The organism is Microcystis sp. (genome assembly GCF_048564745.1).
Taxonomy (GTDB): Bacteria; Cyanobacteriota; Cyanobacteriia; order Cyanobacteriales; family Microcystaceae; genus Microcystis; species Microcystis ichthyoblabe_A.
The window spans coordinates 1-57,671 of the sequence record NZ_JBLZRT010000029.1 but is presented as its reverse complement, the minus strand read 5'-3'; the positions used below and the strand labels follow the sequence as shown (position 1 = coordinate 57,671).

Below are 57,671 nucleotides of genomic sequence, written 5' to 3'. Positions count from 1 at the left end.
ATTATGTTCTTCGGCATCCCCAATGGCGTCTCAGTCTCCAAACCCACAAGTTTTTAGGAGTCCGCTAACTGATAACTGATAACTGATAACTCAGGTTAACTAACTATTTTTCGCCTCTAATTTGGTCAAACGACTTTTAAGTTCCTGATTTTCCTGTTTCATTTTTTCTAATTCCTCGCGAATTTCCTGAATTGCTTTGTCGGAACCTAATTTTTTCTGGACTTTTTGTACTGCTTCCTCGGCTACACGACGAACGCGACCATCGGGAGTTCGATCGCTCAAAGCTTGTAAAATAGCGATAGCTTTGGCATTTTCTATCTGTCCTAAAGCGTTACACACTGCCACTTGTGTCAAGAAAAAAGTTTCCTTGGCAATGGTTTCTAAACGTTCCAAAATTACGGTTAATTTGTCGGTGGTTTGTCCGGAAGAAATCGCTCCTAGGGCGCGGATAGCTCCTAATCTCAGGGGTTGAGGCGTGCCTAAAGCCGTGTAGGTCAAAATTGACTCTAAAGCCGCCGGCGAGGTTTTTAACTGGCTTAAACCGCCAATTGCGCCCGCTCTTACTACCTCATTCCACCCCTTTCTTGACTGTAAAATATGATTGAGCAGGTCAATAATTTCCCCTTCTTGATTTTGCAATTGTCCCACGGCCATGGAGCCTAATCCTCGCGCTGTGGCCGCTTCCACATAATAACTAGCATCTCCAGCTTCTAGTAGGGATTTAAGCGCGTGATAACTATCTAAGGTTTTAATTTCACTTAATCCCTCGACAACTGCCCGACGTACTTGGGCTTTTTCGTCGTTTAAACCTTTAATTAAAGCAGTAACTGCCTGATCTAAACCAAGAGTTGCTAACTGTTTAGCCACCTCCACACGCACCCCCCAAAAAGGCTCATTTTCTAGGGATGTCCCTAAAGCTTCGATCGCTTCTAAACCGCCTTTTTTAGCAATGGCTATGGCTGCATAGATACGGGAAATCGGGTCGGGATCCTGTTGTAATTGCGCTTTTAATTCACCGATGGGATACTCAAGAGTGACGGTTTTGAGGAAATTATTACCCCGATCGAACTTGACAAAATCGGGCTTTTGTGCTAGGGGAAAATAGAAACTTTGTTCTTTTTGGTGAATCCGCAGATTGTAGGTAATATCCTCAGAGTTGAGATAGGCAAAAGCGACGGGAATTTTCAAGTCGAATAGTTCCTTTTCGTCTTGGGTTTGGGTGACAGTTAATTGGGCTAAATTATTCTGATTGTCCCAACTGTAGGCCACCTTATAATCGGGATGACCACCGCGATAAACATACTGATCAAAGAGGAATAATAAATTGTACCCGGTCGCTTTTTCGATCGCCCGTAATAAGTCCACAGTTTCCACGGTTTTATGGGCATTATCTCGCACAAAAGTATGAATCGCTTTTGCGAATAAATCTTCCCCCAAAATAGAGCGAATCATGTGATAAACACAAGCACCTTTTTCGTAGAGATGACGATCATAAAGTTCGATCGCTTCTCGATAAACATGAGTAACAATCGGACGACGATAGCGGGAAGCATCTTCTTCTAAATAACTTCTTGCTTCCCCTAATAAATAATAACTAGCAGCTGCTTTTCCGTATTCCGATTCTGTCCATAAAACCTCAGAATAGGAGGCCATTCCCTCTTTAATCCAAGCGTGAGACCAGTGTTTAATCACCACTAAATCACCGAACCATTGATGAGCTAATTCATGGGCAACTAAGCTTTCTGTCCAAGTATGATCAATGCTGGCTCTTTGATCAATTAAACAGCGATCGGTTAAAATTGTGGTGGAAGTATTTTCCATCCCACCAAAAATAAAATCATCTACACAAACTTGCGCGTATTTGGGATAGGGATAGGGATAACCAAACTTTTGGCTAAAAAACTCGATCATGCGGGGAGTTTTACCCATACTTCTTTGGCCCTCTTCTTCCCGTCCTTTTTCCACATAATAAGTGACAGGAACACCATTCCATGAGTCGCATAATTCAGCAAAATCTCCCACCGCAAGAGTCATTAAATAGGTAGGATGAATTTGCTTTTGTGACCAGTGATAAATTCTGTCCTCACCCACGGGTTCCACCGAGATTAATTCCCCGTTAGAAATAGCGATATAGGGTTGGGGAATTTTAACCCGAATTTCGGAGGTAGTTAATTGACCGGGGTAATCAAAACAGGGAAACCAAAAGCGAGAATCTTCATCTTCTCCCTGGGTCCAAACTTGCATCGGTTTATCGGGATAATATTCATCAGGTCCGATAAAATATAATCCCCGTTGTGGTTGCTTAACCTGATAGTTAATCGTCAGGATAATCGGTTTATCGGTGGTGGGTTGTAACAGATGAATGGTCAGGAGAGAACGATCATAGTCAAAGGGTTGACTGATACCTTCAATGAACACAGAATTAATATTTAGATCCACCGCATCCAGAGTTAAACTGCTAATTCCCTGACGAATGGGGGTGAGGGTAATCTGACAGCTGCCCTGAAAACTTTGTTGGGGAATATCAATAATTAAATCGAGAAAAATATGATTAACTTGTCCGGGTCGATCGGGGTTATAATGGGGTTTAGCCCCCGGTAATTCAAAGGGTTGACGCTGATTATTTTCCGTGTCGATGGTGAGATGAGACATATTAGCCCTAACTTGCTGATTTTTGTCCAGTAAACTTAAATTAACACGATCGGTCGTCCCTTTCCTTGCTAACAATAATCCCACCCCTATGAATCTCCCCTCCTTTCTCTGGTTATGGAAAATTGCCGCTTGGTCGATGGGATTTACCCTCTTTGCCTATTTTTTACTGGCAGTTTCGGGGGTAAACATGGGTTATCGACGACTTGCGGGCCAATCTCGACCGAAATGGTTAAGACCCTTTCATCTCCTCAGCGGCCTGATCATGGTTGCTTTGGTCTTAATTCTGCTGGGAATCGGATTAGTGGGAACAATCGGTCATTATGGCAGTTTAGGCCACTCTTCCCACCTGATAGCGGGTTTATCGGTGGTTTTTCTGGTTTTTGTTTCGGCAATTACCGGCCTGAACATTACAACTCGTCCACCTCTAGTGCGGTCTCTCCACATCGGCACTAATCTTTTATTGTTTCTGGGTTTTCTTTTTGTTACCCTAACAGGATGGGATGTGGTCCAAAAATATCTACAATAAAAATAGTCGGCGATCGAGTGGAGACTGTTTGATCAAGAAAAACTAGCCATCTCATCCCGAAAAATCGCTTTTTAGTGACAGAATACTCACCCCCAAATTATTATGCAAACCGTCGAATCACAAGCTATTAACACGATGTCAGTGCCAAAAAAAGGGCTACCGGTAACAATTATTACTGGGTTTCTTGGTAGTGGTAAGACTACTCTCCTCAATCATATTCTCAGCAATCAACAGGGATTAAAAACTGCTGTTCTTGTCAATGAATTCGGTGAAATCGGTATCGATAACGAACTGATTATCAGCAGTGATGACAGCATGGTAGAATTAAATAATGGCTGTATTTGCTGCACGATTAACGAGGATTTAATTCAAGCGGTTTATAAAATTCTCGAACGTCCCGAAAAAATCGATTATTTAGTCGTAGAAACCACAGGATTAGCCGATCCTTTACCGGTAGCCTTAACCTTTTTAGGGACGGAATTACGGGAAATGACCCGTTTAGATTCCATTGTCACTATGGTGGATTGTGCCAATTTTAGTCTCGATTTATTCAACTCGCAAGCGGCCTTAAGTCAAATCACCTACGGTGATATTATTGTTCTCAATAAAACCGATCTAGTGGATGAAGCGGATGTGGATTCTTTAGAAATAAGAATCCGGGACATGAAGGAAGGAGCGAGAATTATTCGTACTAGCAAAAGTCAGGTCCCTTTACCCTTAATTCTCAGCGTCGGACTATTTGAATCGGATAAATATTTCGACACAGAGGAAGAACACCACGACCATGATCACCACGACCACGATCACGACCATTGCGATCATGATCACGACCATGATCACCACCACGATCACGATCATGATCATCACGACCATTCCAATCATTTAGAGGTGGATGGATTTACTTCTATTTCCTTTGCTAGTGACCAACCTTTTTCGATTCGGAAGTTCCAATATTTCCTCGATAATCAGTTACCGGAAAGCGTTTTCCGCGCTAAGGGTATTCTCTGGTTTGATGAAAGTCCTAAACGTCATATTTTCCACCTCAGTGGTAAACGTTTCACTCTCGAAGATGACGAATGGAAAGGTAGTCCGAAAAATCAGCTAGTTCTTATCGGTCAAAATCTTGATCATGAAACCCTAAAAGAACAGATTAACAATTGTCTCAGTTTACCTGCTGTCAATCGCGGTAAAGGATTTGGGAAATAAACCCCGCTTTGTAAATCTACTAAGTTGGGATTTTTAAGGGGAAACTCTCTGCTAAAGTCGGGCGTTACTTTCGATTTTTTCCCTCAATCCAAGCTTTTGGGGGGTTCTACCCCCCAAACCCCCCGCGCATTAGCTTTTCGGTGGGATGCTTACAGGCAGCTGCTGATCCATTTGTCATCATCTAAAAGTCACCGATAATTGCTGATTGTCGGTATTTCTGCCTTCCTAACTCCTGACTCTAAGGACAATTTTTTGATTTTTACAAGAGGTCTATTGACCTTCTTGAGGTACTTTTCCCCCTAAAGATTCTACGATCGAGCGCGTATTTTCTTTCAGCATTTTTACATAACTATCGCCCCCAGTACCCACCGCACCGATCGAATCAGAATATAATTGTTGTGGTGCTAATTTCACCCCCGCTTCTTCGGCTACCGTGGTAATTAAAGCGGGATTAATAGTCGTCTCGGCAAAGATAGCAGCAATCTGGAGATTTTTAATAGCATCGGCTAGATTTTTCACCGTTTGGGCGCTAGGTTGTTCTTCGGTACTAATACCAATTAAAGTTCCCACTACTTTTAAACCATAGGCATGAGCATAATACTGAAAAGCGTCATGAGTGGTGACTAATTGCCTTTGGGAAGGGGGGATAGTTTCAATAGCCGCAGTAATCCAGCGATCAAGGTTTTCTAATTCCCTGATTAATTGGGCGGCATTTGCAGTAAAAATCTCTTTATCTTCGGGACTTAATTCAATCAATTGATCTCGGATTTTTTCCACCATGATTATACCATTTTTAGCCGAACCCCAAACGTGGGGATCGGGGACTTTCCGCCCTTCTTTTTCCATTTGTAAAGGCTTGATTGCTTCTCCCACGGCCACTTTTTTAGCTTTAACTGCCGTAGAATTGATCATTTTAATTAACCCCGGTTCGAGATTATAACCGTTATAGAGAATTAAATCAGCTTTTTCTAAAGCCACGCTATCGGCGGGAACTGGTTCATAAACGTGGGGATCATCCCCCGGTTTTAAAATATCTTGATGGTCAATTTCTTCACCGCCCACTCGTGCGGTTAAATCGGCGATAATTGTGCTAGTGGAAATTACCTTGGGTTTTTGGTTATCGGTGGTGTTAACCGAGGGATTACAAGCAACCAATCCCAAAAATAAACAGGATAAAATTAGTTTTTTCATCGGAAAATAGAGATGAGGGTTTAGAGGTTAGAGATGAGGGGAAATGGCATTGTTATCTATCTTGATTTTTTTCCTGACTAAAGACTCCTTTTACCATTAAAATAGAGAATAGAGAAGGTGTAAATTCAAAAGACATGGATAACCAAGCCCCGATTAAACTACCGAAAACCAGCGAATCCGACCACCTCAAGCGCATTCGTCACACCACCTCCCATGTTATGGCCATGGCGGTGCAGAAATTATTCCCGAAAGCCCAAGTTACTATCGGGCCTTGGACTGAAACCGGATTTTACTACGATTTTGATGTGCCGGAACCTTTTACCGATAAGGATCTCAAGGACATCAAAAAAGAGATGGTCAAAATTATCAATAAAAAACTGCCGGTGATTCGCGAGCAAGTTTCTCGGGAAGAGGCGGAAAAGCGCATTAAAGCGATTAATGAAGTCTATAAGCTGGAAATTCTGGCGGGAATTCAAGAACCCATCACCCTCTATCATCTTGGTGACGCTTGGTGGGATTTGTGCGCCGGTCCGCACCTAGACAATACAAGTGAACTAGACCCGAAAGCGATAGAATTAGAGACGGTAGCGGGTGCTTATTGGCGTGGGGATGAGAATAAAGCCCAATTACAGCGCATTTACGGCACAGCCTGGGAAAATCCCCAACAATTAGCCGAATACAAGCGCCGTAAGGAAGAAGCACTCAAACGTGACCATCGGAAATTAGGCAAAGAATTAGGTTTATTTATTTTCTCTGATTCTGTCGGTCCTGGATTGCCTTTATGGACCCCCAAAGGAACTTTAATTCGTTCTTTGTTAGAAGATTTTCTCAAAAAAGAACAGTTAAAACGCGGTTATTTACCCGTAGTTACTCCCCATATTGCTCGCGTCGATTTGTTTAAAATTTCCGGTCACTGGCAAAAGTACAAAGAAGATATGTTTCCCATGATGGCAGACGATGAGGAATCTGCTAGTAAGGAAATAGGATTTGTTCTCAAACCGATGAACTGTCCTTTTCATATTCAAATCTATAAAAGTGATTTGAGATCCTATCGGGAATTGCCGATGCGTCTGGCAGAATTCGGTACAGTTTACCGTTACGAACAATCGGGAGAATTGGGAGGATTAACTAGAGTTCGCGGTTTTACCGTCGATGATTCCCATTTGTTTGTCACTCCCGAACAATTAGACAAGGAATTTTTAAGCGTTGTTGATTTAATTTTGACGGTGTTTAAGAGTTTACAATTAAAGAATTTTAAGGCGCGATTGAGTTTTCGTGACCCCGAATCGGATAAGTATATCGGTTCCGATGAAGCTTGGGAAAAGGCACAATCAGCGATTAGAAAAGCGGTGCAAACTTTGGGGATGGATTATTTTGAAGCCCCCGGAGAAGCGGCTTTTTATGGTCCTAAATTAGACTTTATTTTCCAAGATGCCCTCGAAAGAGAATGGCAGTTAGGAACGGTACAGGTAGATTATAATTTACCCGAACGTTTTGAATTAGAATACGTTGCCGAAGATGGTAATCGTAAACGTCCGGTGATGATTCATCGCGCACCCTTTGGTTCTTTGGAACGTTTAATCGGTATTTTAATCGAAGAATACGCGGGGGATTTTCCTCTTTGGTTAGCCCCTGTCCAGATACGATTATTACCGGTTAGTGATACTCAATTGGATTACGCTAAAGAGGTGACAGCGAAAATGCAATTGTTAGGAATTCGCGCCGAAACCGATACCAGTGGCGAACGTTTGGGTAAAATGATTCGCAATGCTGAAACCGCAAAAATCCCCGTGATGGCAGTGGTGGGGGCAAAGGAAATGGAAACTAATAGTTTAAGTATTCGCACCCGTGCAGCGGGCGATTTAGGGGTAATTAGCGTCGAGGAAGTGGTGGCAAAATTAGAAAGTGCCATCCAAAATCACGGTAATTTTTAAGCGTTTGCTTATCTAATTCTATGGGGACAGAAAATATTTCTGTCCCAGTATTTTTGATAAGTACCTAAGCAAAATTAATTACACATTTCGATAAAGCTTTTGCCTATTGCCTCTTGCCTATCTTCACTAGGAAATTTATTTTGCACGACTACTTAAAGCGAGGAGATTTTTCCTGATTATCCTTTAGGTATCATCATCTTTTTTAAAGGGATTTTCCCCAATGCCTAGGCCTTTTTTGCTCTCTTTTAAGTCTTTCCAGAGGGCTTTAATTTTCTGGTAGGCTTCTAGAGAACTGATTTTGCCCCCGGTTTCCAGATTACAAATAAAACTGACTTTTTGGGCAAATTCCTGTAAATTGGCGTTAAATAGCAAGTTTTCTGGCTTAAATTCCCCATAGTAGGGGGCGCGAGGATAGAGAAAATTCTCCTTGCGGCGATCGGGGAGATTTGGGTTATCATCGTTAGGAGGATTCTGATTCATAGGGCGACGGCGGGTAATTTTGCGGAATTTCTTTAGATTTTTCGGTAATGGTAATGGGAGATAATATCAGTTGTTGGCTATCATTGAGGATTTAAGTAAAAACTTGACTGATTCGCCAAAAGTTGACCCTGGGGATCGTGACACTTTTTGGTTATAGGTTAAGGCTCGGTCTCAAAATGCTGGCAGTTATCTTTAAGCAGCAATTATACATTATTTTTTCTCAACAATCATCTCCCTGATGATCTAAATTTTTTATCTAGGTTGATCGCCAAAATTTACTGCTGCCGCTATCTGATTAACCATCGATTTTCGTTTATCAATTGCCGAGGATGATAACTATGGAAAAACTCTATGAAGGTAAGGCCAAAATTCTCTATCAAACCGATGATCCCGATATTCTCCTCACTTATTACAAAGACGATGCCACCGCTTTTAATGCCCAAAAACGCGGGCAAATTGTCGGCAAAGGAGAAATTAACTGTACTGTCTCCACTGCCCTATTTCAATGGTTAGAATCCCTAGGAATACCTACCCATTATATCGATCGCCCTAGTTCTAGGGAAATGCGCGTCAAGGCGATTAAAATCATTCCTTTGGAGGTAGTAGTCAGAAATATCGCCGCCGGGAGTTTGTGCAAGCAAACGGGATTAGAGGAGGGGAAAGTTTTACCTTTTCCTCTTGTAGAATTTTACCTCAAGGATGATGCTTTAGGCGATCCTTTGTTAACAACCGATCGCATAAAAGTGATCGATATTGCCAGCGAGGAGCAAGTCAATCAGTTACGAGATTTAGCCCTGCAAATCAATCAATATCTGCAAGAATTTTTCGATAAGTGCCAGATTATTCTCGTCGATTTTAAGTTAGAATTTGGAGTTGATAAAACGGGCAAAATTTATCTAGGTGATGAAATTAGCCCCGATACCTGTCGTCTCTGGGATAAAACCCAAGAGGATGCCCAAGCGCGCATTCTCGATAAGGATCGTTTTCGTCGCGATTTAGGAGATGTGGAAACTGCCTATCAACAAGTACAAGCAAGAGTTTTACAACAGATAGAGAGTTTATAACTTTAGGGTGTGTTAGCGAGCGCGTAACGCACCTTAATTGAGATTAGCAATTTAATAATTTATGTCAAGAAGAATTATCGGGTTAACAGGGGGAATAGCCTGTGGTAAATCCACGGTTTCCAATTATTTAGAAAATATCTACAAAATTCCTGTCCTTGATGCGGATATTTATGCCCGGGAAGCAGTGGAAAAAGGTTCGGCAATTTTAGAGAGAATTTTTCAGCGTTATGGCAGAAAAGTTAAAACTGAGGATAATTCCCTTAATCGCCAGCAGTTAGGAGAGATTATTTTTAATAATCCCGAGGAAAAAATCTGGTTAGAAAGTCAGATTCATCCCTACGTCAGAGAATGTTTTAATCGGCATTTAGAGCAGTTAGAAGCCCCGATAGTTGTTTTTTCTGTTCCTTTATTATTGGAAGCCAAACTAACCCATTCAGTCACAGAGATTTGGGTGGTTTCCTGCGGTTTAGAGCAACAAATTCAACGCTTAATGACTAGAAATAACTTAACTAGGGAACAAGCGATCGCTCGGATTAATAATCAAATGCCTTTAGCCGAAAAAATTGCCTTAGCTGATATTGTTTTGGACAATTCTGGGGATTTAGAAGCTTTATATCCCCAGATCGATCGAGCTATACAATAGGGATTAATTTTAAAACAACCAGGCAAATTTTCCCACCCCGAATTTTACATAGAGAATAATTGCCAAAACCAATAAAAATAGAAAGCCAATAATTAATAAATAGTCTTTATTGGTTAAGATTGATTCCTGTAAAAATGTGCGATTAGGATCACCAGAGAAAGCCTTAGCTTGTAAAACTACCTCTAGTTTTTGCGATTTAGCCATAGCATTTAAAATTAAAGGTACAGCGATGGAAGCATAAATTTTTCCTTTTTGCAGCCAACCCATTTTTTCTATTGCTAATCCTCGTAATCTTTGAGCAGAAATAATCGATCGAGATTCTTCTACTAGGAGAGGAAATAAACGCAGGGTAGAGGAAAAAATAAAGACTATTTTGTAAGGAATTCTGGCTTTAGTTAAACTCACCATCATCTGATTTATATCGGTGGTAAAAATAGCGAGGGGAATAATTAAAACCATCGTGAGAGTTTTAAAGATAACATTTAAACCGTAGAGGGTTCCCTCCACAGTCATTTTAGTAGAACCGACAGTTAATAAGGGAGTTAATTCAGTTTTTCCCGTTAAAGCTTTTACCTGTTCCACATTAAAAAATCCCATGGTAATTAATAAGAATAGATAAAAGGGAGCCATGAATTTTAAAATAGTGAGGAGATAAGACCATTTTACCCCCGCCCAGAGACAAGCTAAAGCGACAATAAGAGTTAGAAAACCGCCAGCGAGAGGACTTTCCCAAGTAAAAGCGATGAGAGTAACCACGATCATCATGGTTAATTTTGTCCGAAAATCTAGGCGAGTAAAAGGAGAATCTCGATCGACGGTTTGCCAGTTAAATGATTGCATAATCAAGAAAAAAGTTAGTAAGTAGCTAGGTGTTAAAAACTGTCAGATGCCCCCTTATTAAGGGGGATCCCCCCGCCTATCGGCACCCCCCTTATCAAGGGGGGCAGGGGGGATCGGCACACCCTTATTAAGGGGGGATATATCTTCAATTTAATTATAACTTTAAGGGAATGAGTTAATTACCCATCCCCATCAATCCCCTAGGAAGGGTTAGTAATTCTCTTCATTTGCTCTTGAATTTCAGGGTTATAAATCTGGAGATAATTCCAATAATTACCAAACACCGATTCTATATAACCCTTAGTTTCCCTAAAGGGAATATTCTCAACAAATTCATCGGGATCGCTAAAATCAAAACGCTGTTTCCATTTAGAAACTGCCCCAGGTCCAGCATTATAACTAGCCACGGCAAAAAGTGAATTTCCGGCGAATTTGCCGTGGGTATAATCGAGATACCATGTCCCCATCATAATGTTATCTTCGGGATTAGTTAAAGAATAACTTTTATTGCCAGTATTACCCGCGATATATTTACCCGTATCGGGCATAATTTGCATTAATCCCACTGCCCCCACAGGAGAACGAATTTCTTTTTCAAAGCGGGATTCTTGCCGGATTAAAGCCGTCACTAGCAAGGGATTTAATTGTCTATCTTTTGACCATTCCAGGATAGTATTGTAGTAGGGAAAGGGGAATAAAGCGTGCCAGTATTTATCATTTTGTCGCAGGGCTTTCCATGCTTCCCTTTCCTCCGGGGTATCTCTTTCTCGCAAGCGCCAAATCAGGTTAATTCCTTCTAAATTTTGATTGCGAGAGAGTTTATAGACACCGAGGTTAAATTGTTCATCAACGCTTAAATTCCAAGGATCGACAATTTCTGCTTGAAAGAGATTCCAAGCGTCCGTATCTTCACCAATTCGATATAATTCCTTGAAAGCTTCCGAACCAGCGGGGGGATCGTTACGAGTGGCGGGTTTGACGGTGGTAGGATTATAGGAGCGGACAGTGGTAAAATCCCCCACGTCCCAACCTAATAAGACCGCCGAGCGCCAAGCATAATAGGAATGGGGATGACGAGAAATAGTGTAGGTAAAAGCTTGTTTTGCTTCTTGGTTTTTGCCGAGTTTTTGCGCCCATTTTCCCACCCAAAAGGCCGCTTTCGGGGCAATTTGACTATCGGGATTATTAACCGCAATTGGCTGCGCCCACTGCCACGCCTTGGCGTAATCACCGGATTTAGCAGCTCTTTGGGCCATTAACCAGCGATAATCGGCGGCTTCGTCGGATTTTGGGTATTTATTTAATAGAGTCTGCCATGTTTGACTAGCGGCCTGAGCATTAGTTGATTCCAGTAATTTGGCTTTCGCTTCCAAAGCTTCCGGAGCGCGATCGGGAAATTGCTTGACAATGCGATCGAGATATGCTATGGCATCGCGGTTAGGAGAAATTTGAGCGAGTCGCAGTAATCCCAAACCGGTTTCTGGGGCCTGGGGATAGGTTTTAATTAATTTTTGGTAAGCGGTGCGAGCTTCTGGCAGTTTTTTGGCAATTTGTAGCCCGCGGGCGTAACGATAGGCTTGTTCGGGGCTAGGAGTGGCTTTAGCGTAGGCTTTATAGGCTTTTTCGTACAATCCCGACTGCCAATAACCCGCCCCAATCATTGCCCAATCCGCCGGAGTTAACTGCTCGGCGTAGTCTTTCACCAAACGATCGCGGGCTTGATTGAGGGTAGGATCAAAAGGATTAGCCTTGGCTAACTGCAACCATAAGGGAAATTGATCGGGATTTTCTTGAAGACGTTGGCGAATTAAAGCCAAAGTACGCGGGTGTCGGGGGTATTCCTTGAGCAATTTTTCATGATAACTGGGGTCGTATTTGCCCAAAGAGTAGTAAGCTTCCGCCACTACGGGCGATTGGGGATAGGTTTCCAGTAATTTTTGCCAAATTTCTCGCGCTCTTTCACTATCATTGCTTAATTCGTGGGCGCGTCCCTGTTTGAGGAGAATCTGGGGAGCGAGGACAGGATATTGTTTTTCTAAGCCTTCTAATTGTTTTAAAGCCGGACCCCCTTCATATTTTCTCAATAAATCCATAGCCAAGAGATAGCGGGCGCGACTACGATCTAAAGAGGGCGCGTTGGCATCAGCAACATCTTTTAACTTGACATCTCGCTCGGTTTGTGGTAGGGAAGCGCTATCAACTACGGCAGAGGGTTGGTTAGGATCTTGGCTAGGAACCGAAGCACTATTGCGATCGAGCCAAGCGAGAATTTTCGGGTGAAAGAGAAAGAGACTGGTGAGAGTAAAAAGGGCAACCCCAGAACCTAGTCCAAGAATGAGCGGGGTGTGAGGGGGGAATTTCTTAAACATTACCTTAATTCAAGACAGCAACTCAACATACATTATCAGTGATCGTGGTGACAGGTTGTTTGTTTCAATCAGGTTGGGGGGTTGTTCAGTTATCAGTAAGCAGTAATCAGTAATCAGTGAACTGAAAACTCCCATCTGATAACTGGTAACTGATCACTGATCCCTGAGATATGGTACGCTAAACAGGATTTAAGTATTATTAATGATTACTATGAAACAGCGCGGCGTGACGGTTTGGTTAACAGGATTGAGCGGTGCGGGGAAAAGCACGATTACCGAGGCATTACAGGCAAAATTAATCGCTGAAGGTTATTCCATTGAAGTTCTCGATGGCGATGTAGTACGGACGAACCTCACCAAAGGTTTAGGATTTAGTAAAGAGGATCGCGATGAAAATATCCGTCGCATTGGTTTTGTGTCTAATTTGCTCACCCGTCACGGTGTGATTGTCCTAGTTTCGGCTATTTCTCCCTATCGTGAGATTCGCGACGAAGTACGGGGGAAAATCGGCAGTTTTGTCGAAGTTTTCGTGAATGCGCCCTTAAGCGTCTGTGAGGATCGCGATGTGAAAGGATTATATAAAAGAGCGCGTGCTGGCGAAATCAAGTCTTTTACGGGAATTGATGATCCCTATGAACCACCTTTTAACCCGGAAGTGGAATGCCGCACCGATTTAGAGACTTTAGAGGAAAGTGTCGCCAAAGTCTGGAACAAATTGACGGAATTAGGCTACATTCATCAAGCGGTGGCGGTTTAATCCCAGAATAACTTTGTATTATTGGAAAACATCGTAGGGACGTGGACTACAAACGTCTCTACCCCCCGATTAACCCCTTAAGCAAATTTGTTAGTTAATCTCCTTTTCTTCAGTACCTAAGCCAAGTTAATTATACCTCTCCCTAACCAAACAGTAATCAGTGATCAGTAAACAGTAAACAGTAAACAGTGAAAAGACAGTAGGAAACTTCTATTTAATACTGCTCACTTAAAACTAAAATCTGATAACTGATAACTGATAGCTGTCTCCTATCTCAACTAGCAAATTAATTTTGCAGGAATACTTAATATTTAAAGGTGCTAAATTATTTTGAAATCTCGCTCTAGTTATTGGAACCTCATTCCCTATCTCCGTCCCCAAACCCAAACAATTATTTTGGCGTTTATCTGTACGATCGGATTTACGGTATTTTGGCCGATTTTAGCTTGGTTAGCTGGACAAATGGCCAGATATATCGGTGAGGGAAATGTGCAAGCATTGGCGACACTTTCGGGGGTGGGGGCAGTGGTTTTTTTACTGCGGGGAATGTCTCAGTATGGACAAGATTCCCTGATGGCAAAAGCTTCTTTAAAAATTGCCCTGGAATTAAGAAAAAAAGTTTATGCACACCTGCAAACCCTCGGTTTAAATTACTTTGAAACAGCAAAAACCGGTGATTTATCCTATCGTTTAACGGAAGATATCGATCGCATTGGGGAAGTAATTAACAAATTTTTCCATGATTTTATTCCCTCAGCCTTACAGTTAATTGTCGTCTTTGCCTATATGTTTATTGTTAACTGGCAATTGACGATCGCTGTCATTATTATCGCTCCTTTGTTGGGAGTTTTGGTGGGATTTTTTGGTGAAAAATTATTACAATATGCTCGTCGCGCCCAAGCGAAAATATCTAATCTTTCTTCGTTATTAACCGAAGTTTTTGGCGGTATTCGTGTGGTGCAAGCTTTCGCTGCTGAAGATTATCAAACCGAGCTTTTTGCCCAAGAAGCGGAGGAAAATCGCCGCGCTCAATACCTATCAGAATCCACCAAAGCTTTACAATACGTCGTGGTGGGATTCTTACAAGCTCTCGGTGTCATCTTTTTATTCTTTCTCGCTGGTTGGCAAATTTCCCAAAAGAATTTAACTGGAATTGACTTTGTTAGTTATGTGGCAGCGGTGGCAATGTTAATCGATCCCATCGCCCATATTACCAGTAATTATAATCAATTTAAACAGGGGCAAGCCTCCATGGATCGGATTTTTGAATTGTTAGCTATTCTGCCAACAATTACCGAAAAACCGAATGCGATCGAGTTGCCACCCCACAGCAAAGAAGTTGAATATTGTCAAGTAAATTTTTCTTACAATGAGGACAGACAGGTTTTAAAAAATATTAGTTTTACTGCACACGCTGGCGAAATGATTGCTTTAGTGGGAGCATCGGGAGCGGGAAAAACCACTTTAGTTAATCTTTTATTGCGTTTTTATGACCCCACTTCTGGCAAGATTTTAATCGATGGGGTGGATATTCGTGATGTGACTTTAAAAAGTCTCCGGCGACAAATTGGCGTAGTTTTGCAGGAGAATATTCTCTTTTCTGGCACTATAGCCCAAAATATCGCTTTTGGCCAGGTAGATTTTAATCTACAAGAGGTGGAAAAAGCGGCAAAAATTGCCAACGCTCATCAATTTATCGGTGAACTTTCCCAGGGTTACTATACCTATGTGGGAGAAAGGGGTGTTAATTTATCGGGTGGACAAAGACAAAGAATCGCCATCGCGCGAGCGGTTTTATCTAATCCGAGAATTTTAATTTTAGATGAAGCGACTTCAGCGCTCGATTCGGAATCGGAAGCTTTAGTGCAGGAAGCTTTAGAAAGAATTATGACGGAGCGCACAGTATTTGTTATTGCTCACCGATTAGCAACTGTCAGAAAAGCTAACCGTATTTTAGTTTTAGAAAAGGGTGAAATTATCGAGGTGGGTAATCACGAGGAGTTATTAAATCTTAATGGTCGTTACGCTCAATTTCATGCTAGACAATTTCAAGATTAGTCTATTTGGCGTTAAGAGTTGGGCATTATTTCTGATTTTATCACTCAAGCCAAGTTTTTGGGGGGTAGAACCCCCCAAACCCCGGAGCGCATTAGTTTTTCGGTGAGATGCTTACACGCGGTTGTTCATATATTTGTACTAATTTAAGAGTCACCGATATAGCAGTTATCTTAATGGTGAGGTAGGAAGTTTTCGTTTTGGAAAGTCAGTTGCGGAATTAGGTGGCTCTCTTATCTTTGTGTGATAACTTATATAGTAGTGATCGATCTTTGTGTCCTTTGTGTCTCTGTGGTTCGTTCCACTCACTCGCCGGCAACACTGTATCTTAGAATACATTTTACCCACCAAACCTAAGAGAGACATTAGGTTAGACTTCATCTTTAGGGAAACGCTGTAAGTATCCAGACAGAATTAATTACACATATTTTTCCGTCCCCTCTACTTAGGGTTTTTTTCGGGGAATTCCTCGCAGGGTTAAAACATCATCGAGGGTGGAACAATAGTTTTTTAAACCAAAATCAGCAGGAGTATAGGTTTTAATGTGGGTGAAGTGGCGATAATTCATGGCAAAGCGGTCCCATGGTTCCATCTGCAAGTTAAAAACTTTGATAAAAAAGTTAGCAATGGTTAAAGATAAAGGAATGCGAAAATAGATTTTTTTGTTTAAATAAGTACAGATTTCCTCCACTGCTTGGTTAGCTGTTGTGCGTTGATTGCCTAGGACAATTTTGCTTTCTGGTGCGGGATTTTCGATTAAATAATTCACCACTTGAGCTATATCTTTGGCATGGATAAAATGAAAACTGCCATCAGCTTGAAACCAACGCACTAAACCGATATATTTCAACACATCTGGTAAACCACCATAGATATGAGAATAGGGTTTATTTTCGTCACCACCTAAGACAAAAGTGGGGTATAAAGTGATAATTTTATCGGCGATTTCTAGGTCAGTAAATTTACTATAACAAATATATTTAGTGCGGATGTAATTAGTTCCTATCTCCCCAGCTTCCGGTAAAGGTTGATTATTTTGATTGAGAATGCTTGCAGTAGAAAAGTAGAGGACTTTCTCGCAGATTTGAGCATCTAAATAACTAATTAATTCTAGGGTTTTTACCACATTAATCTGATAACTTTCCTCCTCTCCTCCCCAACTGGTAGCAATTAAAACCGCTATATTCATTGTTTTTAAAAGCTCCGCATATACCCCAATATTTTCCATATCGCCTAAAAGTATATGAACATTTGATCGCCCTTGGTAAGCAAATTTTAACTTCTCTGGATTACGCAATAAAAAATATAATTCATAGTCGGGATTTTCCAGTAAAATTTCGGCGATATAATGCCCAATACAGCCACTCACACCCGTTAGAAATATTTTTTTCATTATTTTAATTGATCCAGCAGAATTTAGGGGACAGTGTGAAAATAAAAAGTGAGTCACGGGTTCGGATTTTGGAGAGCTGCATCTAAACTTTGCAGAAATATCAAAAATGAGTAATGGTCAGTGACTCTTAAATTATTACAAATATATCAGCAGCTGCGTGTAAGCATCCCACAAAAAAACTAATGCGCGGGGGGTTCGGGGGAGGTGCTTCGTCCCCCGACGGGGGGTTTGGGGGGTAGAACCCCCCAAGAGTCTGGATTGGAAACAAACAACCTAGAAAGCACAGTTTTTTAACAGAAGTTATCAGAGAATCCCAACTTAGTAGATTTTAAATTATGGGATGCACTCTTAGGTGTTGGGTGTTACAGACGATTTCCTTACCTCCTAACCCCTATTCCCTAAACCTTGATCACGACATCCTAGGCGTGAACTGCTAATAATTGATCCGCTTGTTTAGCGGTTTCAAAGAAGAAACGCACGTTATCTTCAGGAGTTCCCACCAAAACACCATGACCTAAATTGAGAATATGACCTTGATTACCCGCTTTACGAATAGTATCAAGAATCCGCTCGCGAATAAAGGACTGGGAACCGAATAAAACCCCCGGATCGATATTACCTTGAACCATCATCGATTTACCTAAACGCTGTCTCGCTTCCGCCATATCGACGGTCCAATCGACGCTAATAATATCAACCCCCGATTTACCCATTCTTTCCAAAACGCCGGCGCTGCCACTAATGTAGAGAATTAACGGTGTATCGGGATGGGTTTCTTTCACCAAACGAACTACTTTTTGTTGATAGGGTAAGGCAAAAACATCGTAATCTTGGGGAGTTAATTGACCCGCCCAAGAGTCGAACATTTGTACCACTTGCGCCCCACAATCAATTTGATAACGGACATAAGTGGCGATCATATCCGCTAATTTATCTAAAAATTGGTGCAGTACCGAGGGTTCCGAAAAAGCCATCCCTTTAATCACAGAATAACTTTTAGAACCTTTCCCTTCCACTGCGTATGCTGCTAAAGTCCAAGGCGCTCCGACAAAACCGAGGACAGTGGATTTGTTTCCCACCTCTTGACGCAGGGTTTTTAAAATCGTTTTGATAAAAGGTAAAGACTGATCGGGATCGAGGGGATTAAGTTGGTCCACCTGCGCTTGAGTACGAATGGGAGAATCGATAATCGGCCCCTTACTTTCGATAATATCAAAGGGAATACCAATTCCCGCTAGGGGAGTGAGGATATCGGAGAACATGATCACCCCATCCGGTTGAAAAGCGCGCCAGGGTTGCAGGGAGATTTCGATCGCTAAATCGGCATTTTCCGATCTTTCCCGAAAACTGGGGTATTTATCCCGCAATTCTCGATAAATCTGCATATAACGTCCTGCTTGTCTCATCATCCACACGGGAGGACGGGGTAAGATTTCTCCTTTGGCAGCGCGTAATAAATAAGGTATTTCAGGGGAGTCAGTCATATCAGGATGATTATTCTATTGCCTTTTCTACGGTATCATCCCCCGTACAGCTAATTTTTCTAGTTTTTCCTTAAGAATTGTTAACGAAAATTATCCCCCCACCCTGGGGTGAATTCGACGCAATCGCAAGGCATTCGTCACCACGGAAAGGGAACTTAAAGCCATGGCAGCGCCGGCAATAATCGGATTGAGCAGAAAAGGATAGAGGACTCCGGCAGCGATGGGAATGGCAATCAGGTTATAAATAAAAGCAAAAAAGAGATTTTCTTTGATATTTCGCATTGTTGCCCGACTTAACTCAATAGCGGTCACAATTCCCTGTAAATCTCCCGAAATTAAGGTTATATCGCTGGCGGCGATCGCTACATCGGTCCCTGTGCCAATGGCAATACCTAAGTCCGCTTGCGCCAATGCGATCGCATCATTGATGCCATCTCCAACCATGGCGACTATTTTCCCTTTTTTCTGCAAATATTCGATTTTTTCGGCTTTTTGTTCGGGACGGAGTGCGGCAAAAAAGCGCCGAATACCCAACTCGCTGGCGATCGCCTCTGCGGTTTCGAGGTTGTCCCCCGTCATCATCATCACCTCTAAGCCCATTTTTTTGAGCTTGGCGACCACTGAGGAAGAAAAAGGTTTTAAAACGTCGGAAATGGCGATAACCCCCTCTAAACCCCCGTTAACCGCTATCCAAGCCACGGTTTTTTTCTGCCATTCCCAATCGTGGGCGACTTTTTTAAGAACTTTTGTTTCAACTCCTTGACGTTCTAACCATTGTTGTGTACCGATTTGCACGAAATCCGACCCGACTTTTCCCTGCACTCCTGCCCCAGTTATTGAGTCAAATTCGGTTACTTCTAAGGTTTTAATCTGGTTTAAACGCCCATATCTAACTATTGCTTCTCCTAGCGGGTGTTCAGAATGATTCTCCACCGATACGACTAACTGCAGCAGCGATAATTCCCGTCCATCCCCCACCCCCTCGCGAGTCAAGAAGTCCGTCACCGTTGGTTTACCCTGGGTGAGAGTTCCCGTTTTATCTAGAACAATAGTAGTAATACCCTGGGCTAATTCTAAACTTTCGGCGTTTTTAATTAAAATTCCCTGTTTTGCTCCCTGTCCTGTTCCCACCATAATCGAGGTGGGTGTAGCTAATCCTAGCGCGCAGGGACAAGCGATAATTAGGACTTCCACCATTGTAATCAAAGCGAGGGTGAGATTACCCGTGCGGAGAATCCAAAATAGGAAAGTTATTACCGCAATAATCATCACCACCGGCACAAAATAAGCGGTCACTCGATCGACTAATCTTTGTATAGGTGCTTTTGATGCTTGCGCGGTTTGCACTAATCGGACAATCTGAGCTAAAACCGTATCTTTTCCCACCCGTAACGCTTGCATTTGTAGGCTACCGGTTTTATTAATTGTCGCCCCGATTACCTGTTGATTGATAGTTTTTCGCACGGGTAAACTTTCCCCCGTCACCATCGATTCATCAATGCTAGAACTGCCCTGGATAATTATGCCATCGACGGGAATTTTTTCTCCCGGACGCACTAAAATTATATCTCCTACCTTCACCTCTTCTATTGGTATATCTAGCGTCTGTTCTTCCCTAATTACCCTAGCAGTTTTTGCCTGTAATCCCATTAATTGTTTAATAGCGGCGGCCGTTTCTTTTCTGGCACGTTTTTCGAGGAAACGACCGAGTAAAATCAGGGTAATGACGATAGCTGATGCTTCGTAATAGACATGGGAATCAAACCCCTGTTTTTCGATAAAATCGCTTCCGAAGGTTAAAAACAGGGAATAAAAATAGGCGGCACTGGTTCCCAAAACTACTAAAGTGTCCATGGTGGCGGTGCGATTTTTAAAGGCTTTCCAAGCATTTTTATAAAAACTTTGACCACACCAAAATTGGACGGGAGTAGCGAGAATTAATTGGAATAAGGGAGCGTGTAACCAGTGGGGAATAAAAGATAGAGATAAACCCGTCATCATCGGCAAAGAACCGATAAAAAGTATAATACTAATAACAATAGCGATCGATAGTTTAGTGAGAAGTTCTTTTTCTGGCCTGGATTCGAGATTAATTTCCGTTATCGGTGTAGCTTGGAAACCGGCATCCCTAACTTTTGCTTGAATAGTGTTAAGATCGGTACGCTTGGGATCATAGTCCACATCCACCTGTTCCATGCCAAAATTAACTTGACATCGAATCACTCCGGGGATAGATTTAATTATCCGTTCGATCGAATCAGCACAACCAGCGCAACTCATCCCGGCGAGTTTGAGAGTTTGATGGGTCATAATTTTAATAGCAGCGGAAGTCAGCAAGAAAATCCCCTGCAGCAGAGTTATATCTTTAGGATAAAATATTCCCCTAGCTGCAGGGTCAAGAATCCTTTGTTAATTTTTCTGAATAGATATGAAGAAATGTCAAAAAGAGTGCTTATATTTTCCTAACACACCCTTAATTTTTGTGGACAAATTTCAATTAACCCCACTCTGTTGCGTATCTTGACCCTGCAAAGCATCGGCAGCAGAAACACCATCACCCTGAAAACCAAAATACCATAAAGTAGCGGCAGCTTCAGCGCGAGTTACTGGTCTTTTTGGCTGAAATAGGGTAGTAAAACCAAAAACTCGCCGAATATTGGCTTGTTCAGCATTTTGAAAATCGGCATAAAGAGCGCGCACCAGCTGCGGGTTAATTTTATTAGTATCCTGAAAACCCCAAGTATTTTTAATCGTATCAAGATTGGCGCTCGGTAAAGCTTTTCTGATATCTAATGGCACTTTCCAAGCGATTAAATCTTCCCGGGTTAAAGGAGCATTGGGACGGAATAAAAGGGAGCTACTATCTCCCGTTAAAGGAGAGGGAATTAACCCTGCTTCCGCTAATCCTTGAATATAAATATAATCGGGATCGTTATTTTTAACATCACTAAAAGCTGGGGAACTATTGGGAGTAGCTAAACGGATTTGTTTACCCGCTACATTGGCATAAATGGCATTATTAGCCTGTAACAACCAGCGAGCAAATTCTCGGCGCGTTATTGTATCATTAGGGTTAAACTGATTGTTATTACCTGTTAATACTCCTAATCTAGCTAAGTCTTGAATGTGGCTTTTTAAGGGATTAGGTAAGGATTCGAGATCGTTAAAACTGGTGGGATTAAGATTGGGTAAGGGGGAAGAAGTAGGGGAGGGACTAGGGGAAGCAATCGGGGTTCCCGTTGGACGATAATCGAGGCTATATTCCGTATTGGGAGAAGTGGCAGTTATGGTGATAGTTAATTCTAAATTATCTCGACGGGCCGTTAGGGTACTATTGACTCCTTCCCCAGAAAAGGGAGTGATAATTTCCCAATTATTATTAACTAATTCCTGTTGATAAAAAGCCTCAATCGCATTGCTGGGATCGTTGGATTGCCAACGGGTTTGTCCACCAGTATTATCAGGATTTGTCTGCACGGATAATAATTCTGATTGACTATATCGAGGAATTTCTGCGGGAAAATTTGCGGGTAATTGCTGGTTATTAGGAGAGTTTTCTGGTATGGGATTTGTTTGTAGATTAGGATCGGCAGCCAGACGATTTTCTAGGGCAGGATTGCCACTACAGGCTGCTAAAATACCCAGCAGGGTGATCATTGTACTGTAGCGAATAAACTTACTCACGGTCTTTACCAATATTGTTTCCTTAGCTTTATCCTAGCCTATTTATCCGGGGTTTTGACTAGGGAAAATTCGGTGCCACCATTGACGTAATTTCCCCAGCAGAAATCCTCCTAACCCTTTTGTGTATTTTTCAAATTTGTAATAAAATAAAATGTCGATTATATCCTGAGTGGAAAGATACTTGAGATAGGATACTCCTTGATCTATACGCACATCACTATATTCTAAATAAACTTTGCGACTGAGGCGATCGGATAAATTCCATTTTGGTTGAAAATATTCTTGCATCCTCTGTTGATAAGGGGCAAAACTACTCGATTTTCCCTGTAAATATTCTTCCATGTATTGACAAGCAATTTCGGCTCCTTTCATAGCATAGCGAATACCTTCCCCTCCTAAAAAGTTAACCGTAGAAACAGCATCACCAATCGCTATAATATTCGGTTCTTGATAATAAATATCTTGCAGATTGAGCGAATATTCTAAAATAGACCCATGAATGTCGATTATATCATATTTAGAGAGATTTATGTAGGTTTGAATAATTTGTGTAATATAACTTTTTAAAGGCTTAACTTCATCAATATAAGGATGTTCTCCCTCTAACCAAGCCGCTCCTATTTTTAATTGCTGGTTATCCATAGGAAAAATCCAGCCATAACCTTTAGGACTCCATTTATGACCTAGAAAAAACACTAAATTATCTTGATATTTTTGATAATATACTTCTGGCACAGTAATTAAATATTCAATGCCCACTGCTTTTAAAAAATCAGGTTTTTCTCGTTTATGTTTATACATAACTGCTCTAGCGTATCCCGTGGCATCAACCAATAAACGAGTAGTAACTGTCTCGATTTCCTCGCCTTTTGATTTCAAGAAAACAGTTAGCTTATCCTCCATCTGTTGATATTTCAGATAACGACAACCTAAACGAACTTCTCCCCCCAAACGCAGCACTTCTGCGGCTAAAAACTCTCGCAATTTGGCAAAATCAAAAACTACCCCTAAAGGTTGCGGTGATGACCAAAAATGATGTATGCTGGTGGAGATGATTTCGATATTTTTCCAAAACCTAGCCACCACGGTTTCGGGGAGATTGAATTGTTCTAAAATTTCTAGAGGAGAAGCGGCACTAGAAAAATTATTATCTTGCCAACTAGAATGTTGTTCCACCAAAAGAACACGATAACCTTTTTCACTTAATAATCTACCACAGTGACCTCCCGCCGGTCCACCCCCAATAATTACGACATCATAATCCATGATTTACGCCCTCGCCTAATCTTGCTAACTTGCTTCTATTTTACCCTAAATGCCCTCTGTTAAACCCCAAACTGGTTAAGCTGTTGTGCATCTAAATTTGATACTCTTTTTAAACTGTTCCCCATTCTCTCATCAAAAGGCGGACTAGCTTATGACATTTTTCTTATTATTAGTTACTTCCCTATCGCTGATAATTTGGTTATATTTAATCTTAGCCAGGGGACAATTTTGGCTATCTAACCAAAAAATTAATTCTGTCACTTCTCCCTTAACAAATTATCCAAAAGTCTCGGCAATTATCCCCGCACGAAACGAAGCCGACGTTTTACCTATCAGTTTAACCTCCCTCTTTAAACAAGATTATCAAGGCGAATTTTCCATTATTTTAATTGACGATCAAAGCAGTGATGGTACGGGAAAAGTTGCCCAAGAAATTGCCCAGCAATCTCATAAATCTGGACAAATAACTATTATTTATGGACAACCTTTAGAGATAGGATGGACGGGTAAATTATGGGCAATGAAACAGGGAATAAAAGAGGCTACCGAGAAATTCGCTCCCGATTATTTTCTCTTCACCGATGCCGATATTGCCCACGCAGCAGATAATTTAACCCAATTAGTCACTAAAGCAGTACAGGAAAAACAAGCTTTAGTTTCCCTGATGGTGTTGCTACGCTGTGACAGTTTTTGGGAAAAATTTCTTATTCCTGCCTTTGTTTTTTTCTTCGAGAAACTCTATCCTTTTCCCCTAGTTAATAATCCTAATTCCCCGATAGCAGCCGCCGCTGGGGGTTGCATTTTAATTCGCCGAGATATCCTAGAAAAGATTGGCGGTATTGAGATTCTTAAACAAGCTTTAATTGATGATTGTTCTTTGGCAATTGCAGTTAAAAAATATCTGCAAAATCACCCCGAAAATAGCGAGAAATCCATCTGGTTAGGATTAACAAAAAGCACCTATAGTCTCCGTCCCTATCCCGATTTAGCCAGCATTTGGAATATGGTAGCCCGCACCGCCTTTACACAACTAAATTACTCAACACTTTGGTTAATCGGGACAATTTTCGGGATGTTTTTAACCTATTTAGCCGCCCCCTTGGGCTTAATCTGGGGATTGGTCTTAAAAGAAACATCAATTATCATAATTAGCGCCGTAACCTTATTACTAATCGCCCTCTCCTATAGCCCAACTTTAAGACTATATAAATTATCCCCCCTGCGGGCTTTAACTTTACCCCTAATTGCCCTCTTTTATAGTTTAATGACCGTCGATTCTGCCCTGCGTTATTGGCGCGGCCAAGGGGGAAGTTGGAAAGGGCGAGTTTATCCTAATTAGGGATTGCTGAATAATGGTAAAACCCTTTTAAAATAGGGCTATAGATAAGAACTCTTGCAAATTAATTATACCGCACAGAAAACGGGTTTCTCCGAGAAACCCGTTTTCTGCTCATGCAATAGGTGTGGTGCGTTACTTGCAACAAGGAAATAATTCCTAATTTTAAGGAAGTCCCAGACAGTAGAACGCCCCCCAGTAACGATAATCCTGAAAAGGCACTGCATCGGAAGCAAATTCGTCAAGCCACTTGATCAATTCGCCGATTTTCTGATAATTGGCTTGAGCAGTATTGACGTTGGGATCCTTAGTTTGGCGCATTTGTTGCCAAGTCTGATAAGCCTGCTGATAATCGACTGTCAAACAGTCCCGCCAGTCTTTTTGGCAAGTCTCCCGCAACGCTTGACGAGCCTGATGTAGAGCCGTTAAACGTTCCTCTCCCGCCCGCCTGGCGCGATGGTACTCCCGGGAAAACAGCGCCGTAGCTAGATCAGTCACCGCCCAATGACTACTAATCACAGCACGAGCGCCCCCCAGCAGAAAGCCTGTACCCAAGCTGAGGGGTTCGTCCAGTAATTCCGGTCGCAGCTTTCCCTCTTCATCTCGGAAACCGGCAAAACTGAGACCGGTTTCACAACAGGAGAGAAACACTTCCGACAATTCGGGAAAACGCCACAGGGGACTAAGTAAATCCCGGAGGGTGACTTTTTGCCCCCCGTCTAGGACGAGGTGGGAGTTGAGGGGATCATCGGCGCGGCTGGTGGCGTGGTGGCTGGAGAGCAAAGCCTGTACTTGTTTCAGCAATTGCAGATAAGAGTCGGGGGTGACTGTGCGCCCCTGTAGCCGCCGTTGGCGAGGCACGTTCCAGGTTTGGGCGACCCACTCACACTCTAGGGGAGTATAGGGCAAATCCTCTGTGGTGTTTTCCACAATCCCCAGGGTGTCGGGAGTCGGTTGCGATCGCTCTTGGCACAGTCCGAGAATTTTCGTACTGGGGACAAACTGAAGGCGAAAGCGATCGCCCAGTAGTTGACCTTCGGCGGTGGGTAGAAGGTCGAAGGGAATTTGGTGCAGGAACAGGTGGGGAATCAGAATTAACTCAGTGATGCCCTGGAGGTGCTGTTGGATGAGGGTATCGAATTGCAGGCGGGTTGCCAGTTCTTGCAGACGAGTGGCCATTGCTTGGTGCCACTCATGCCGACGCTGCTGGCGGGATTGGGGGGTCTCTGCTTGATTAATCTCAATGTAGGGGATAACCCAGTTGACGACCAGCCAGTTTTGCAAGTCGTTGGCGGACTCCGGGGGATTGGGAATAGTGTGGCAGTTGACCCATTCCCCGCCATCCTGGGCGGGGCGACGCAGGACAAAGATGTGGGTATGGGTGGCGGTGGTATAGAAGCTGAGGAGGGCAGTCTGGGGGGATGGAAGCAGCGCCGTTAGTTCATCGAGTCGGGGTTGGGGTTGGGGTTGCTGAAGTTGGGCGGTGATGGCATCAAAGCGGTAGAGAGCGTCCCAGGCTTGACGTTCAGCGGCTTCGGCGGCCTGGAGTTGTTCCGTGGCAAAGCTGGCGCGGGTGTTACCGATGGGGTAGGGTTGGGGTTTCTGGGTGAATCCGGGCTGGTCGAGGGGGTCTTGACGGAGTTGGGATTGGATCTGACGGCTTTCCTTAACCTGCTGATACCAGGCTTGGATCTCTGGGGGAACGCGCCCATCGGCGTAGAGGTCGCCCACAGCGATCAGGTCGGCGAGGCGTTTGGAGCGGGAACGTTCGACGGTTCGCAGCGCCAGGGAGAGGTCGCCTTGGTTAACGGCGGCTTGGATTAGGTTTTCATAAACGCCGATGGACTCGCGGACAATCTCTTGGCGAAGGACTTCACTGGTTGCCCAGGCGCGGCTTTGTTCAACGGCTTCCACGGCGACGGTGTAGCCTTCGATGGCGATGTCCCACCAACCCTGCTGGAAACCGAGATAGCCTAAGTTGCGCCCAGTTTTTAAACAATCTGCTGCGGAAACCTCTGGAGTAACAATTACTAGAGCTTCTCGATAATTGGCGATCGCCCGTTCTAGGTTGGCTACCGGCTCTTGACCTAGTTCGGCTTGGATGTGGTAGGCATTGCCCAGATTATTGAGGGTTTCGGCTAAATCCCTTTCTAATCCGGGTTGGCGGCGGATGGTGGTGGCTTCGGTATAGGCGGCGATCGCCCGTTCTAGGTTGGCTACCGGCTCTTGACCCAGTGCGGCCTGGGTGAGGTAGGCAATGCCCAGATTATTGAGGGTTCCGGCTAAATCCCTTTCTAATCCCGGTTGGCGGTAGATGGTGGTGGCTTCGGTATAGGCGGCGATTGCCCGTGCTAGGTTGGCTACCGGCTCTTGACCCAGTTCGGCTTGGGTGACGTAGGCATTGCCCAGATTAGTGAGGGTAACGGCTAAACCCCTTTCTAATCCCGGTTGGCGGTCGATGGTGGTGGCTTCGGTATAGGCGGCGATCGCCCGTTCTAGGTTGGCTACCGGCTCTTTCCCCAGTCGGGCCTGGGTGAGGTAGGCATTGCCCAGATTAGTGAGGGTTTGGGCTAAATCCCTTTCTAATCCGGGTTGGCGGCGGATGGTGGTGGCTTCGGTATAGGCGGCGATCGCCCGTTCTAGGTTGGCTACCGGCTCTTTCCCTAGTAGGGCCTGGGTGAGGTAGGCATTGCCCAGATTAGTGAGGGTTGTGGCTAAATCCCTTTCTAATCCCGGTTGGCGGCTGATGGTGGTGGCTTCGGTATAGGCGGCGATCGCCCGTTCTAGGTTGGCTACCGGCTCTTTCCCTAGTAGGGCCTGGGTGCGGTAGGCATTGCCCAGATTAGTGAGGGTTGTGGCTAAATCCCTTTCTAATCCCGGTTGGCGGCGGATGGTGGTGGCTTCGGTGAAGGCGGCGATTGCCTGTTCTAGGTTGGCTACCGGCTCTTTCCCTAGTTCGGCTTGGGTGACGTAGGCATTGCCCAGATTAGTGAGGGTAACGGCTAAATCCCTTTCTAATCCCGGTTGGCGGAAGATGGTGGCGGCTTCGGTGTAGGCAGCGAGCGCCCGCTCTAGGTTGGCTACCGACTCTTGACCTAGTTCGGCTTGGGTGTCGTAGGCTACGCCCAGATTAGTGAGGGTTTGGGCTAAATCCCTTTCTAATCCGGGTTGGCGTTCAGTTGCAGCACAAAATTCGTATCCATAGACGGCAATGGCTAGGTTAATGAGTGGATTACCTTTAGGAAATTCATGAAAAGCATAAGTAAGACAATAGAGTATTGCCGCTAGTCTGTGAGTTTCCTCTCGACTGGCTTGTTCCTTGGTTTGATTTCCCCAAGCACGGAGGAGGTTAAGTAAGTTTTCATCTAAGAGATGGAGGTTATTGTCGAGCAGGGGATAAATTGCTTGGGGGTTTCCGCGACTTTCTGCGATAGTTTGCAGTAGGGTTTGTAAAAAACTGCCGTAGGGGTCTTGGTTATCTCTGGGCGGTTCTAAAAATTGCTCTAACTGTTGCGCCATATTCAGCAACCATCTCCCGTTATTGCTGTCTCCTTGCTGTTCTAAGAAGCCTGCATACTGCTTCATCACAGCGACTAAGCCTGCATCAACTAATTCCGCGTTAGCCTCTAATAGCGCTGGTTCCTGACCATTTTCGCACTGGAGGAGCGCTTGGATTAGGGCTAAGTAAGCTTCTATTCTTGCTTCGTTCATGATTGTTTTTAGTAGTAGTGGTTCTAATTAAATTGAAGATAGATTTTGGGTTCGATCCCCCCTTAGTCCCCCCTTGATAAGGGGGGTGTGGATCCCCCCATAGTCCCCCCTTGATAAGGGGGGCATCTGATAATTTTTAACGCCTACCTACTTATAATGAAGTTAAATTAATGATAGATGTGGTGCGTTACGACGGATTGTTAGATGATTGAGTAGGGGCGAAGCATTCGGACAATAACCTATTACTGAAACCCTAGATTTCCTATCCGAATGCTTCGCCCGTACCCCGAATTTTTCTCTAGCAAACTCAATTGGGGATGGGGGGTGAGTGCGATCATGGATTTTAAGCTATAATCAAAGATGTTGATTTATCCCATGAAGTAACAATGTTATCGATTAATCTAGATCGAGAAACCGAGAACTATCTAGCAGACATCATTTCCGAAGAGAATATTAGCTCAGAAGAACTTCTGAAAAAACTCATTTACGAACATTGGCAAAGCTTAAAACCGCGTAAAACTTTATCACAACGCCGGGGAGGTCATCCTCAGCATCTTTTAGAAAATGCTCCACCTGATTTGTCATTGCGAGAAAACCGCAAAAAAGTAGTAGCATAATATATACAAAACCATCATCAGCAAGATCATTTATGACAAATTATCCCCCAAAAATTATTACAGAATCAATCAACCAATTCTCTAACTTCAAAGCAGGCACACGCTCAAATTCACGAGTATTTGCGGTAACAAGAGTCAAATCAAGCGCTAGAGAATGAGCAGCAATCAGTAAATCATTTGGACCGATTGGGGTTCCTGCTTGCTCCAAATGTTTACGAATTAGGGCATAGTGCTTATCTACAGTTGATTCTAATGGCAAAACTGTCAAGAACTCCAGGATGCGTTCTAGTTGCTGCACCAGACGGGAGGAACCACTTTTAACCACGCCAAATCTTAATTCACACGCCACAATGATGCTCGTACAAACGCTTTCTTCGCCGACATCCACAATATGCTGGAAAACCTGACCTTGGGGATACCTGATCAAATGTGATAGGATGTTAGTATCAAGCAGATATTGATAGGTCATTGGGTGGTACTAAAATGTAATGTCATCAAGGGGAAGCAACCCTTCATCTATATCAGGAAAATTGTCTGTAATGTCTGGCAAAGTAGTCAGCAAAGAAATTAGAGAACCGGAAGAAATCGGCTCAATGATTAAGCGATGACCTTCTTTGCGTAACAAAACCTCTGTGCTTGATAGGGCAAGTTCAGGAGGAATCGTTAAGACTTGCTCTTGTCCACTTGTTAGTAAAGAAACCTGACGTAAGTTTTGCATCTGTTGACCTCTTTGTTAATGATCACCTTACTATAATAGACGCTTCTAAGACAGAATATTCAGTATCTAAAACTTCTACTCCAAAGGTTTCAATATGAAAACGGAGTGCTGATTTCGCATCTTCTAGCACTTCTTGATATGATTCGCCTTCGCCAATGACAACACCTTCAATACCTAAAGGATAAGCAATATAGCCATCTGGGTGTTTTTCGACAATTATTTTAATGCTTTTCATAATTATTTTTTAAACAAATTTTCCCAATTCATCAAGCCAATCCATCGCCACCTCTAGCCAGTCCACCGCACCCTCTGAAGACGGCTCAGGCGTTGCTCCCCTTACCCCTTCTGGACGCGAGACTAAGGGTTTAAAATTCTCATGATTCTCGCTGGCCTTCTCTGCTAAAAAGTCCCCTAATAGCGTCGGACGCTCATAGTCCTGCCGATAGTCCCAGACCCAGTTTAACACTGTGATTACCTCCGATCGCTGTTCCGCCGACCAGCCTTGTTTATCGATATACTGCGCCATGATTTGCTGACAGTTTTCCCACCGACGGTAAGCCTCCCACAGCGCCGATATAGGTTTCCTCATCGCCAAGGACACCGCGCCGCCTTCTGGGAAATCCTGGCGCAGATCCGAACTCAACAGAACCCCAGTTAACCAAGCTCCTCCTTCCCCTAACTCGACTAAAATATAGGCCAATGTTGCTGGATTTAGGTCAATTTCGACCCTAATTTGGCTTAAATCTAACAGTTCTTCACCAGAGTCTTGGGGAATCAATACAGCTTCTAGTTTACCTAGCTTGGGTAGCACCACTTGAGCATTATCAGCCGCCGCAGTATCTACCTCTATCCCATGCTCTTCTAGATAATCTGTCAGCACCGCCGCCGCTAAGGTGTTCTGACGAATCAATTCCCCAAAGCTGGGATAGGGAACCCAAACAGAGTCGGCTAAATCTGTTTTAGGGTCTAAACCCGCAAGTTTAGCTAACTCAACCAGATCATCTGTATCTGCATTAGCAAGACGCAGGTACAGTTCTTCAACTTCTCGAATAAAATCTGCATCACTCATAACGTAATACCTGACGACTTAGATAGGGTTGGGTTTTATGCTTTAAAAATAACTTAGCTAAGGCTAACTCAAATATGTTTAATTTTTTGTGTCGATAAATATCATCTCTAAATAAATTTTCTAAACCCGTAATCACAACCTGACGCATTTCATGAGTAAATGTCGCTTCAACGCTCCAGGGAACACCCGCAATTAACATTTTACCCAGGGAATCCGCTAATTCCCCAATCAAAACAGGCTCACCTGTCCTATTCTCGAACACCCACACAGGCTGATTATTTGCTCCCTTGTGACTAATTTGCGCTATTTTAAGCTGAAACTTATCCCCCTGGGACTCTTTTTGACGCTTTTCTCTAACTCCCTTTAAGTTTGCTTTCGATAAATCAGGAGTTATAGAGCCTTCTAGTTGAGACTTGCTTTCCTGTTCTCCTCCTAACTGACGTTCAATCTCCAACTCCCTTGCTAAAATCTTTTTCAACGCTTCATTTCTCAACTCAGAAGGCATTTGGCCATTCTCCAGTTTTAAGCGTAACTCTCCCCCCCGCAAACCAAACTTAACCCGTCCAAAGCGAAAATCAAGCCACTGCTCATTAAAATTAATCCGCACCGATAGGGCAAACGCCTCTGGTTCAGACTTGTTGAAACGGGAAAAAACACCCTTAGACTCAAGCGCAAGGGGTTCTCCCAAAATCTCCAAGTGCAGACATTCAGGACATTTATTATCATGTTCTGTCACCGCGATCGCCCTTGATTGCTTTGCCATCATCCTAGGCCTTTCAAACCCTTAACTGTAATAATTGTACTGTCTGTGGGGTTTGCGGCAAAAAATTTGTTGTTTTGCTAATAAAGTCCCAAAACCATTTTTTAGCAAAGCTTCTACCGATATTCAGCCAGCCCTAATTAGTTAGAGCAAGCCTCAAGAATTCCTAGCAAATTAACTAAGGGGTTATCTTAATGCTTGCTGCTATCAGCTTAATTTTCTTCCTCCGCTTCTGGGGTTGGTTGTGGTAAACGAGCGATAAAATCTTTCATTTTGGGATGATTAAACATTTTCTCCGTATCTTGCAGAAGACGTTGACCCCAGAGATTTTCCCCTAAAAATTCCAGACTGACATAACGACTATCGCTAGTGAGAGCGGCCTGAGCTAATTTGAGGCCCTCCTCGGTTTTACCTTGACTATAAATAGCCACCGCAATAGCTAACTGAGGTTCCGGCTGTTTAGGATCGATTTTCAAAGCGGCCCGCCAATCTTTAAGAGCCGCTTCCTTATCACCCTGTTCGTATTTAACTAAACCAATATTATTAATAGCGGGCCAAAAATCTTTATCTTGATTAACAGCCTTTTCGTAAGCTGCGATCGCTTGGGGATATTGTGCTAACTTGAGATAGGAATTACCGAGATCAAAAAGAGCGGGGGAGATATCGGGTTTCATTTGCAAACCCGCTTCAATCTGGGCAATAGCAGACTTGTAATCCTGATTCTGAAAATAGGCACTACCGAGGGAAAATTTAATATTAGCGTGGGCATCGGCGGGAGCAATGGACAAAGATTGATTTAATGCCTCGATACCGAGTTGCACCTGATCGTCTTGCAGATATAAACTACCGAGAATAAACCAAGTTTGATAGAGATGGGGGGCTAACTGCACCGCTAACTTAGCCCGTCCGAGGGCCGCATCGGTACGGCGAAAACGAGCTAATTGGATGGCATCTTCGGCGATTTCAATTCCCGCTTGTTCCATCTGTTCTAACTCCGGTTCGATGGCGTAGGGGAGTAGCGCTTGGGAAAAAGCCGGCGGGCTGCCAGCGACGAAAAAAATGAGCAAAGAAATGATTAATCTAAGTTTTGGCACAGTTTACCCCCGCGATAGGCCTTTTTTAATCAGTCTATCTCGCTTGGGAGTTGTTGGCTAAAGAAACAACAAAGGCAGCTCTAGAGACGTTAGTATATAACCAATTAACTTTTGGCTGATCGATGGCAATAACCGTGTTGGGAAAATCAAATCGCCCCCTATTTTGGATATTCGGACTCATGGCTAGTGGTTTTCTGGCGGTGGGAGTGGTTTCTTATCGCTTGCTGCAAACACCTCCTCCTGGCCTAGAATTGGCGAAAATGACCGTTCCTGCTCAACGGGAAACCCTCGCTGTGGAAATTAAAGCTAGTGGTAGGGTGGAACCGATCCAAAGTGTTAACATTAGCCCGAAAAACCCCGGCCGATTAGTGCGATTATTGGTGGATCAGGGCATGATTGTTAAAAAGGGACAAACCCTCGCGGTCATGGATAATTTAGAGGTGTATGCCCGAGGAATGCAGTCAGAAGCGCATCTAAGGGAAGCTCTAGCCAATCTGGAACAGGCTAAACGCAGCATTCCCGAAGATATCCGGCAATTACAAGCCCGATTTTATCAGGCCCAGGCCAGTTATAAGCAATTAGAAGCCCGTTTAGCTCAGGCCAAAGAAAGAATTCCCAAAGATTTAGACCAGCTGCAAGCTCAGGTACAAGCGGCCCAATCCCGTTTTCGACTAGCAGAAAATCGGGTTAAACGCAATGAAAATTTAGTCCGGGAAGGGGCGATCGCTCAAGACCAATTTGATGCCGTCCTCAATGAATATCTCAACGCTAAAGCCAATTTAGACGAATCGATCCGCCGTTTGGAACAAGCGGATAAAACCGCTTCCCCAGAAGTGGCCGGAATTGAGCAGGAAATGATAGGAGCGGCAGCAGCGATCGCAGAAGCGAAATTTGCCCTCGAACAACGCCAAAAAACCCAAGAAACCGAGCTGGCTCGACTAGAATCATCTGTAGCGGCCGCCAGGGCCGATTTAGAGCAAATTAAGATTCAATACCGCGATACAGTCATTACTGCTCCCTTTGATGGCATCGTCACCCAAAAATACGCCACTGAGGGTTCTTTTGTCACCCCCACCACTTCGGCCTCTAGCACCGCTTCCGCCACTTCCACCTCGATTATCGCCCTAGCATCGGGATTGGAAGTAATTGCTAAAGTGCCGGAAGTAGATGTCGGTTTATTGCAGCGCGGCCAACCCGTGCGAATTGTCGCCGATGCTTTTCCTGAAGAAGTCTTTGAAGGTCGAGTTATTCTTGTGGCTCCTGAAGCGATTATCGAGGAGAATGTTACTTCTTTTGAAGTGAGAATCGGTTTGGTGACGGGACGGGACAAACTTAAATCGAAAATGAATGTGGATGTAACTTTTGTCGGCCAGCAGTTAGATAATGCCCTCGTCGTGCCGACTGTCGCCATTGTCACCCGGGAAGGCAAGTCAGGGGTTTTAGTTCCCGATGCCGAAAATAAACCCAGTTTTAAACCCGTTTCGATTGGTTTGGTCTTGGACGATAAAACCCAAATTTTATCAGGTTTGGAAGCCGGAGAAAAGGTCTTTATCGATCTCCCCGAAGGAGCCGAAGATACCTCGAAAAATAAAATCAGTAATCAGTAACCAGTAACCAGTAACCAGTAACCAGTGAAAGATACTATAGCGTTTTTCAGTCTGCTGAGGTACAAAAGTTATGGTTTTTAGGCAAAAGGAAAGAAAAATATGTGTACCTCACTAGCTTAGGAAACGCTATAAATTTATCGAAAATTGAAAACTTAAACCTAATAACTTAAAACTTAAAACTTAAACCTGATAACTGATAACTGATAACTGATAACTGATAACTGATAACTGATATGTTTATCACCGAAAGTTTAAAAATGGCCGTCTCCACCCTAGCGGCCAATAAAGTGCGTAGCGGCCTGACTATGTTAGGAATTATCATCGGTAACGCTTCAGTAGTGGCCATGATCGGTATTGGCCAAGGGGCGCAAACCTTAGCCAATGACCAGTTTGCTAACTTGGGACCCAATACCATTTTTGTGGTGCCGGGGTCGCGACAAGCACGCAATACCACCGTTAATTTACCGAAAACCCTAGTTTTAGCCGATGCTAAAGCGATTGCCGAACAGGTTCCCACGGTCGCTGAAGTCGCCCCGGAAATAAACGCTCGTTTCCTGATTTCCTATCGTAATCGCAACATGACGGCTCTAGTCACGGGAAGCACCCCAGAATACGCTTCTGTTCGCAATTTTACCCTAGAAAAAGGTCGTTTTATCAATAATATCGATCTAGCCCGCAACAAACGGGTAACGGTAATCGGCCGTGAAGTGGCAGCGCAACTTTTCCCCACCCAAAATCCCCTCGGTCAACAGCTGCGGATCAAAAATCTCAGTTTTGAGGTGATCGGGATTTTAGAGGCGAAAGGCTCCTTTTTTGGCAATAATCAGGATGAAATGCTGATTATTCCCCTCAGCACCATGAACTCGCAACTGGTGGGCAAAACCTCCCCCTACGGTGTCGAGTTGAGTTGGATTAGTCTCAACGCGCGATCGGGGGAGGAAATCCGCGCTGCTAAGTTCCAAATCCAGAATCTCCTGCGTTTACGCCATAAAATCGTCGCTGAGGATGATTTTCGCGTCGAAACTGCTAAACAGATGATCGAAATCTTCGGCGCGATTACCCAGGGTCTAACCCTACTTTTGGCTCTAATCGCCGGTATTTCCCTAATTGTCGGGGGTATCGGGGTGATGAATATTATGCTGGTTTCGGTTTCGGAAAGAACCGGGGAAATCGGACTAAGAAAAGCGATCGGAGCCAGAGAACAGGATATTCTCTTACAATTTCTGATTGAATCAACTCTCGTTTCCATCGCCGGCGGTGCGTTTGGTATTCTCTTCGGTGCAGGAGCGATCGTTCTCGTCTCCAGTTTCTCTCCCCTGGCTGCCACTGTTTCCGCCAGCGCCGTCGCCCTGTCTTTGAGTGTTTCCACGGGTATTGGTCTCTTTTTCGGCGTTTTTCCCGCCTATCGTGCCTCTAAATTGGAACCGATTGTCGCCCTCAGAAGTGTATAATTTTTTAAGTTTTTTCGGGGACGTTTTTGGCAAGGATTGCTTTTATAGCTAAGTTGGGGTTTAATGTGTGGGACGGATTTTATAATCCCGATAACGACGATAATCATTGAGGATGCGATCGTGATCAAAGCATAAAGGTTGGGGGAATTCCCAGAGATGAAAAATCCCGACTTTTTTGGCATCATCGGCAGCGATCGGTTTTCCTTTTGCCGTGGCGATAAAAACGATACTAATGGTGTGTTGACGTGCATCGCGGCTAGGATCGGAATAGACGTGAAATTGCTCGATTAACTGCACCTGCAAGCTGATTTCCTCGTAAGCTTCCCGAATTGCCGCCGTTTCCACTGATTCACCGTAGTCCACGAATCCCCCCGGAATTGCCCAGCCAAAGGGCGGATTTTTTCTCTCAATTAGTACGATCGGACGGTGGGGCGAGTCGATCAGTTCGATGATAATATCAACAGTAGGGGCAGGATTGCGATAGGTTGTCATTTTTTTCAGTTGTCAGTGAACAGTTAAGTAAGTAGTTATAATTAAATTGAAGATAGATTTTGCCTATGATCCCCCCTGCCCCCCTTGATAAGGGGGGTGCCGATAGGCGGGGGGATCCCCCCTGCCCCCCTTGATAAGGGGGGATCAGACAACTTTTAACACCTACCTACTTATCAGTAATCGGTCAATAATTTCATTTAAGACTCATAACCTTAAAATCGAATCTTTTCTAACCAGTCACTGATCAGGGATCACTAATAAGGAGGGGAATAAAAGTTGTTAGAAAATGCCAAGAAAATTACGGTGATAGGTGGGGGAATTTGGGGACAAACTCTCGCTAATTTGGCTAGACTTAATCACTTAGCTGTTAGGATTTGGTCTCGTCATACTGGGGAAGATTTAGGGGCTATTATAGCAGATACTGATGTAATTATTTCAGCAGTTTCGATTAAAGGAGTTGTTCCCACGATCGAACAATTACAGCAATTACAATTAAATTCTTCCACAATTATCGTCACCGCCACTAAAGGATTAGAGCCAATCACCACTCGTACCCCTTTTCATCTCTGGAATCAAGCTTTTCCCGCTAATCCCCTTGTGGTTCTTTCTGGTCCCAATTTAGCTAAAGAAATTAATCAAGGTTTACCCGCTGCGACAGTGGTAGCAAGTTATCAGCAAAAAGCGGCAATATTGTTACAAAAATTATTATCTGGGGAATCTTTTCGGGTTTATCTGAATAGCGATCCCTTGGGAACAGAGTTAGGTGGCACTCTTAAAAATGTCATGGCGATCGCTTCTGGGGTTTGTGATGGTTTACAGTTAGGTACTAATGCTAAATCTGCCCTGTTAACTCGCGCTTTACCGGAAATAATTCGGGTGGGAACTTGTCTAGGAGGTTGTCAAGAAACTTTCTTCGGTTTATCGGGTTTAGGGGATTTATTAGCTACCTGTAATAGTCCTTTATCCCGCAATTATCAAGTGGGTTATCAATTAGCTTTAGGTTTATCTTTGCCAGAAATTTTAGAGAAGTTAGAGGGAACTGCCGAGGGAATAAATACCACAGAAGTTTTGATGAGAATTGCCCAAGAAAAAAATTTATATGTACCGATTACCTGTCAAGTTGATCGTCTTTTGCGCGGGGAAATTTCTCCCCAAGTTGCCGTTTATGAATTAATGCGTCGGGATCTAAAAGCAGAATTTGATTAAGAAACAAGAGATTTTTTAGTAAACAGTAAAAAGTAATCCGTGAGGGGTTGGGGAGTGGGGAAATGATGCCAAATCTGGTTATAATTCACATTTACCAGAAACGCTATATTCATTTCAATCATTCCGAAATAACTAAATAAACTTCTAATCCTTTTTGACTTTCTTTGTCAAATTTTAAGCCTATTTCAGAATCTTTTATCTCTCTTATTGGAATTCTTCGGCGAGGGGTATTTTTGCCATTTTTATTAACTTGAATACTTTCAATAATAGCATTTTGACATATTTTTTTATTTTCACTGACTAAAAAAACTTTTTTACCAACTTCTAGTCTTTTATTGGGTTCCTGTGGCTCATCTGATATTTTGATAGCGCAAGCTTGTTGCTGTTGATACCAATTGACAACTTTACCGATCTTTTGAAGCTTTCCTATCTTTTTCTTCCTATCAACAAAGCAATAAAGAACTAATTCACTCATAGCTTGACATATAGCTTCGACAAAATCACATAATTGTAGTAACTCATTGGCATGAAGAACGGTATCTATTTCTTTACCATGAGCAGAATTATTACGAAGTTCTATAAAATTCTTTAATTCATTTTCCACACTACCCCTACTATTATTGTCAATAAAATTCTTAACTTCTTTATGATTTTCTATCCATTGCCAAGAATCAGTTGCCGATATACCAGCATCGACTAAAAGTCTGGTTAATTGATCTTTTCTCAGATTAGCTTCATGTAACAAAAAAGCAGCTGATGTGAGATTATATTTAGTTGTATTTTTGTATTCAGTATCAAATAAATTTTTGATAATGTCCCTCTCTGAAAGAGAATCGAAGCGATTTCTTTTATTTTCATTGCCCAGTAATGTAGCACAACCAGTCTGATGCTTATTTCTTACAGATTCAGGTAAATCTTGATAGCAACTATATAATTGAGGCAGCAAAATAATCCAATCTCCCACTAGATTTTCGACAAAATTTTCGTAAAGAGCATATAACCTTGTGATAGATGAACAATGATCGTTAACTAGCCACTTGTCTCCTAAAGGAGCATTTGCTTGAAGATATTTTAAGTCTTCTGTGTTGAGTTGTGAAGGATTATCCGCAATAATTTCTCTAAGTTTTTCACTGATATTAATTATTGATCGAATGGTCTTTATCTCATCCTTTAGGTTATTTAAAAGTCCTTCAAACATTCTCAAATACTCTGCTTAAGAACTCGTTGAATCAGAGAATCAAAAATTTGAATACGAGCTTTAAAATCATCTTTGGTATCCCCTTCTCCGGTGAAAAGTCCTTTTTTTAATTTTTTATCTTGATGAGTAATTCCCTGGGAATCTTGAGTAAATAAGCTGATAGTTTCTTGAATTATTGCTGATTTTCTAGTAATTAATTCTTGATAATCAGATAAATGGTTACTGAAACTAATCATCACCGCATCATAGTAAACTTTATAAGCTTTCGATTTATGTGTTTTGGTTTTACTATCGAAAGGCTTAAATAACTGATCCTGATAAATGTTAGATACTAACTCTATAGTTTGGTTAAATACTTGCTCGAACTCTTGGATATTCTCGTCGGAAAAATTAAGACTTTTTTTCATCATATAATTATCCAGATATTTAGATAAATTACCAGTATATTGCTCAATATCCCTCAAGGCAAAAAAACGGAGGATTAATTCTACATCTTCCATCTTTTTATAAAATCTATTTTCTTTAAGTTCTTCTTTATCATCAATAGGAATATCCCAAGCTTTAGCAAAAATAGTATTCTCAGAAAGCTTTAATAAAAGTTCATTGAATTTCCCAGAGTAAAGACAGTTTCTTATTTCTTGTCGACTCAAACGTACACCTCCTGTATTGAGGCGTTCAAAAACCAGTTGTTTTAAAGATAAAGCTTCCTCTATATCCGATAGAGACTCGGTAATAACAACTATAGTTGAAATGGCTCGTCGATTGATACCATCTTTGATTTTTGCAGGAAGACTTTCGTAGGTTCTTCCTTCTAATTCAGGCCAGATCTCTAACCCTGTTAATTTTAATTTGTTATTATAAAAATTCTCAATTGCTGTGATTCTTTGTTGACCATCCATTACTTCATAGGAGTTATAGGAAGTTTCATAGAGAATCAGAGGAGGTACGGGAATATTCATCAAAAAAGATTCAATTAGTCTCGATTGTTTTTGTGCGTCCCAGCGATCCCGTCTCTGATAGAAAGGACGCTTTTTCACATAGTTAGGTTTATTTAAAGACTCAGCAAAACTAGGCAATTTTTCTCGATTCATTTCTAATAATATTCTTCGTTCACCTTGTTCATATTTTTCATTAATTTCATTATCTGATAATTTTTTAACATCCTTTCGGGAACGTTTTTGCCAAGGATTTGTTTTAGTTTGTGAGATTGTCATAATTTCCCACCAGAGGGGTACAAATTGATATGACTGGACTTCCCTCATTCATTTTTAAGCATAGACTGAGGATATATACAAGAATTAGGAGTTATTGGTAATCTTCCCAGATAACTCTCAAAAGTTAATTCTCTTAAATTGACAACTGGTCACTGATAACTGGTAACTGATAACTGATTAGGATTTTTGGCTGAAATAGGCCTCTAGCGCCTCATTGATGATTTGATTCATCGGCCGTTTTTCCGTTTCCGAAGCTTCCTTGAGACGGACAAACATATCATCGGGGACGCTGACACGGTTTTGATTTTTACGCACGCGTTTGGGTTTTGATTCAGTAGTAGTAGTTTCGGTCATTTTAGGTGTGTAGGTGGCTGAAAATGCTTGTAAAGCAGGGAAATTGACTCGATGACAGAATTCTCCGAAGGTTTCGTTATTTTGTTGATCCTGTTGGAAGTAAACGAAAATCGGTTCTAAGACCTTTTCTAGATCATCGATCGCCATTTTATCCAAATAGGGGCGCGCTAGTCGAGTTTGATCGGCTGTTCCCCCTAACCAGAGTTGGTAGGAATTGGGAGCGCTACCCACAAATCCTAATTCTGCCATATAGGGACGCGCGCAGCCATTAGGACATCCTGTCATGCGGATGACAAATTCCTCTTTGCTTAATCCTAAGCGATTAAGCAGGGCGCGAATGCGTTCAATCACCTGGGGTAAGATTCTTTCCGACTCAGTAATCGCTAATCCACAGGTGGGCCAAGCGGGACAGGCCATGGCATAACGGGTTAAAGGGTCAATTTCGGCGGGATTGGTGATAATTCCGTGTTCTTTCAGGATCGCCTCGATCGCTTGCTGATCCTTGGGTTCGATTTCGTAGAGAATGATATTATGGTTAGCCGTCAAGCGCATGGGCAACTGAAAACGCTCGATAATCACTTTTAAGGCGGTTTTTAGCTGAAAACTGCCTTCATTTTTAACCCGGCCATTCTCCACAGAAAGACCAAAAAATAATTTTCCGTCTCCCTGTTCATTCCATCCCAAAAAGTCTTGATATTTCCAATCGGGGAGGGGTTGGTAGGGGGCAATTTTTTGGCCGAAATAACCCTCAACAGTGCTGCGGAATTTCTCTACTCCCCATTCTTCGAGGATATATTTCATTCTCGCATGACGACGATCGCCGCGATCACCGTAATCCCTTTGGGTTGCCACGATCGCTTTTACCAGATCGTACACATCTTCTTTGTCCACATAACCGACCGGATCGGCCATTCTGGGGAAAGTTTCCTCCTTATTGTGGGTTCTTCCCAGTCCACCCCCCGCAAGGATGTTAAAACCCTGTAATTGACCATTTGCGTCGGTAATCACCACTAAACCGAGGTCATTGGTGTAGATATCGATGGAGTTGTCCCCCGGCACTGTGACACCGATCTTGAACTTACGGGGCATATAATGTTGACCGTAGATCGGTTCGATCGGATCCTTTTTGTTAATGCCATTTGTATCTTTTTGTCTCGATGCCTTGACTTCTGGCGCTTCTTCTGCACTGATCACTTTTTCGCCATCGAGCCAAATTTCGTAGTAAGCTCCAGTTTGGGGAGTGAGCAAATCGGCGATATTATTGGCATATTCCCAAGCATAGCCGTATTCGGGGCGATTTTTGTAGGGGGCTGGCGGTGCGGTGACATTGCGGTTAACATCACCACAGGCCGCTAAAGTGGATCCCATACTGCGGATAATTTCCCCGAGGGTTGCTTTGAGATTTTTCTTTAAAATGCCGTGTAATTGGAAGCCTTGGCGGGTTGTCACGCGTAAAGTGCCGTTACCGTAGCGATCGGACAAACTATCGAGGGTAAGATATAGTTGCGCGGGAATAAACCCCCCCGGACTGCGGGTACGCAACATCATTTGATAGTCTTTTTCTTGACCTTTGGCTCTATTGTCGCGATTATCCTGTTGATAGGAACCGTGAAATTTGAGGATCTGCACCGCCGCATCGGTAAAATGGGTTGTATCTTCGAGGAGTTCACTGGCCAAAGGTTCTCGTAGATAATTACTGCGTTCTTTGATACCTTCGACTTTAGAAACCTTGGCGGTAGGAGAAATAGGAGTTGTAACCATCGTCTAACAGCACGATAACCTGTGGATAGGTCTTAGGAATAGGAATTTAGACAAGCTCGATCGATCCTAAGAAGTTTTACTAAGATGATCTCTAGAGTTCGTTCCAGACTCTGAGGTTAACAGTAGCGATCGAGACATCAATTCTATCTTAGCTTCTTACCGTCCCCCGCGAACGCCACCCACCGATCAACTTTTTATGACCAATTCTCCCAACATTAAAACGGTTATTAGTCAAGAACCCTACATTATTCTTAACAATCAGGGAGAAATTCTCCCTTCTATTAATCTGAGTCGTCCTAATTATAAATTGGGACGGGATGATCAACAGGTAGATTTAGTTGTTCCCCAACACTGGACGGTGGTGAGTCGAGTCCAAGCTTGTTTTCGTCGTCAGGGAGATGATTACTATATCTACGATGGAGACGGGACTAATCCTAGTTCCAATAAACTTTTTATCAATAATCGCGTCATTACTCCCAAAGAGGGCTATCTTTTACGAAATGGAGATGAGATTAATATCGGTCAAGATGTCAAAATTTCGGTCAAGATCACCTATTATCATCCTAACCAACCAGTAAAAAGCCAATCTTTAGCTTTTAAATCAGTTTCCCTAAGCAATCGCAGTGTAGTTTTAGGACGAGATAATGCTGCTACTGTGGTTTTAGACGCACCGACAATTTCTCGACAACACGCGATTATCGATAGCGATAACCAAAATCGTTATATTCTCTACGACAAAAGCACCAATGGAGTCTTTATCGACGGAGAAAAAGTATCGGGTAGTGCCATTTTAACCAACGGTTGTACGGTGAGAATCGGCCCCTATAGTTTTCGGTTGCAGGGAGATGAATTAGTTTTATTAGATACGGGGGATAATATCCGTCTGGATGCCGAAAATATCGTCAGGATGGTGCGGGATAAAAAGAAACGACCTTTGATAATTCTCAATCATATCTCCCTACCGATCGAACCGAGTCAATTAGTGGCGATTGTCGGGGGAAGTGGTGCGGGAAAATCGACTTTCTTAAAGACTTTATTAGGAATTGAACCCACCACATCGGGAACTGTTTATCTGAATGGGGAAGAGCTGCGCCAGAATTTTAATATCTATCGCACCCAAATCGGTTATGTTCCCCAATACGATATCGTTCACAGGGATTTAACTGTGGGAGAAGTGTTATATTATGCTTCTAAATTAAGGCTATCTCCAGATCTTAATTGCCAAGAAGTGATCGAGAAAACCCTGCAGCAGGTGGAATTATCAGAAAGAAGAAATACTTTAGTCAAAGACTTAAGCGGTGGTCAATTAAAAAGGGTAAGTATTGCGGTAGAATTATTAGCTAATCCCAAATTATTCTTTTTAGATGAACCCACCTCGGGATTAGACCCCGGTTTAGATAAAAAGATGATGGAATTGCTGGCAAAATTGGCCAAAGAAGGCAGAACAATTCTTCTAGTCACCCATGCTACTAATAATATCAATCTCTGCGATCGATTAGTTTTTCTCGGTCAAGGAGGCAATTTATGTTATTTTGGTTCTCCGGGGGAGGCCTTAAATTTTTTCTCTTTACCTCAGGGGGATTTTGCTGATGTTTATATTCATCTGGAAACTAGGGAAAAAGTTGAGCAAGAATGCCAACGTTTCCAACAATCCGACTACTACAAAAATAATATTGAAGCAAGAATCGGTAAAATATTTCAGCAAAATAATAGTAAACCGCAACAGGTTCAACAGTCTTTTTGGCTACAACTACAGGTTTTATGTCAACGCTATAGCCAGTTAATTATCCGCGATCAGGTTAGTTTAATTTTATACCTATTAACCGCCCCGATCGGAATTTTATTAATGGCCATGGTTTTAGGGGACAAAAATCCTTTATTTTTGGGAGATAATCCTAGTTTTGATCAGGCTATCGAATCGGCAACTTTAGCCTTAAAAACTCTCTTTGTTTTTACCTGCGCGGAATTGTGGGTAGGTTTTGCCTGTTCCCTACAGGAAATTGTCAAAGAATCAGCCATTTATCAGCGAGAAAGATTAGTTAATCTGGGATTATTACCCTATTTATTCTCAAAAACTCTGGTTTTAGCAGCCTTAGCTTTTCTGCAAACAATTGTAATTACCTGCGTGATATTTTCGGGATTTGCTGACCCGCAACCAGAGTTAATGACTTGGTTAATTGGCTGTTTTATTACCACATTTTTAACTATATTTGCGGCGATTAATCTCGGTTTATTAATTTCTGCTGGCGTTAGTAATATCACCCAAGCAAATAGCGCTTTACCTTTAATTTTAATTCCTCAGATTATCTTTGCTGGGGTATTATTTAACTTAGAAGGTCTAGGAAAATATCTATCATGGTTGATGATTAGTCGCTGGTCAATTGGTGCCTACGGGGTATTAGTAGAGGTGGAAACTATGATTGCAGAAGCGAAAGAACAAAATACTTTTAATATCCCTTTACCCTTTGAGGATGCCAATCAAGTTTATCAATTATCTATCAATAATTTGTTATTGAATTGGGGAGTTTTAATTCTTCATTCCCTTATTTATTTTCTACTTACCTATTGGTTGCAAAAAAGAAAAGATATTTTATGATCTGAATGATAACTGATAACTGATAACTGATAACTGACTCCTAACCCTACTTAAGTTAATTTCAGATCAAGAGCGATCGGACATTCCACTTTCGTTCCCCCTAAACCGCAGTAACCGCCGGGGTTTTTCGCTAAATACTGCTGATGATAAACTTCAGCATAATAAAATTCAGGTGCGTCGATAATTTCCGTGGTAATCTGACCGTAGTTTGCTTTATTGAGAGCTTCTTGATAGATCGATCGAGATTTTTCCGCTAATTGCTTTTGCTGGGGACTATAAGTATAGATACCCGATCGATACTGAGTTCCCGTATCATTACCCTGACGCATTCCTTGGGTGGGATTATGACTTTCCCAGAAAACCTTTAACAGTTGTTCGTAGGAAATCACACTGGGATCATAGACCACTAAGACCACTTCATTATGCCCGGTCATGCCGCTACACACTTCCTGATAGGTGGGATTAGGGGTGATACCAGCCGCATAACCTACGGCCGTAGTGTAAACTCCTTCTAATTGCCAAAATTTCCGCTCTGCTCCCCAAAAACAGCCTAAACCGAATATTGCGCTTTCCATACCAGCAGGAAAGGGGGGCTGCAAAGGATGACCGTTAACGTAGTGGGTGCTAGGTACGGGCATTTTTTCCGATCGCCCGGGTAGTGCTTCCCTTGCTGTGGGCAAAGTTACTTTTTTTCCGAATCCGAATAACACCATAATTAAGAATTTGTCCAGAAAGTTTTACTTTACTTTACATTGTCGCTTAATTTTAGGGATTTCAGTGATCAGATTAGAGTTTTCAGTTCACTGATTACTGTTCACTGAAAAAAGCTCCGTCGCTGCCGGTTCAAATTAACCGAAGTGAGGCATAAGAGTCAAAACCCCTAAGTCTAAATCTTTACTATCGATCGATTTTGCCTCGTAGAGGGCTAACATATCGTTTAATTGGGGATTACCGCAGGAGGAACCAGTTACCCCCATGGCAATAATCAAACCACAATAACCCTCGGTATTTTTGATGCGTTTTTGCCAATTGCGGCGAGCATTACGGTGGTCGGGATCATCTTGCTCGAATTCCCCAAACAGATAGAGATCACCGTTAGCCATTTTCAGAATCCCCAGATCATAACGGGTATCTTCGAGGGGATCTTCGCCGGGGTTAAAACCAATAGCCTCCAAACCGCCAGCTTGTTGGATTTTTTCGATCAGTTCCTTGGCTTTCGGTCGGGAGGTCTGGATCATAACCACGGGGAAACCCTCTCCTTTTGTGGGTACGGACTGGGGTTGATAATGGATTCTCGGCCGATTGCGAATTTTATCCAATAATTGCCAGGGAACCATTCCCAGACTGAGATGTGCATTATCAGGGACGAGATTCTCCTTGAGTACGGATTCTTCCTCATCATCATCCTCATCATCATCCTCATCGTCGTCGTCCTCCTCTAAGAGTTGCATAAATTCCGCACATAGATCGGGCATCGTGGCTACCGTCACCGCCACGGTTTCCCCTTTTGCCTGTTCGGGATCGAGGGGAATGCGAAAACGACGCTGTAATTCTCCGATCGGTTCTTCGGATAAAGCGGATTGATTGCCTTTAAAAAAGCGCAACAGAGCTATTAAAGCTAAATATACCGTGATTGCTTCTTCTTCATCTAAATAGGGGCGAATACCTTCGTAGGGATGCACGCTGCCGAAAACTGGATGGATTTGGGAGGGGGCAGCCGAGGCTAGATCGTAGTCATCCTCATCATCGTCCTCATCATCATCGGCCAATTCGTAGCTTAAAAACCAGCAATCTTGGGAAAGAAAGGCCTTTTCTAATCTTTCCATCGATTTTTCTTCTAAAGCGGACTGCCGGAATTGTTTGAGGGATGCTAGGGAACGATAGAGAATGACTCCGTATTCCCGACCGAGCATTCCCATGACACAGGCGTAAAGATTCGGGAAATCGGAGCGATCGAGCTTAATTTGCAAAATATCGTAATCAGCTAAACAGGACCAGGGTTCAGCTTTCCAAATTTCGTGAGCGGTTTTCACTAAAGCGGACTGCCAAGCGGGGGGAATTGCCGGGGGACGGTTATTTTGGAATTCCTCGAATCCGCGAAAGAGATCATCGATCAGGGGCAAATTGGGGACATAATCGATGGTGATATCGAGATCTTGCAGTACTCCGCGCAGAAAAAACTGTGTTTCTCGATCGCGGACGATAATTTTTTTCGGTCTGGCTGGCCGGGCGGGATTTTGGGGTGTTTCGATGGCGCGGATTAAGGTTCTCACCATGGCCTCCGGTCCGGTTTCGGGGGAAACTACTTCCATAGCGCGTACACAGCCCTCGCTACCATCCACCCAGATCACGCACTCGCCACCGCTTTCTTGATTTGGTTCTAGGGTGGCCCGGGGCATTCTCTCGGATAAGGATAAAGCACGACGATCTCCTTCCCAAACACTGGGAATTTGTGGAATTTTTTTGAGGCGGCTTTGGGTGGTCCGGGGCAGAAGATTCATCGGGAAATTTAGGGGTAGCTGTGTTAGGATTTTAACCTTTTCTTTTCAAGGATTCCATAAGAATTATTCTATCGATTTAGTCGATAACTTGATAAATAAACCGGAAACCTGACCAAGTTCCCAGATCAAAGGCGTATTCATCAATTACACTGCCAGAACTATCCATTTTCAAGCCTAAATCTAATTTTAGATCGCTCCAGAAAGCTCTGGCTATTTCTAGGGGGTTAGTCAGGGTGAGCAGTTGGGTGGCTTCTCCCTTGAGGCTTTGAGTGGCATTGAGAAGGGTCAAGGTTTTCGGGAAAGGATGGCGACTGAGGATCAGTAGATTTTCTCTGATGCCCTTGGGTTGACTAATTTTCCAATGCCCTTGGCGGTCATTGGGGATGGTGGCCTTGGTTTTGGCCGCCACGACAAAGGGGGCCAATGGGCTAGAATTGCTGAAATTATCGGGGTTTTCTGGACGGGAACAGTATAAAAGCGGTTGGCGATCGCTGTTGAGGACAAGGATCATTGCGTAGAGGGGTTGTTCTTCTTGATTTTCGATTTGATAGCGAATTTCCGTCCCGACGGGCAGAATTAAGTCATTTTTAGCGGTATTAGTCCCCCTGCTACCCGGGATTTTTTGGGTTTGTACCGTGGAGATATAGGTTTGATCGAGGCTTTCGAGGGTGACAATGACGGCTAAACCGGAGGATTCTTGATTGATCAACAAGTGCCACAATTTGCAGGCCAGCAGGGTTTCTAGTTGCGATTGCAGTCGTTTGATCCCCGATTTAATTGCTTCGTTGGCCGCCCCTAAACTACCGATAATTAGGGAGCCATTGGCAGATAATAACTGATAATTGCCAGTTTCTTCGCTACCAACTCGACTTAAGAGACAATCTACCGTTTGTTCACCAATGTTAACCACAGCGGCCACATCGGGCAAACTGGCAAAGGTACTGGTGGCATCTACCCGTTCAATCCGGGTTAAGTTACTATCCAAACCGACGATTAAGCCGATTTGACTGGGAAAAACCCGCAATTTTTCCTGTAGAATCTGTCCTATTTCTAGGGAGGCGGTTTGTGATAATAACTGGGCTTTCGCTTTTAAACCCTGACGGGAGAGAATTTGTAGGCTGATTTCCTCCCCATTCGCCTCAATAAAGCTCAAACAGGAGTTAATCCCGTAATTTTCTAGGATTTCTAAGGGCAGGCCGACCAGATTGACTTCTAGGGTGCGTTCATCAATAAGATTTGTAACAATTGCCGCCCCACCCCTTGACGTTTCTAACGTTGTATGATAGGGCGGGGCAGAATTATTTTTTTGATTACTGGTTAGGATTGCCGGCTGCTGTTGTTCACTGCTGTGACTAGCGACAAGATTACGGAGATGGGGAAAAGCGATCGCAATTGTCGGACTGGGGCAAGCTTGCCAGAGATACTGGGTGAGATCATAGGTGAATAAGCCAGCATTGGGGCTATTACCGCTCAATTCCAGGGCGATTTGCTCTGGTTTAGCGGCAGCGAGAATAACGCCGTTACTAGGCTTATTTTTGAGGTTAAAACGGGTTTTAATATCGGCAGCGAAAGTTAACTCGGCGGGGTTAAGATCAGTAAGGCTTTCGGGATAGGAACGAACGCGGAGATTACCGAGATAGGGCTGAGGTTGGGGGAGATGACTACTATCAAAAACCAAGCTAAACTTATCCGTAGCTAGACAGCGAGCCATCAGCAGAATATTTTCCTTAAGTAAAGCATTTTCTGCCCCATTAGCAGTAATAAAAACCTCTTTTCCGGCCCCAAGACTGCCATAACCGCTAAAGTGAAAAATGACCACATCCCCCGCCCTGGCTTGGGCGATCAGGTGTTCTAAAAAAGCCGCTTCGATCGCTTCTCGACTGGCTTTTTGTCCCGTTAAAGTTACTATATCAGCATCCTGAAAGCCAAAACGATAACGGAGAAGGTCTTTTTGTAACTCCACATCGGTAAGACAGCCGGGCAGCGGCGGAATATTCGCCCCATACTGGTCAATACCGACTAAAAGAGCCAATTTTCGGGGATTAGGGGCGGCGAGAGCGGCCAAATGACGGTTAAGGGTTCCTTGACTAATCGCCAAAGTCAGCAACCCCCAACCTGTCTGCTGGATCAATTCTCGCCTAGTTATGTTCATGATCCTTGCATGGCGCGGATTAATTCGGCAGCCACTTCTGGACGGGAGAATTCCGGAGGTGGTAATTCTCCTTTACGCAGCAGTTCCCGGACTTTCGTTCCCGAAAGATGTATTCTTTCTTCCGGTAAACTGGGGCTAGTTTTGGTGGTTGCCATTCCCGAAGTCCGGGTACAGTAGAAAGCGTGTTCAAACTTCATCGGCACGATTCCCAATTCCCCAGGCTCGAACTCATCAAAGATATACTGAGCATCGTAGGTTCCGTAGTAGTCCCCGACTCCGGCATGGTCACGACCGACGATAAAATGGGTACAACCGTAGTTTTTGCGGATAATAGCGTGGAAAATTGCTTCCCGGGGGCCGGCGTAACGCATAGCTGAGGGGTTGATAGCCAGAATAACGCGATCTTGGGGAAAGTATTTATCCATCATGATCTCATAGCAACGCATCCGCACATCGGCCGGTACATCATCGCTTTTGGTAGCGCCGACAAGAGGATGCAAGAATAAACCATCTACCACTTCTAGGGCGCATTTTTGAATGTATTCGTGGGCCCGGTGGATGGGATTACGGGTTTGGAAACCGACAATCGTTTTCCAAGCTTTTTCGTGGAACATTTTGCGCGATTGCAGAGGATCGATCTGATATTTGGGAAACTGAGGATGAGGATCGCGCTGAAGTAACCATATTGGACCTGCGAGGTTAATTTCTCCCTGTTCGTAGAGGACTTTTACCCCAGGGTGTTTCTGGTCGTCGGTACGATAGACGTTAACTGCTTCGTGGGCCTTATTATAACGGTATTTTTGGGTTAGTTCTAGGACTCCGACAAAGTTGCCTTCGCTGTCATCTAAACGAATCCAGTTGCCTTCTTTGAGCGGATCCGCCACTTCTTCGCTAACGGAAAGAGTCACGGGAATTGCCCAGGGTAAACCATTGATTAGACGCATATCATCGACGACTTTTTCGTAGTCGTCCTGTTCCATAAAGCCTTTGAGGGGACTGAAACCACCAATAGCAATCATAACTAAATCCGAGAGCGCTCGTTCATCTAAGGAAACTCGCGGTAGTTTTTCAGCTAGGGCCAGAAATTCTGCTTTTTCGGCCGCGGTAGCAATACGATTAATTAATTGCCCACCGTGGGGCGCGATTCCTTCGGTCAGTACAGTCATAAAAATTTCTTTACATTGTCACGGTTTATCCTATCAGAAGTTGGTTAAAGCTCTATGGGCTTCCAATAAAAAGGCTTGTACTGAAACAGTACAAGCTCTTACTTTAGATTGAAAAATTTAGATATTAGGCAATTACACTGAAGTTGCTTTGGTTGACTGTAGCCAGATTGGTAAAGGTAGAACTTAAGGTGGCGAGAAGGCTAGCACCTGCACCGAATACGGCGGTATTAAAAGCATTATTTGTGTACCACACCTGTACCCCGGCAGCAGTGCCAACACCCAAAATTGCCGCACTGGAGGAGGCCCCTGCAAAAAATGCGGCACTGGCGGCAGCAGACAGGGAGTTACCTTCACCGTAGCGACTAGCGGAGAGGCCACCGAGAGATAATCCCGTAAAACCAGAAGATCTTAATTGAATTTGATCAATAGAGATAAAATCAGCAATAAAATCTACTCCTTCAAAAACAGAATTGTAGATGAAAGTGTTAGCCCCATTTCCTCCACCGAGAAAATCTGACCCAAAACCACCCACAAGAGTATCGTTACCGTCACTACCACCGATCAGATCATTACCGCTACTACCGTTGAGAATGTTGGCTTGAAAATCGCCAATAATTGTATCATTGCCGCTAGTCCCGATGACATTATCAAAATTGAGAAAAGTCCGATTGATGGTAGGAAACGGACCAAAAACAGAAGCCCCACCAGTGGAGAGATTGATAGAAAGGGAAGCTCCAAACGCAGCAGTGCTGGAATCGATAGTGTTACCGCCCACCAGAGGATTGGCAATAATTGTCTCCATACTGATCGTATCATCGACACCAGCAACCCCAGCAAAGCCTTTCTCAACGAGTCCCGTCGGTTTGACAGTAATCGCTGTTCCTAATCCCCGATAGTCGGCGGTATCATTGCCTGTTCCCCCGTCAAGGGTATCGTTTCCCAGCGTGCCGAAAAAGGTGTCATTACCTCCATTTCCTCGCAAACGATTACTTTGACTATCACCTTTGATAAAGTCATTTTGATTAGTTCCTGAGACATCATCGAAGTTGATAACAGCAAAGTTCAAAGTGCCAAAGAAAGGAACATTTCCGACGGTTAAACGGAAGGTACTGAGATCAACATCGATAAATGAGGGGGCAGGGCTCGTGGAAGCATCGATTAAATTATTACTGGCAAAAGGATTGGCAACAATTATTTCAATAGAATTCAGGCGATCACTGCCGAGACTACCTTTCAAGATTCCGCCAGTAGGCAAAAGAGTAATACTCTGTGGGGCGAGAGAAGAGGTGCGAAGATTGCTGTAGTCAGCAATATCCAAACCACTGCCACCATTAAATACGTCGTTGCCGCTACTACCGACAAAAATATCGTTAAAAATGGTTCCGACAATGTTGTCGTCAAATATAGTTCCAAAGAAAACTGGCATTAGTTACAAACCTCCGATTTGGTCTTTTCAAGAAAACATAAAGTCAATAGTTATAACCATTGATCAGGCTTTTTACAGCATTTTTGGTTAGGTAAAAATTTGCTGATGTTTCACCTTAGCCTTTAGGCAATATCACAACGTCAGAAGACTAGCAATCAAAAGGGACGCTATAAAGTTCTGTTAAGTAGTTTTCTTAGTCAGTAGTTAGGGAATGAGTCAAAATAACTCAAGGCAAATTATTTCGGCTTTTCCATGAACTCTGAGAAATACTAACTTAATGTTGTGTTTATTTTTAGGATGTGAACTTATATTAAGTTTTGTTTCAAATGTTGTCAAATTTTATATAAAGCTTAAATAAGCCGTTTATCGGGGAAAATTGTTGAATTCGGTTTTTATGTCCAGAATCGTACTTGTAACTGCTAATATCGTTGATTATCCTTAGCAAGGAAGAATCCGGTTACTGCGAGGAGCTGCTGAAGGCTCCATAGCTACTGACTGGAAGCCTGAGATCACGCCGAAGTCCCACGGTCGAAGCCTTTTGCCTATCCTGATAAGTAGCCTATACTCAACGAATTGAGTATAATTTACCCGCTAATAGTCCCAGGGCGATTGATCGCATCTATGTTCCCGTCTATCCGCAAACTCCCCTAACTCTTAATCAAGAGGTTGGTACTAGCGATGATTTTCCAGTTGGAACCGTTTACAATAAGATTTGTAAAAATTTATAAATAATTATGAGCGAAAAAGTTGTCCTGATTGTCGGTGCTACGGGGGGGATCGGTGCCGCTTTAGCGCGTAAACTGGCTGTTAATGGTCATAAACTCGTATTAGTGGCCAGAAATGCCGATAATTTATCTAATTTAGCTGGTGAGTTGCCTTGTCCTTCTTTAATTGTGCCGACGGATATCACCAATCCCACTCAGGTAGAAACTTTGATGGAAAAAATTGTCTCCCATTACGGCCGGTTGGATGTGTTGGTTAATGCGGCCGGAGCCGGTGTGATGAAGCAATATAATAAAATCACGCCGGAAGATTTAGATAAAATGCTCGACCTCAATCTGAAGGGGAGTTTTTATACCTGTCAGGCTGCGGCTAATGTGATGAAGGAAAATAAGGCCGGTCATATCTGTAATGTGGTGGGAATTTTGGGTAAGCATTCTATGGCTATGGCTGCCGCTTATTGTGCTTCTAAGTACGGGGTGGTCGGTTTTAGTAAATGTTTGGCCGATGAGTTAAAACGCTATGGTATTAAAATGACTTTATTCTATTTTGGTGGTGTCGATACTCCTTTTTGGGATCAGGTGAGCTTAAAAGTTGATCGCAATAAAATGTTAACCGCTCAAACCGCCGCCGATGCTATCTATTTTGCCATGAATGCTGAACCCCAAGCCGTCCCCATGGAAATTAATATTCAACCCGATAGTCATCTCTTTTTTTAGTCATCAGCTTTTTCAGTTATCAGTTATCAGTTATCAGTGAATAGCATTAAGTGGCAAGTTCTGAGTTTTATTTTCAATGTTTACTGCTCACTGAAAAACACCCTTTTTTTTGACTTTATCTATGTTTGTTGATCATATTCATTTTTATGTAGAATCGGCTAAAAAATGGCGGGATTGGTTTGTGCGGGTGATGGATTTTCAGGCGATCGCAAGTTTAGTTAATCTCCACACACACACAGAAATAGTTGGCAATGGCATCCAAAAAGATAAAACTAAACAGATTATTTTTATCTTATCTTCTCCTTTAAATTCTCTTAGTCCCGTGGCGGAATTTTTAAGTAAATATCCTGAAGGGGTGGCGGATGTAGCTTTTCAAGTGGAGGATTTGGACGCTTTAGCTAGGAGAATTAAACAGGATATTTTTATTCAGGAAACTGTTTTGCCTAGGGGTAAGATAAAAAGCTGTCAAATCTCTAGCATTGCTAATCTCAAACATACGTTAATTGAAAGACAGGGAATCACGCCAATTTTAGCCGATCCTAATCTGATTGAGTATGATAGTAGGGAACAAGATAATCAGGATATTCTGGCAATTGATCATTTAGTTCTAAATGTTTTTCAGGGGAATTTAGAGTTAACAGCCAATTGGTACGAGGAAAATTTAGGCTTTAAAAAAAGGCAAACTTTTACTATTAAAACGGAGCGTTCTGGTCTTTATTCTCAGGTACTTGTTCACCCTGAAACTGAATTAAAATTACCGATTAATGAGCCAGACAGTAACAGTTCTCAAATTCAAGAATTTTTGGATATTAATCAAAAATCTGGCATTCAACACATTGCTTTAAAAACAGAAAATATTTTAAGATTAACTCAAAAATTAAAAGAAAGAAAAGTAGAATTTTTATCAGTTCCCAACAGTTATTATCAGCAAATTAGCTATCAAAAAACAGATTTTAATATTGCTGATTGGGAATGGTTAGAAATTAAAAAACAGGAAATTCTCATCGATTTTGAACAAAATAGTCATTCCCTCCCAGAAAAGCCGACTTTACTGCAAATTTTCACTAAACCAATTTTTTCCCAGCCGACTTTCTTTTTTGAATTAATCGAGCGACGTCATGCTGCTAGAGGTTTTGGAGAAGGCAACTTCCGGGCTTTATTTGAAGCAATCGAACGGGAACAAATACAGCGAGGAACTTTAGATTAGAGTCAGAAAAGCGATAATTTTTCCCATGAGACTAAGTAGGTAGGTGTTAAAAGTTTTCAGACACCCCCCTTATCAAGGGGGGCAGGGGGGATCGAACCTAAAATCCATTTTTAATTTAATTATAACCAGCTACTTATCAACGATAACGTAATTCAATCACATCTTTTTTGATTGTGACATCATAGGAACCAAAAAAGGTTTGTCCCAAGAGTCCTAACCCTTCCATTTGGGGAGAAATACCAACAATCTGATTAGATAAAACCACCTCGCCAACTTTAACAGAATTAATGCGACCAAGATAAACCGTAACGACACCGCCGGCGGTATGAGCGACTACTTCCCTTTCCCGTTTGACTTTCATCGCTTTCGCCATGGCATCGGTGAGGACGATCGAACTAGCTCCCGTATCAAAAAGCATTTCATAATAGTGACGGTTATTAAAAACTACCATCACCGTGGGAATGCCGTTAACCCGGCGTTGAATCGGTAGCTGATAAACTTGCGGGGAATTTTTCCTATTTCTGGATGAACCGCCACAGAGACGGCTAAGATCTATGTGTTGTCCATCTGCTCTTTGGAGAAAGCATTCCGATTGAGCGAGAGTCGCAGCGGTGAAGGGAAATAACAGCAGGCTGCTGGACAATGCGATCGCAGAAATAGACCTATTCATGGGTTTAACATCGAGAAGACCGACTCGGAAAAGAACGCTTCTAGCCCTAAAATTCCCCAAAAATGGAGGAAAATAACAGGAGTTTAACCGGGAGGCCAGGTCATTGGGCGATCGCCTAAAAGATGGACATGAAGATGATCGACGGTTTGGCCCCCATGTTCCCCATTATTGATCACCACTCGATAACCTTGACTTAATTTGGCTTCGGCGGCCACTTTTTTAACAGTTAGTAACAAATGTCCCAATAAATCTCGATCGCTGTCGCTGGCTTCCTCTAGTTTCGGAATCGGTTTTTTGGGGATAATGAGGATATGGGTGGGTGCTTGGGGATTAACATCTCGAAAAGCGAGAACCAGATCATCTTCATAAACGATCGAGGCTGGAATTTCTTTGCGGATAATTTTGCTAAAAATAGTCTCACTCATAGACAAATTGCTTTTTCTTCAACTATACCATTAAGCTCTCAGCTTTTCTGGCTAGTTTATACCGAGAAATAGGCTGATTTTCTGGGTAAATTCCCAGATAAAATCATTTTTATGCGGAAAACTAGCCTAACATCCTGTTTCATTTTCCTAAGAACTCACTTTATTTTTACTTGAGCCAAAATGTTAGCAAGGGTTTGGAGTGCGGCAATTATCGGCATCGATGCCATTAAAATCGGGGTAGAGGTGGATGTATCGGGGGGATTACCCGGAATTGCCGTGGTGGGTTTACCCGATACCGCCGTGCAGGAGTCGAAAGAAAGGGTAAAAGCTTCCCTAAAAAATGCTGGATTTGCCTTTCCCATCCGCAAAATTGTCATCAATTTAAGTCCTGCCGATATCCGCAAAGAGGGGCCGATTTATGATTTACCGATTAGTATCGGCATTTTAGGAGCCTCCGAACAGGTAGAAGCCGATTTACTGGGGGATTTTCTCTTTTTAGGCGAATTATCCCTCGATGGTAGTTTGCGTCCCGTGGCGGGGGTTTTACCCATTGCTGCTGCCGCCGAAAAAATGGGGATCAAGGGTTTAGTGGTTCCCGCCGATAATGCCAAAGAAGCAGCCGTGGTCAAAGGCGTACAAGTGTATGGGTTTCGTCATCTATCGGAAGTGGTAAATTTCTTAAATGAACCCGATCGCTATTCACCGATGACTTTTAACGCTGCCGAGGAATTCGGGCGATCGCAGGTAAATCTCCCCGATCTCAAGGATGTCAAAGGTCAAGCCATTGGTCGTCGGGCCCTGGAAATTGCCGCAGCTGGGGGTCATAACCTAATTTTTGTCGGGCCGCCGGGCAGCGGTAAAACCATGTTAGCGCGACGTTTACCCGGTATTCTGCCCCAGCTTACCTTTGCCGAATCCCTAGAAGTCTCCCAGATTCATTCCGTCGCCGGATTACTGAAAGATCGAGGTTCCCTGGTGCGCGAGCGTCCTTTTCGCAGTCCCCATCACTCCGCTTCCGGAGCGGCGCTGGTGGGAGGTGGCACTTATCCCCGACCGGGAGAAATCTCCCTTTCCCACCGTGGTATTTTATTTTTGGACGAATTAACGGAATTTAAGCGCAGTGTCTTGGAATATCTCCGACAACCCCTAGAGGATGGTTATGTGAGCATTTCTCGCACTCGTCTTTCTGTCGCTTTTCCGGCCCGTTTTACCTTGGTGGCCAGCACCAATCCCTGTCCCTGCGGTTATTACGGCGATTCGGTGCAACCCTGCAGCTGTTCCCCGCGACAACGGGAACAGTATTGGGCGAAATTATCGGGACCGCTTTTAGACCGTATTGACCTACAAGTGACGGTAAATCGCCTGAAACCAGAAGAAATGACCCAAGAGAGTCGGGGAGAAGCTTCTGAGCAGGTGCGGCAACGGGTAGAAGGGGCCCGGCAAAAGGCCAGCGATCGCTTTCAGAATACGGGGATTCGCTCTAATGCGGAGATGAATTCCGAGCATTTGCGGCGTTTTTGCGCTCTTGATCATAGCAGTCGCCATATTTTAGAAGGGGCAATCCGAAAATTGGGTTTATCGGCCCGAGCAATGGATCGCATTCTCAAAGTTGCCCGCACCATTGCCGATTTAGGAGATAGTGAAATGCTGAAAAGTTCCCACGTTGCCGAAGCAATTCAGTATCGCACTCTCGATCGTTTAAGTTGAGTAGGTAGGTGTTAAAAATTGTCAGATCCCCCCGCCGATAAGCGGCGCAATCTGAGGCAAAATTGGGTGTATCTCATTTTTACAAATCTACCAAGTTGGAATTTTTACGGGGAAACTCTCGGCTAAAATTTGGCATTACTTCCGATTTTATCAATCAATCCAAGCTTTTGGGGGGTTCTACCCCCCAAACCCCCCGTTGGGGGCGTGGCGCGGTCACTGAGCGTGTCGAAGTGCCGCCCCCAAACCCCCC

46 protein-coding genes (1 of these 46 running past the window's edge) are annotated in these 57,671 nt (G+C 43.2%); 17 read left to right on the top strand and 29 right to left on the bottom strand.

The window, feature by feature from the left end:
• On the top strand, positions 1-68 hold the 3' end of the coding sequence (locus ACOCD9_RS04610; RefSeq protein WP_419546553.1) for a 7-carboxy-7-deazaguanine synthase QueE. It extends 550 nt beyond the left edge of the window; 68 of the gene's 618 nt are visible here — the last part of the coding sequence; its start codon lies beyond the left edge, outside the window; the stop codon is at positions 66-68.
• 31 nt (positions 69-99) lie between these two features.
• On the opposite strand, the gene ACOCD9_RS04605 is transcribed toward ACOCD9_RS04610, so the two are convergent.
• Positions 100-2,736 carry a M1 family aminopeptidase gene (locus ACOCD9_RS04605; RefSeq protein WP_419546552.1) on the bottom strand — a complete coding sequence of 879 codons (2,637 nt, stop codon included), beginning with the start codon at positions 2,734-2,736 and terminating at the stop codon, positions 100-102.
• A 4-nt stretch (positions 2,737-2,740) separates the two neighbouring features.
• Here ACOCD9_RS04605 and ACOCD9_RS04600 point away from each other — a divergent pair, with 4 nt between their 5' ends.
• On the top strand, positions 2,741-3,178 hold the full coding sequence (locus ACOCD9_RS04600) for a DUF4079 domain-containing protein (protein ID WP_194015147.1): 438 nt from the start codon (positions 2,741-2,743) through the stop codon (positions 3,176-3,178).
• Positions 3,179-3,280: 102 nt separating this feature from the next.
• A complete protein-coding gene (locus ACOCD9_RS04595) occupies positions 3,281-4,384 on the top strand; it encodes a CobW family GTP-binding protein (protein WP_419546550.1) in 1,104 nt (367 codons plus the stop codon).
• A gap of 270 nt (positions 4,385-4,654) precedes the next feature.
• On the opposite strand, the gene ACOCD9_RS04590 is transcribed toward ACOCD9_RS04595, so the two are convergent.
• Complete coding sequence (locus ACOCD9_RS04590; protein ID WP_419546549.1) at positions 4,655-5,575, bottom strand: metal ABC transporter solute-binding protein, Zn/Mn family; 921 nt, start codon at positions 5,573-5,575, stop codon at positions 4,655-4,657.
• A 134-nt stretch (positions 5,576-5,709) separates the two neighbouring features.
• Here ACOCD9_RS04590 and thrS point away from each other — a divergent pair, with 134 nt between their 5' ends.
• Positions 5,710-7,509 carry a threonine--tRNA ligase gene (thrS, locus tag ACOCD9_RS04585; protein ID WP_419546548.1) on the top strand — a complete coding sequence of 600 codons (1,800 nt, stop codon included), beginning with the start codon at positions 5,710-5,712 and terminating at the stop codon, positions 7,507-7,509.
• 183 nt (positions 7,510-7,692) lie between these two features.
• On the opposite strand, the gene ACOCD9_RS04580 is transcribed toward thrS, so the two are convergent.
• Positions 7,693-7,989: a DUF7219 family protein gene (locus ACOCD9_RS04580; RefSeq protein WP_002776576.1), complete on the bottom strand. Its 297-nt coding sequence runs from the start codon at positions 7,987-7,989 to the stop codon at positions 7,693-7,695.
• Positions 7,990-8,327: 338 nt separating this feature from the next.
• Between ACOCD9_RS04580 and purC the strand changes: the two genes are divergently transcribed.
• Together purC and coaE are read left to right on the top strand one after the other, a co-directional pair.
• On the top strand, positions 8,328-9,053 hold the full coding sequence (purC, locus tag ACOCD9_RS04575) for a phosphoribosylaminoimidazolesuccinocarboxamide synthase (RefSeq protein WP_277882335.1): 726 nt from the start codon (positions 8,328-8,330) through the stop codon (positions 9,051-9,053).
• 61 nt (positions 9,054-9,114) lie between these two features.
• Positions 9,115-9,696, top strand: coding sequence for a dephospho-CoA kinase (coaE, locus tag ACOCD9_RS04570; RefSeq protein WP_287701467.1), 582 nt, complete (start codon positions 9,115-9,117; stop codon positions 9,694-9,696).
• Between the two features lie 9 nt (positions 9,697-9,705).
• On the opposite strand, the gene ACOCD9_RS04565 is transcribed toward coaE, so the two are convergent.
• A complete protein-coding gene (locus tag ACOCD9_RS04565) occupies positions 9,706-10,536 on the bottom strand; it encodes an energy-coupling factor transporter transmembrane component T family protein (protein WP_158201088.1) in 831 nt (276 codons plus the stop codon).
• A gap of 200 nt (positions 10,537-10,736) precedes the next feature.
• Positions 10,737-12,905 (bottom strand): transglycosylase SLT domain-containing protein, encoded by a 2,169-nt coding sequence (locus ACOCD9_RS04560; protein WP_287701464.1) that lies wholly within the window; start codon positions 12,903-12,905, stop codon positions 10,737-10,739.
• Between the two features lie 211 nt (positions 12,906-13,116).
• Between ACOCD9_RS04560 and cysC the strand changes: the two genes are divergently transcribed.
• Both cysC and ACOCD9_RS04550 read left to right on the top strand, forming a co-directional pair.
• A complete protein-coding gene (cysC, locus tag ACOCD9_RS04555; protein WP_287701462.1) occupies positions 13,117-13,662 on the top strand; it encodes an adenylyl-sulfate kinase in 546 nt (181 codons plus the stop codon).
• Positions 13,663-13,992: 330 nt separating this feature from the next.
• Entirely contained in the window at positions 13,993-15,720 is a 1,728-nt protein-coding gene (locus ACOCD9_RS04550) for an ABC transporter ATP-binding protein (RefSeq protein ID WP_419546546.1), read from the top strand.
• 442 nt (positions 15,721-16,162) lie between these two features.
• Here ACOCD9_RS04550 and ACOCD9_RS04545 read toward each other — a convergent pair whose 3' ends face one another.
• The 5 genes from ACOCD9_RS04545 to ACOCD9_RS04525 form a co-directional block, all read right to left on the bottom strand.
• A complete protein-coding gene (locus ACOCD9_RS04545) occupies positions 16,163-17,110 on the bottom strand; it encodes an NAD-dependent epimerase/dehydratase family protein (protein WP_419546545.1) in 948 nt (315 codons plus the stop codon).
• Between the two features lie 419 nt (positions 17,111-17,529).
• Positions 17,530-18,594, bottom strand: a complete 1,065-nt coding sequence (gene hemE / locus ACOCD9_RS04540; RefSeq protein ID WP_149973305.1) for a uroporphyrinogen decarboxylase — start codon at positions 18,592-18,594, stop codon at positions 17,530-17,532.
• A 90-nt stretch (positions 18,595-18,684) separates the two neighbouring features.
• Entirely contained in the window at positions 18,685-20,904 is a 2,220-nt protein-coding gene (locus ACOCD9_RS04535; RefSeq protein WP_419546565.1) for a heavy metal translocating P-type ATPase, read from the bottom strand.
• Between the two features lie 183 nt (positions 20,905-21,087).
• Complete coding sequence (locus ACOCD9_RS04530) at positions 21,088-22,290, bottom strand: S-layer homology domain-containing protein (protein WP_419546543.1); 1,203 nt, start codon at positions 22,288-22,290, stop codon at positions 21,088-21,090.
• Positions 22,291-22,320: 30 nt separating this feature from the next.
• A complete protein-coding gene (locus tag ACOCD9_RS04525) occupies positions 22,321-23,544 on the bottom strand; it encodes an NAD(P)/FAD-dependent oxidoreductase (protein ID WP_287701452.1) in 1,224 nt (407 codons plus the stop codon).
• Between the two features lie 151 nt (positions 23,545-23,695).
• Between ACOCD9_RS04525 and ACOCD9_RS04520 the strand changes: the two genes are divergently transcribed.
• Complete coding sequence (locus tag ACOCD9_RS04520; protein ID WP_419546541.1) at positions 23,696-24,883, top strand: glycosyltransferase; 1,188 nt, start codon at positions 23,696-23,698, stop codon at positions 24,881-24,883.
• 162 nt (positions 24,884-25,045) lie between these two features.
• Here ACOCD9_RS04520 and ACOCD9_RS04515 read toward each other — a convergent pair whose 3' ends face one another.
• On the bottom strand, positions 25,046-28,591 hold the full coding sequence (locus ACOCD9_RS04515) for a CHAT domain-containing tetratricopeptide repeat protein (protein ID WP_419546540.1): 3,546 nt from the start codon (positions 28,589-28,591) through the stop codon (positions 25,046-25,048).
• A 386-nt stretch (positions 28,592-28,977) separates the two neighbouring features.
• Here ACOCD9_RS04515 and ACOCD9_RS04510 point away from each other — a divergent pair, with 386 nt between their 5' ends.
• The gene (locus tag ACOCD9_RS04510; protein WP_419546538.1) at positions 28,978-29,208 is read left to right on the top strand and encodes a hypothetical protein; all 231 of its coding nucleotides are present in this window, start codon (positions 28,978-28,980) and stop codon (positions 29,206-29,208) included.
• Positions 29,209-29,248: 40 nt separating this feature from the next.
• Here the strand turns inward: ACOCD9_RS04510 and ACOCD9_RS04505 are convergent, their stop codons facing one another.
• The 7 genes from ACOCD9_RS04505 to ACOCD9_RS04475 form a co-directional block, all read right to left on the bottom strand.
• The gene (locus ACOCD9_RS04505; RefSeq protein WP_002788601.1) at positions 29,249-29,677 is read right to left on the bottom strand and encodes a type II toxin-antitoxin system VapC family toxin; all 429 of its coding nucleotides are present in this window, start codon (positions 29,675-29,677) and stop codon (positions 29,249-29,251) included.
• Positions 29,678-29,686: 9 nt separating this feature from the next.
• Positions 29,687-29,926 carry an antitoxin gene (locus tag ACOCD9_RS04500; RefSeq protein WP_002793069.1) on the bottom strand — a complete coding sequence of 80 codons (240 nt, stop codon included), beginning with the start codon at positions 29,924-29,926 and terminating at the stop codon, positions 29,687-29,689.
• 22 nt (positions 29,927-29,948) lie between these two features.
• Positions 29,949-30,161 (bottom strand): type II toxin-antitoxin system HicB family antitoxin, encoded by a 213-nt coding sequence (locus tag ACOCD9_RS04495; protein WP_002753241.1) that lies wholly within the window; start codon positions 30,159-30,161, stop codon positions 29,949-29,951.
• A 9-nt stretch (positions 30,162-30,170) separates the two neighbouring features.
• On the bottom strand, positions 30,171-30,995 hold the full coding sequence (locus tag ACOCD9_RS04490; protein WP_419546536.1) for a hypothetical protein: 825 nt from the start codon (positions 30,993-30,995) through the stop codon (positions 30,171-30,173).
• Positions 30,988-31,758, bottom strand: a complete 771-nt coding sequence (locus ACOCD9_RS04485) for a hypothetical protein (protein WP_419546535.1) — start codon at positions 31,756-31,758, stop codon at positions 30,988-30,990. The genes ACOCD9_RS04490 and ACOCD9_RS04485 overlap by 8 nt, the downstream gene beginning before the upstream one ends.
• A 209-nt stretch (positions 31,759-31,967) precedes the next feature.
• The gene (locus ACOCD9_RS04480; RefSeq protein ID WP_419546534.1) at positions 31,968-32,849 is read right to left on the bottom strand and encodes a tetratricopeptide repeat protein; all 882 of its coding nucleotides are present in this window, start codon (positions 32,847-32,849) and stop codon (positions 31,968-31,970) included.
• 34 nt (positions 32,850-32,883) lie between these two features.
• Positions 32,884-33,030 (bottom strand): hypothetical protein, encoded by a 147-nt coding sequence (locus ACOCD9_RS04475; protein WP_172456657.1) that lies wholly within the window; start codon positions 33,028-33,030, stop codon positions 32,884-32,886.
• On the opposite strand from ACOCD9_RS04475, the gene ACOCD9_RS04470 reads away from it, so the two are divergent.
• Positions 32,972-34,456 (top strand): efflux RND transporter periplasmic adaptor subunit, encoded by a 1,485-nt coding sequence (locus ACOCD9_RS04470; RefSeq protein WP_419546533.1) that lies wholly within the window; start codon positions 32,972-32,974, stop codon positions 34,454-34,456. The two genes, ACOCD9_RS04475 and ACOCD9_RS04470, sit on opposite strands and share 59 nt — an antisense overlap.
• A gap of 233 nt (positions 34,457-34,689) precedes the next feature.
• Positions 34,690-35,907: an ABC transporter permease gene (locus ACOCD9_RS04465; RefSeq protein ID WP_419546532.1), complete on the top strand. Its 1,218-nt coding sequence runs from the start codon at positions 34,690-34,692 to the stop codon at positions 35,905-35,907.
• Positions 35,908-35,967: 60 nt separating this feature from the next.
• Here ACOCD9_RS04465 and ACOCD9_RS04460 read toward each other — a convergent pair whose 3' ends face one another.
• Positions 35,968-36,399 (bottom strand): NUDIX domain-containing protein, encoded by a 432-nt coding sequence (locus tag ACOCD9_RS04460; protein ID WP_002753251.1) that lies wholly within the window; start codon positions 36,397-36,399, stop codon positions 35,968-35,970.
• Positions 36,400-36,675: 276 nt separating this feature from the next.
• Here ACOCD9_RS04460 and ACOCD9_RS04455 point away from each other — a divergent pair, with 276 nt between their 5' ends.
• Complete coding sequence (locus tag ACOCD9_RS04455) at positions 36,676-37,605, top strand: NAD(P)H-dependent glycerol-3-phosphate dehydrogenase (RefSeq protein ID WP_287702085.1); 930 nt, start codon at positions 36,676-36,678, stop codon at positions 37,603-37,605.
• Positions 37,606-37,723: 118 nt separating this feature from the next.
• Here the strand turns inward: ACOCD9_RS04455 and ACOCD9_RS04450 are convergent, their stop codons facing one another.
• The 3 genes from ACOCD9_RS04450 to sir form a co-directional block, all read right to left on the bottom strand.
• A complete protein-coding gene (locus tag ACOCD9_RS04450; RefSeq protein ID WP_419546530.1) occupies positions 37,724-38,803 on the bottom strand; it encodes an MAE_28990/MAE_18760 family HEPN-like nuclease in 1,080 nt (359 codons plus the stop codon).
• Between the two features lie 2 nt (positions 38,804-38,805).
• Complete coding sequence (locus ACOCD9_RS04445; RefSeq protein ID WP_419546529.1) at positions 38,806-40,065, bottom strand: DUF262 domain-containing protein; 1,260 nt, start codon at positions 40,063-40,065, stop codon at positions 38,806-38,808.
• Between the two features lie 129 nt (positions 40,066-40,194).
• Positions 40,195-42,132, bottom strand: coding sequence for a sulfite reductase, ferredoxin dependent (sir, locus tag ACOCD9_RS04440; RefSeq protein WP_419546528.1), 1,938 nt, complete (start codon positions 42,130-42,132; stop codon positions 40,195-40,197).
• Positions 42,133-42,328: 196 nt separating this feature from the next.
• Here sir and ACOCD9_RS04435 point away from each other — a divergent pair, with 196 nt between their 5' ends.
• Positions 42,329-44,728 (top strand): ATP-binding cassette domain-containing protein, encoded by a 2,400-nt coding sequence (locus tag ACOCD9_RS04435; RefSeq protein ID WP_419546526.1) that lies wholly within the window; start codon positions 42,329-42,331, stop codon positions 44,726-44,728.
• A 50-nt stretch (positions 44,729-44,778) separates the two neighbouring features.
• On the opposite strand, the gene msrA is transcribed toward ACOCD9_RS04435, so the two are convergent.
• The 5 genes from msrA to ACOCD9_RS04410 form a co-directional block, all read right to left on the bottom strand.
• On the bottom strand, positions 44,779-45,441 hold the full coding sequence (gene msrA / locus ACOCD9_RS04430; RefSeq protein WP_419546524.1) for a peptide-methionine (S)-S-oxide reductase MsrA: 663 nt from the start codon (positions 45,439-45,441) through the stop codon (positions 44,779-44,781).
• A gap of 135 nt (positions 45,442-45,576) precedes the next feature.
• Positions 45,577-47,229 (bottom strand): DUF6930 domain-containing protein, encoded by a 1,653-nt coding sequence (locus tag ACOCD9_RS04425; RefSeq protein ID WP_419546522.1) that lies wholly within the window; start codon positions 47,227-47,229, stop codon positions 45,577-45,579.
• Positions 47,230-47,305: 76 nt separating this feature from the next.
• Complete coding sequence (locus ACOCD9_RS04420) at positions 47,306-49,381, bottom strand: caspase family protein (protein WP_419546520.1); 2,076 nt, start codon at positions 49,379-49,381, stop codon at positions 47,306-47,308.
• Positions 49,378-50,547 (bottom strand): sulfate adenylyltransferase, encoded by a 1,170-nt coding sequence (gene sat / locus ACOCD9_RS04415; RefSeq protein ID WP_002739877.1) that lies wholly within the window; start codon positions 50,545-50,547, stop codon positions 49,378-49,380. The genes ACOCD9_RS04420 and sat overlap by 4 nt, the downstream gene beginning before the upstream one ends.
• A gap of 124 nt (positions 50,548-50,671) precedes the next feature.
• Positions 50,672-51,973, bottom strand: coding sequence for a calcium-binding protein (locus ACOCD9_RS04410; protein ID WP_419546518.1), 1,302 nt, complete (start codon positions 51,971-51,973; stop codon positions 50,672-50,674).
• A gap of 734 nt (positions 51,974-52,707) precedes the next feature.
• Between ACOCD9_RS04410 and ACOCD9_RS04405 the strand changes: the two genes are divergently transcribed.
• Positions 52,708-53,412 carry an SDR family oxidoreductase gene (locus ACOCD9_RS04405; protein WP_287967617.1) on the top strand — a complete coding sequence of 235 codons (705 nt, stop codon included), beginning with the start codon at positions 52,708-52,710 and terminating at the stop codon, positions 53,410-53,412.
• Positions 53,413-53,533: 121 nt separating this feature from the next.
• A complete protein-coding gene (gene hppD, locus ACOCD9_RS04400) occupies positions 53,534-54,619 on the top strand; it encodes a 4-hydroxyphenylpyruvate dioxygenase (protein WP_419546515.1) in 1,086 nt (361 codons plus the stop codon).
• A gap of 136 nt (positions 54,620-54,755) precedes the next feature.
• Here hppD and ACOCD9_RS04395 read toward each other — a convergent pair whose 3' ends face one another.
• Both ACOCD9_RS04395 and ACOCD9_RS04390 read right to left on the bottom strand, forming a co-directional pair.
• On the bottom strand, positions 54,756-55,289 hold the full coding sequence (locus ACOCD9_RS04395; RefSeq protein WP_419546513.1) for a retropepsin-like aspartic protease family protein: 534 nt from the start codon (positions 55,287-55,289) through the stop codon (positions 54,756-54,758).
• 83 nt (positions 55,290-55,372) lie between these two features.
• On the bottom strand, positions 55,373-55,714 hold the full coding sequence (locus ACOCD9_RS04390) for a histidine triad nucleotide-binding protein (protein WP_002798810.1): 342 nt from the start codon (positions 55,712-55,714) through the stop codon (positions 55,373-55,375).
• 180 nt (positions 55,715-55,894) lie between these two features.
• Here ACOCD9_RS04390 and ACOCD9_RS04385 point away from each other — a divergent pair, with 180 nt between their 5' ends.
• On the top strand, positions 55,895-57,421 hold the full coding sequence (locus tag ACOCD9_RS04385) for a YifB family Mg chelatase-like AAA ATPase (RefSeq protein ID WP_149979232.1): 1,527 nt from the start codon (positions 55,895-55,897) through the stop codon (positions 57,419-57,421).
• Positions 57,422-57,671: the final 250 nt, after the last annotated feature.

Coding starts and splice junctions, on each gene's coding strand:
- ACOCD9_RS04600 (WP_194015147.1), top strand. CDS start 2,741: ATGAATCTCCCCTCCTTTCTCTGGTTATGGAAAATTGCCGCTTGGTCG.
- ACOCD9_RS04595 (WP_419546550.1), top strand. CDS start 3,281: ATGCAAACCGTCGAATCACAAGCTATTAACACGATGTCAGTGCCAAAA.
- ACOCD9_RS04590 (WP_419546549.1), bottom strand. CDS start 5,575: ATGAAAAAACTAATTTTATCCTGTTTATTTTTGGGATTGGTTGCTTGT.
- thrS (WP_419546548.1), top strand. CDS start 5,710: ATGGATAACCAAGCCCCGATTAAACTACCGAAAACCAGCGAATCCGAC.
- ACOCD9_RS04580 (WP_002776576.1), bottom strand. CDS start 7,989: ATGAATCAGAATCCTCCTAACGATGATAACCCAAATCTCCCCGATCGC.
- purC (WP_277882335.1), top strand. CDS start 8,328: ATGGAAAAACTCTATGAAGGTAAGGCCAAAATTCTCTATCAAACCGAT.
- coaE (WP_287701467.1), top strand. CDS start 9,115: ATGTCAAGAAGAATTATCGGGTTAACAGGGGGAATAGCCTGTGGTAAA.
- ACOCD9_RS04565 (WP_158201088.1), bottom strand. CDS start 10,536: ATGCAATCATTTAACTGGCAAACCGTCGATCGAGATTCTCCTTTTACT.
- ACOCD9_RS04560 (WP_287701464.1), bottom strand. CDS start 12,905: ATGTTTAAGAAATTCCCCCCTCACACCCCGCTCATTCTTGGACTAGGT.
- cysC (WP_287701462.1), top strand. CDS start 13,117: ATGAAACAGCGCGGCGTGACGGTTTGGTTAACAGGATTGAGCGGTGCG.
- ACOCD9_RS04545 (WP_419546545.1), bottom strand. CDS start 17,110: ATGAAAAAAATATTTCTAACGGGTGTGAGTGGCTGTATTGGGCATTAT.
- hemE (WP_149973305.1), bottom strand. CDS start 18,594: ATGACTGACTCCCCTGAAATACCTTATTTATTACGCGCTGCCAAAGGA.
- ACOCD9_RS04535 (WP_419546565.1), bottom strand. CDS start 20,904: ATGACCCATCAAACTCTCAAACTCGCCGGGATGAGTTGCGCTGGTTGT.
- ACOCD9_RS04525 (WP_287701452.1), bottom strand. CDS start 23,544: ATGGATTATGATGTCGTAATTATTGGGGGTGGACCGGCGGGAGGTCAC.
- ACOCD9_RS04520 (WP_419546541.1), top strand. CDS start 23,696: ATGACATTTTTCTTATTATTAGTTACTTCCCTATCGCTGATAATTTGG.
- ACOCD9_RS04515 (WP_419546540.1), bottom strand. CDS start 28,591: ATGAACGAAGCAAGAATAGAAGCTTACTTAGCCCTAATCCAAGCGCTC.
- ACOCD9_RS04510 (WP_419546538.1), top strand. CDS start 28,978: ATGTTATCGATTAATCTAGATCGAGAAACCGAGAACTATCTAGCAGAC.
- ACOCD9_RS04505 (WP_002788601.1), bottom strand. CDS start 29,677: ATGACCTATCAATATCTGCTTGATACTAACATCCTATCACATTTGATC.
- ACOCD9_RS04500 (WP_002793069.1), bottom strand. CDS start 29,926: ATGCAAAACTTACGTCAGGTTTCTTTACTAACAAGTGGACAAGAGCAA.
- ACOCD9_RS04495 (WP_002753241.1), bottom strand. CDS start 30,161: ATGAAAAGCATTAAAATAATTGTCGAAAAACACCCAGATGGCTATATT.
- ACOCD9_RS04490 (WP_419546536.1), bottom strand. CDS start 30,995: ATGAGTGATGCAGATTTTATTCGAGAAGTTGAAGAACTGTACCTGCGT.
- ACOCD9_RS04485 (WP_419546535.1), bottom strand. CDS start 31,758: ATGGCAAAGCAATCAAGGGCGATCGCGGTGACAGAACATGATAATAAA.
- ACOCD9_RS04470 (WP_419546533.1), top strand. CDS start 32,972: ATGGCAATAACCGTGTTGGGAAAATCAAATCGCCCCCTATTTTGGATA.
- ACOCD9_RS04475 (WP_172456657.1), bottom strand. CDS start 33,030: ATGAGTCCGAATATCCAAAATAGGGGGCGATTTGATTTTCCCAACACG.
- ACOCD9_RS04465 (WP_419546532.1), top strand. CDS start 34,690: ATGTTTATCACCGAAAGTTTAAAAATGGCCGTCTCCACCCTAGCGGCC.
- ACOCD9_RS04460 (WP_002753251.1), bottom strand. CDS start 36,399: ATGACAACCTATCGCAATCCTGCCCCTACTGTTGATATTATCATCGAA.
- ACOCD9_RS04450 (WP_419546530.1), bottom strand. CDS start 38,803: ATGTTTGAAGGACTTTTAAATAACCTAAAGGATGAGATAAAGACCATT.
- ACOCD9_RS04445 (WP_419546529.1), bottom strand. CDS start 40,065: ATGAGGGAAGTCCAGTCATATCAATTTGTACCCCTCTGGTGGGAAATT.
- sir (WP_419546528.1), bottom strand. CDS start 42,132: ATGGTTACAACTCCTATTTCTCCTACCGCCAAGGTTTCTAAAGTCGAA.
- ACOCD9_RS04435 (WP_419546526.1), top strand. CDS start 42,329: ATGACCAATTCTCCCAACATTAAAACGGTTATTAGTCAAGAACCCTAC.
- msrA (WP_419546524.1), bottom strand. CDS start 45,441: ATGGTGTTATTCGGATTCGGAAAAAAAGTAACTTTGCCCACAGCAAGG.
- ACOCD9_RS04425 (WP_419546522.1), bottom strand. CDS start 47,229: ATGAATCTTCTGCCCCGGACCACCCAAAGCCGCCTCAAAAAAATTCCA.
- ACOCD9_RS04420 (WP_419546520.1), bottom strand. CDS start 49,381: ATGAACATAACTAGGCGAGAATTGATCCAGCAGACAGGTTGGGGGTTG.
- sat (WP_002739877.1), bottom strand. CDS start 50,547: ATGACTGTACTGACCGAAGGAATCGCGCCCCACGGTGGGCAATTAATT.
- ACOCD9_RS04410 (WP_419546518.1), bottom strand. CDS start 51,973: ATGCCAGTTTTCTTTGGAACTATATTTGACGACAACATTGTCGGAACC.
- ACOCD9_RS04405 (WP_287967617.1), top strand. CDS start 52,708: ATGAGCGAAAAAGTTGTCCTGATTGTCGGTGCTACGGGGGGGATCGGT.
- hppD (WP_419546515.1), top strand. CDS start 53,534: ATGTTTGTTGATCATATTCATTTTTATGTAGAATCGGCTAAAAAATGG.
- ACOCD9_RS04395 (WP_419546513.1), bottom strand. CDS start 55,289: ATGAATAGGTCTATTTCTGCGATCGCATTGTCCAGCAGCCTGCTGTTA.
- ACOCD9_RS04390 (WP_002798810.1), bottom strand. CDS start 55,714: ATGAGTGAGACTATTTTTAGCAAAATTATCCGCAAAGAAATTCCAGCC.
- ACOCD9_RS04385 (WP_149979232.1), top strand. CDS start 55,895: ATGTTAGCAAGGGTTTGGAGTGCGGCAATTATCGGCATCGATGCCATT.